The sequence below is a fragment of the Parvibaculum sp. genome, from assembly GCF_049651025.1.
Lineage (GTDB): Bacteria > Pseudomonadota > Alphaproteobacteria > Parvibaculales > Parvibaculaceae > Parvibaculum.
In genome coordinates, this window is sequence record NZ_JBASBH010000061.1 from 1 (window position 1) to 54,982 (window position 54,982).

The window sequence follows — 54,982 nt, forward strand, 5'->3', positions numbered from 1 at the left end:
GTTCGAGTTTCAGATCGGCGCAACGCGGATGCTGCGGATAAGGCGAGCGCGCTAGAGCGTGGCGAAGAATGTGTCGATGGCGGTGAGCGCTTCCGCTTCGTCGAGGAAGGGCACATGGCCGCGATCCTTGACGGTCACACCAGTGATTTTCGGATGCTGCTTTTCCATACGCTGCATCGTCTCGGCGCTCAGAATATCGGAGTTCTCGCCGCGAATGACGAGAGCGGGCGCATGGCCCAGCGCCTTGAACTGCGGCCACATATCGGGAAGGGCACCGTTCGCCGCTTCCAGACCCTTGCGCAATGCGGTGCCGATCTTGGCGTCATAGTCGATCTTCGGCACGCCGCCTTCTTCGGCGAAGGTGCGTCGTGCCTGCTCATACCAGTCGTCGCTGGTCAGGGTGGGGAAGTCGCGCTCGTTCATCATGCGCAGCTTGAAGGCGGCTTCCGTCCAGGTGGCGGGCGCTTCCATCGCGCCGGCATATCCTGCAATGCGCTTCAACCCGTCGATTGAAACTTCAGGGCCGATATCGTTCAGCACGGCGCCGCGCACAGCGTTTGGTCGTTGGGCGGCAAGCAGCATGGTGACGATGCCGCCGCGCGATGTGCCGATGAAGGCCGCCTGATGGATGCCGGCTGCGCCCATCAGATCGAGCACGTCGAGCATTTCGTTTTGCGGCGTGTAGTCGCTCCAGCTTTCGCAATATTGCGAGCGGCCGCGGCCGCGCAAATCGGGGCAGAGGACGCGGCGCGTGGCAGAGAGATGGCTTGCCAGCGCCTCGAAGTCCTTGGAGTTCCGGGTGAGGCCCGGCAGGCAGATTGCCGGGACCTGCTTCGAGGTGCGCTCGCCAAAGTCCTTGGCGAAGAGGCGCAGGCCGTCCTGCGATGTATAGAACAGATCGCGGTAAGGGGCGGTCGATTGCATTGCAGTCATCGTTTGGCGTTTCCGCGCTTGGGCGGCAGCAGCGGCGTGCGCGCGTCTTCGGCAGCGTCGTTCAGGCTATGCACTGGCTTGGGCTGCGCTTGGGCCAGGGTTTCTTCCTCTTCGGTCACCGGGGCCATCGCCGATGCCGGAATAAGCGGCGAGGCGAGCGGTATCCTGCCGGGCACGCGAGCTGGCAATGTGATTGGCGCGCCCGTGTTGCGGCGGATGTCTTCGCTCAGGCGAATTTTCTGTGCGCTGCCGCTCAGGCGCGTTCTGTAGACTTCGAGATTTTCCATGACGCGCTGCACGTAGTTGCGCGTTTCGGAGAAGGGAATGTTTTCGATCCAGTCGATCGGATCGACGGCGGTGGAGCGCGGATCGCCGAACTGGCCCTGCCATTCGCCGACGCGGGATGCACCGGCGTTGTAAGCCGCGATGCTCATCACATAAGAGCCGCTATAGCCGTCGATCAGGTCGCCGAGATGCGCTGAGCCGAGCATGGCGTTATAGGCGGGGTCCGACGTCAGACGATTGACGGAGTAAGGCACCGAAATCTGGCGGGCAACGGCGCGGGCCGTGTTCGGCATGAGCTGCATCAATCCGCGTGCGCCCACGGGGCTCATGGCAGCGGGATCGAACTCGCTTTCCTGACGCGACAGGCCATAGACCAATGCCTTTTCGACGGGCGGGCCTTTGGCGGTGAAAGCAGGCATGGACGAAACGGGATAGGCGCGCTGCGGCAGAACCATGTTGCGCTGGGATGCGGTCTTGGCGACGCGTAGCGACAGTTTCGGATCGTCGAAAGTGAGCGCCATATCCGCAAGCTGCACAAGCTCCTGCGGCGCTTCCAGAATATCGGCCAGATGCAGCATGAAGCTCCAGGCCTGACCGTCACGGCCGAGGTCATGCAATATCTGCGCGACATGCACGAGTTCGAGTTTCTTGAAGGCGGCCTTTTCGGCGGCGCTCGGCGTCGGGTCTTTGGGCAGGTGCAGACGCGCTTCGCCACTGCCGAAGCTTGCAAGCGCGACCGTGCCGAGCTGGCCATAGAAAGTCGTCGGATAGTGCGCGGCGAGGCGGTAGTAAAGCTCCGCCGTCTTCTTGTCGCCTTGTGCAGAGGCGGCGCGCGCGCACCAATATTCGGCGCGTGCTTTGCTGATGGGCGTTGAGACCGCATCCTTGAGGCGCAGGAAATGCGCCAGCGCATCGCCGGGCTTGTTGAGGTATTGCAGCGCGATCCAGCCGCTCATGAATTCGGCGTCGGCGTAATCCGCGCCTTCCTTCAGCCCATGCTTCGAGACGATGCTGTAGGCCTCTTTGTACTGGCCGAGGTTCAGCGCGACGCGAGCCGCAATCTTGCGTTCGACCCACCAGGCATCGATGCTCACCGCCTGATGCGGTTTGCCAGGCGCGGTCAGGATGAGCGGCAGGGTGGCTGCGTCATTGCCGCGTTTACGCTCGTAGCGGATGCGGTCGAAGAGGAGGCCGGTATCGCTTTTCAGCGATGTCGGCACGCGCGACAGAGCGTCGTCGGCAAGGTCTGAACGGTTCATCAGGCGGATGCGCGCCTCGGTCAGCGCCTTGGCACCCTCGCCGATAAGTGCCGCCGTTGTCTTGGCCTCGGTGGTGCGTTTATCTGCAAGCAGGCGGTCGAGCCGCGCCTTGTGGATGGAGGATGTGAGCAAGCCCCGGAAGTTCACCAGGATTTCCTTCTGGCGGGCGGGGGAAAAATCGTCTTCAGCCCAGGCGCGCTGGATCCAGTTTTTTCCGCTTTCCTTGTCCCCGGAGGCAATCAGCGCCTGACCGAAGCGAATCTTGCCGTCGCCGGTCAGCGGCGGATGGGAACTGAACCAGGTGATTGTGTCCTGATTGCTTTTGGGAGACGCGAGCAGCGCCTCTTCAGCGCGGCGGTTCAGGAGCGCCTGGCGAGGCCAGTCGGGATTTTGTTCCTGAAAGGCCACGATCTCGGCCAGCGTGGCACCTGAATCCTGCGCGACAAGGCGCGACCAGAGAATGAGCTTTGCAGCCGCCGGGTCGTTCAGGCGCTTCATGTGCCGCATCGCTTCCGGCCAGTTTTTCCGGTCGGCCTCGTTGAAAGCGTCGGAAATGGCAGCGAGATCGGCGGCGGTCAGCAGCGTCGAGGTAACGCTGGCGAGATGGCGCTTGGGTTTTACCGGAACGGCCTTGGCGGTCTTTTTATGGTGCACCGCCTTTTTGGCGTGCGGCTTTGCCTTGGGCTTTTTTGAGGTTTCAGCCGCCTTGTGCGCCTTATGCGTTTTTGTCGCAGTCTGGGCGCTGGCGGAATCGTGCGACCCGAGCATGAGCGCGGCCGCGAGCGTGAGCGCCATCAAGGGCGCAAAAAGCACCTGCTTCAGACACGACATTCTGGTACACGCCTGATCCGGCAATGGAGCCGCCTAATCTTGTTAAATTGCCGGATGCCCCCGGCGCCAATGCTTGTCGTTGAACTTCCCTTAGGCACAAGGGCTATTCCACGGCAGATTATCGTTTATTGAGTCTACCAACGTGCTAACAAGCGGGGCAACTGCACGCAAGGTCACAACTCGGTTTCAGGCCAGTTTCCTTGCCGCTTCCACGGCTTATGGTTATCTTGCGCGCCGCCTTGCCACTTGAGAGCGGGCTATTGGAGCAAATGAAGATGTTCAAGGGATCGTTCGTCGCCCTCATCACCCCGTTTCGGGACGGCAAGGTTGATGAGGAGGCGTTCGCCAAATTGGTGGAGTGGCAGATTGCCGAAGGCACGCATGGGCTGGTCCCTTGCGGCACGACGGGCGAGTCGCCGACGCTCAGCCATGAGGAGCACAAGCGCGTCGTCGAGATTTGCGTCGAGGTGACGAAGAAGCGCGTGCCGGTTATAGCCGGTGCGGGGTCGAACAATACGGTCGAGGCGATCGAGCTGACGCGTTTTGCCAAGGATGTTGGCGCGGATGCAGTGCTCAGTGTGACTGGCTATTACAACAAGCCCTCGCAGGAAGGCCAGTATCAGCACTTCAAGGCGATCAGCGACGCCGTCGATTTGCCGATTTTCCTCTACAATATTCCGGGCCGCAATATCGTGGACATCAGCGTTGAGACGATGGTGCGCCTCGCCGAACTGAAGAATGTCGTCGGCGTCAAAGATGCGACCTCCAATCTTGCGCGCACCAGCATGCAGCGCCACCTGATCGGCAAGGATTTCATTCAGTTGTCAGGTGAAGATGCATCCTCGCTCGGCTTCAACGCGCATGGCGGCGTCGGCTCCATTTCTGTAACGGCCAATGTGGCGCCGAAACTCTGCGCGGAATTCCAGACGGCGACGCTCAAGGGCGATTTCGCGCGCGCGCTGGAGCTTCAGGATCGTCTGATGCCGCTCCACAATGCGATGTTCCTTGAGCCGAGCCCCGGTCCGGTGAAATACGCAGCGAGCCTGCTCGGTCTTTGCCGCGACGAAATTCGTCTGCCGATGACATCGGTTACTGAGCCTGTTCAGGTGAAAGTGCGCGAAGCTATGCGGCATGCGGGTCTGCTGAACTGACCCTCGACACCAACTGAGGGAACATGTCCTCCAAAAGCGGCGGCGCAAAAAAGAAGCTCGGCGACGGCAAGAAGATCATTGCCGACAACCGTAAGGCTCGCTTTCACTATTCGATCTCCGACACGTTCGAAGCGGGTGTGGAGCTGCATGGCACTGAGGTGAAGTCGCTTCGCGTCGGGCATGGCAGCCTGAATGAGGCCTATGCCCAGCCGACGAAGCAGGGCGAGATCATGCTGCTCAACGCCTATATTCCCGTCTATCTGCAGGCGCATCAGTTCAACCACGAGACAAGGCGGCCGCGAAAGCTGCTGCTGCATCGCCGTGAGATCGACAAGCTTTCGCAGGCTGTGCAGCGTCAGGGCATGACGCTTGTGCCGCTGAAGATGTATTTCAACGACAAGGGCCGCGTGAAGGTCGAGCTTGGGCTTGCCGAGGGTAAGAAGCTCGCCGACAAGCGCGAGACGGAGAAGCAACGCGACTGGCAGCGCGACAAGGCGCGCCTGATGCGTGAGAAGGGCTGAAGCCCGTTGCGCGCCCTTGTTCAGTGGATTTTCAACCGCCCCTACCTGCTGCTTTTCTTGACGGCACTTTTCTGGAGCGGCAATGCCATTGTCGGGCGCGCGGTCATCGACACCATGCCGCCCATCGGGCTTGCCTTCTGGCGCTGGTTTCTCGCCTTTCTGATCGTGCTTCCTTTCGCGATTCGGCCTCTCATGGCCGACGCGCAGGTGCTCAAGGCCTATTGGCTCAGGATTGTGGTTCTCGGCCTTCTCGGCATTTCCACCTTCAATGCATGCCTCTATATCGGGCTGCACAGCACGCAGGCGATCAATAGCGGCGTGCTGCAATCGGTCATGCCGATGCTGATCGTCGGCATGACGGCGCTTTTGGGAGAGCGCCCGACCGCGCGGCAGCTTGTCGGCATTGTCGTCGCGCTTGTCGGCGTCTTCGTCATGCTGTTTCGCGCCGACCCCGCGCTTATGGCGGCGTTTTCGTTCAATCCGGGCGATGTGTGGATTCTCGCAGGCGTCGTGGTTTATGCCGTCTATTCGGTCGGGCTGCGATGGCGGCCGCAGCTCAACCCGTTGAGCTTCGTTGCCGCGACCTTTGCTGTCGGCTGGCTTTCCATGCTGCCGCTTTACATCACGGAGACGATGAACGGCGATCCGGTCACGCTATTGCCCATCAATCTCGCAGCCATCGGCTATGTCGCGATTTTCCCGTCGCTTGTCGCCTATCTGTGTTTCAACCGTGGTGTCGAGCTGCTGGGGGCATCGCGCGCGGGGATTACGCTCTATCTCGTCCCGATGATCGTGAGCCTGCTCGCAATCCTGCTGCTCGGCGAACCGTTTCACCTCTACCATGCAGCGGGCATGGCGCTTATTCTGGGTGGTGTCGGTTTTGCCGAAAGCAGGCGGAAGGATCAGCAATGAGCGATGACAACAAGCCGGGTCTGATCGGGCAGATCAAGGACAAGCTGATCCGCTCGAAAGAAAAGACGGCGGAGGCGGGCAGGCACCTGACGGGGCGCGTCGATAACGACCATGCGAACCGCTTGCCGCCCGGCCAGCATCTTGTCGACAAATGGCCCGTGCTCGATCTCGGCATTCAGCCGGAGCTTCCGCTGGATACATGGCGGCTTGCCGTTGACGGGCTTGTCGAACATCCGCTCACATGGACCTTTGATGAATTCATGTCGCTGCCGCAGGAGCGCTTCGTCAGCGACATTCATTGCGTGACGACATGGAGCCGTTACGACAATCGATGGGATGGCGTTTCATCGAAGACGATTCTCGATTTCGTGAAGCCGAAGGCGGATGCCCGCCACGTCATTTTTCATTCGTATGATGGCTATACGACGAACATCAAACTCGAGGTCTTCGCCGAGCCGGATGTCATCATCGCCCATAGCTGGGAAGGCGCGCGGCTGACGCGCGAGCATGGCGGCCCCGTTCGCGCCATAGTTCCGCAATGGTATTTCTGGAAGAGCGCGAAGTGGATCCGCCGGATCGAATTCAGCGCGACGGACAAGCCCGGTTTCTGGGAAGAGCGCGGCTATCACAATGAAGCCGATCCGTGGACGGAACAGCGGTATAGCTGACGCTGTTTCTGGCCCTCTCCCTCCGGGAGAGGGTTGGGTGAGGGACTTCCCTCATGCCTTGTCCAGATAAGCCCGAATATCCTTGAACACGGCGTGGAACATTTCCGGCGTGAGGCGGCGCGTGTTGGTGTTGTAGCGCGAGCAGTGATAGCTGTCGAAAAGATGAATTCCGCTGCCCATGTCGTGGCTCGCCTGATGGGCGAAAGCGAATTTCGAGCGTCTCAGGCCGTTTGTCGTGACGATGCTTTCATGGGCAATGCGGCCAAGCGCCAGAACGGCTTTCAATTTCGGCATCGCGGAAAAACGCGCCTTCAAAAACTGCTGGCAGGTGTTTGACTCAAGCGGCGTCGGCTTGTTTTGCGGCGGCACGCAGCGCACCGCGTTTGTAATCATGGCGTCGACAAGCATCAGCCCATCGTCAGGCCGCGCATCAAAATGACCTTTTGCAAAACCGTATTCGATCAGCGTCGAGTAAAGGAGGTCGCCGGCAAAATCACCTGTGAAGGGGCGCCCGGTGCGGTTCGCGCCCTGAACGCCCGGCGCGAGGCCGACAATCAGAAGCCGCGCGTCTTCCGTGCCGAAGGACGGCACGGGGCCGTTGAACCAGTCGGGATGCGCGGCCTGATTGGCGTGCCGATAGGCGACGAGGCGCGGGCAAAGCGGGCAGTCGCGTGGCGGCTCTGTCGGCGATGCAGGATTCAAGGCTGAAACGTTTGCCATTCAGGCGCGCGCGGGCAAATCGTCGTCGTCATCTTCATCGTCGTCATACTCATATTCGTCGTCATCTTCATCGATGGCATTTGGCTGCGGCGCCGTCTGTGCGGGATGGCGCGCGGGCTGATGATTGCCGTCGCCGCTGCGGCCAATGGCGGCGCGCATCGTATCGAGATCGACGAACTGGTCTGCCTGGCGGCGCAATTCGTCGGCGATCATGGGCGGCGAGCTGCGTGTCGTCGAAATGACGGTGACGCGTTTGCCCTTGCGCTGCACGGCATCGACGAGGCGACGGAAGTCGCCATCGCCGGAGAAGAGGACGAGGTGATCGATATTCGGCGCCATCTCCATCGCATCGATGGCAAGCTCGATATCCATATTGCCTTTGATGCGGCGGCGGCCCTGCGCGTCGGTGAATTCCTTGGCGGGCTTCGTCACGACCGAGTAGCCGTTATAGTCGAGCCAGTCGATCAGGGGGCGCAACGGGGAGTAATCCTGATCCTCGAGCAGTGCGGTGTAGTAGAACGCGCGGATCAGCGTGCCCTTGCTGCGGAAATGTTCGAGCAGGCGCTTGTAGTCGATATCGAAATTGAGGCCGCGAGCGGCTGAGTAGAGATTGGCACCATCGATAAAAAGGGCGATCCGTTCCTGCGGATAAAAATTCATCGGCTCTGCCTGTATATGCTTACGATTGAAATATGAGATGCGGGGTCTTTTTATATGCAACACAAGCTATAGAAAGGGCGGCGTTTTTGGAACGGCTTTCGAGCGGCGCTTGCCGGGTGTTTTGAATGATCCTCATCGGAATGGGCGCAAACCTGCCGACGGTTTACGGCGAGCCACGCGACACGCTCAAGGCGGCGATTGCCGCCATGCCTGCTTTCGGCATTTCAATCCGCAAATGCTCTTCCTTCTATCTGACGCCCGCCATGGCCGAATATGTCCAGCCGCCCTATGTGAATGCGGTCGCCTCCATCGAGACGGCGCTGCCGGCTCCCGACCTGCTTGCGGCCTTGCACCGGGTCGAGGCCATGTTCGGGCGGGTCCGGGAGGCCCGCTGGGCGCCACGGACGCTCGATCTCGATTTGCTCGATTATGACGGGGAGGTCGTGGTCGCGACGGGACCTCGCGGGCTGGAAGCGGGGCCAGGGGTGCTTCCCATGGCGCTGCCGCATCCGGGCATGGCCGAACGGGGGTTTGTGCTTGTTCCGCTGCTCGAAATTGCCCCGGAATGGCGCCATCCCGTGCTGGGCGAGGGAGCGGCAAGGCTTATCGAGGAGGTCAAGGCGGGGCAAGGCGCTGCCGCAATCGCCGAAATCGAGCGTCTCCCGGCCTGATTGGCACCAAATCGCGGCTCTAACAGCCTGTTTTGCCTTGCCTTCTCATGGCTGAGCCCCTAAATACCCGGTAACCCATACTTACCCCGGAGTCCGTCCTATGGCGCGTGTAACCGTTGAAGATTGCGTCGATAAGGTGCCGAACCGCTTCGAGCTGGTTCTGCTCTCGGCGCATCGCGCGCGTGCCATGTCGGCCGGTGCCGAGCTGACCATCGACCGCGACAACGACAAGAACCCGGTTGTGGCGCTTCGTGAAATCGCCGAGCGGACGATTACTCCGGTCGATCTGCGCGAAGATCTGATCGGCAGCATGCAGAAGCGCGTCGAAACGGAAGAGACCGAAGCGGAAGCCGTGCATCTTCTGACGTCCGGCGAGTCGGCCGAAGTGGTCGACACGTTTGGTGCGGCGGCCGGTTCCAGCGACCGGATGAGCGAAGAAGAGCTTCTCCGCGCCATCCAGACCCAGATAGACTCGCCGCAGCAGAAATCCGCAGATGCGGACGATATGGACGGGGAAGACTGAGCGAAGGGACGGAGAGGAATTTTCACTCCCGAACGCCGATCGAATTCAAGCGCCGCCCCGGCCGGAAGGTAGGGCGGCGCTTTTTGTTTTGCGGCGGGGCGCAAGGCCCCGCGGAGAAGAACTGGAATGTTGCGGCAGTACGAGCTGGTTGATCGTGTCCTGGGCTATGATCCGCGTGCGGATGAAGCCTTGATCAACCGTGCCTATGTCTATGCCATGAAAAAGCATGGCAGCCAGATGCGGGCGAGCGGCGACCCTTACTTCTCGCACCCGATTGAAGTCGCCGGCATTCTGACCGATCTCAAGCTCGATACCGCGACCATCGTGACTGCGCTCCTCCACGATACGATCGAGGATACGGGCGCGACGATGGACGAGCTTGCCGATCTTTTCGGCGTGGAGATCGCCAACCTCGTCGATGGCGTCACGAAGCTCACGCGTCTTGAGCTGACGTCGGAACGATCGAAGCAGGCGGAAAATTTCCGCAAGTTCCTGCTCGCCATGTCCAACGACATTCGCGTGCTGCTGGTGAAGCTTGCCGACCGTTTGCACAATATGCGGACGCTGCACTTCATCAAGTCGGCGGAAAAACGCCAGCGCATAGCGCAGGAGACGATGGATATCTATGCGCCGCTTGCGGGACGCATGGGCATTCAGGAAATTCGCGAAGAGCTTGAGGATCTGGCTTTCAAGGAGCTGAACCCCGAAGCGCGCGAGACGCTGATGAAGCGGCTCAATGAATTCAGCGCCGAGAGCGGTGATATCGTTGAGCGTATCGCGGAGGAATTGCGCGCGAAGCTTCTGGAGGGCGGCGTCGCCTGCGAGGTCGATGGGCGGCAGAAGCGGCCTTATTCGGTATGGCGCAAGATGGAGCGCCGCGCGATTTCGCTTGAGCAACTTTCAGACATTTTCGGCTTCCGCATCATTGTGGACGAGGTGCCGGATTGCTATCGCGCGCTTGGCGTTCTGCATTCGAACTGGCCGATGGTGCCGGGGCGTTTCAAGGATTACATCTCCACGCCGAAGAATAACGGCTATCGATCGATCCATACGACGATGATCGGGCCGAAGCAGAAGCGCGTCGAGATGCAGATCCGTACGCGCAAGATGCATGAGGTCGCCGAACTCGGCATCGCGGCGCATTGGCTCTACAAGGAAGGTTCAAGCGGCGCGGAACGCTCGGAAGAATTTGCGGGCACTTTCAACTGGCTCCGTCAGCTTATCGAAATGCTGGAGCATGGCGGATCGCCGGAAGAATTTCTGGAGCATACGAAGCTTCAGATGTTCTCCGATCAGGTCTTCTGTTTCACGCCCAAGGGGCTTCTCATCACGCTGCCGCGCGGCGCGACGCCGATCGACTTCGCCTATGCGGTGCATACCGAGGTCGGCGATAGCTGCGTCGGTTGCAAGATCAATGGCCGCCACATGCCGTTGCGCTCTGTGCTGGTGAATGGCGACGAGGTCGAAATCATCCGCTCGCAGGCGCAGCGTCCGTCACCCGCATGGGAAGCCTTTGTCGCCACCGGCAAGGCGCGTTCGGCCATTCGTCGCTCGATCCGTTCGGCCAAGGAAGCGGAGTTCGGTCGCCTCGGCCGCCAGATATTGAAGGGCGTTTTTGAGACGGCCGGCAAGGAAGTCTCCGACGTCATTCTTCAGCGCGCATTGCATTCGCTGCATAAGGAAGACCTGGACGAATTGCTTGCCTCTGTGGGCGACGGCACGCTTTCGGCGCAGCAGGTTCTGGAAACGGTTTATCCTGAGCTGCCTGTGAAGAAGGGCGCGCGCCGCAAGCCTACGCGAAACGATTCTGAGGATCAGCGCGGCGTCGTTCGCATTACGGGGCAGGGGCGCGGGTCGGCGATCCGCATGGCGCCGAACAGTTTCCCGCTGCCGGGTGAGCGCATTGTCGGCATCATCACGCCGGGCGAGGGCGTGACCATTTACCCGATCGACGCTCCAGCGCTGGCGGAGTTTGATGGCGAGATGACGCGCTGGCTCGACGTTGCCTGGGATATCGACCCGGACCATCCGCAGGTCTTCCCTGCGCGGCTCAATATCACGGCGCGCAATGAAGTGGGCGCGCTTGGCCACATCACCTCGCTTGTTGCCGATTATGGCAGCAACATCACGAACCTGACGATGACACAGCGCGATTCCGATTTTTACGATATGCAACTCGATCTTGAGGTCCGCGACTTCAAGCATCTGACGCGCATCATGTCGGCGCTGAACGGTATTTCGGTCGTCAGCCAGGTGGTCCGCCCCCGGCGCTAGGACGTGCGATATTTTCTGAAATCTGCTATTGCGATGCGCGAATAGTGAGGGGCACATGAAAGAAGCTAGAGTTCTGAAGGAATTTGAAAAGGCAGGGGCGCTCCTCAAGGGGCATTTCATCCTGTCGTCGGGCCTTCACAGTCCGCTGTTCCTGCAGAAGGCGCTGGTCTTCATGCACCCCAAACGCACGTCGAAGCTCTGCAAGGCGCTTGCGGCAAAGGTCGCCGAAGAGATCGACATCGACAAGATCGATGCCATTGTCTCGCCGGCTGTCGGGGGCATCATCCCCGGCTATGAAACCGCGCGTCATCTCGGCGTTCCGGCCATGTATGTCGAGCGCGAGGGCGGCGAATTTGTCGTGCGACGCGGCTTTCCTTTGACCAAGGGCATGCGGGTGCTGATGGTTGAGGACATTGTGACGACCGGCGTTTCCTCGCGCGAATGCATCGCGACGATCAGGGCGACGGGCGCGCGCGTTGTCGCGGCGGCCTGCCTCATCGACAGGTCGGGCGGCAAGGCGAAGGTCGGCGTCAAGCTCATCTCGCTCGCGCAGATTGATATCCCTGCCTATCCGGCAGACAAGCTTCCGCCCGAGCTTGCGGCCTTGCCCGCAGTGAAGCCCGGCAGCCGCGGTCTGGCATAGGTGAGAACAGGAAAAGCCCTTCGTGTTTCAGCGTAGAGTTGCACTTCGTCCTCTACAGAGATTGCGGGAGTGGCTTTGGCCCAGCATCGGCTGGAAACGTGCGACCATGTATATCTGGCGCCGTGTCTGGCGGCTCACTGGCACGCCGCACATGGTGGCGCTCGGCGTCGCTGCCGGTGTCTTCATGTCGTTCACGCCATTTCTCGGCTTTCACATCATCGTCGCGATGCTGATTGCCTGGGTGTTCCGCGGCAATTTGCTGGCGGCGGCTTTCGGCACGATGATCGGAAATCCCGTCACCTATCCGCCGATCTGGCTTGCGACTTACGATCTCGGCAACTGGATGCTCGGCGTCTCTACCCGTCCCGATATCGACCTTACGTCGACGCTGATGGGCGCCAAGGCTTTCGACATGATCCTGCCGGTCCTGCTGCCCATGGCGGCCGGCTCGCTGCCGCTTGGGCTTGCGGCGGCGCTGATTACCTATTTCATCATCAAGAGCACGGTGGCAGCTTACCAGTTGCGCCGCCGCGAGCAGCTTGAGGCGCGCATCATGTCGCGTAAAGTGCCGATAAAGGCGGAGGACGGAGAATGAGCGGAGAGACTGCGATGCATCTACGCCTCGGCGTCAACATCGACCATGTCGCGACCATCCGTAATGCGCGAGGTGGCGATCATCCAGATCCGGTGCGGGCGGCAGAGGCCGCTGCTGCCGCGGGAGCCGATGGCATCACGGCGCATCTGCGCGAAGACCGCCGCCATATCCGCGATCACGACATCGATCGGCTGATGGGTGAAAATCGTTTGCCGCTCAATCTGGAGATGGCGGCGACGGAAGAAATGCTGGCGATTGCGCTGCGCCACAAGCCCCATGCGGTTTGCATCGTGCCCGAGCGGCGCGAGGAAGTGACGACCGAAGGCGGGCTCGACGCAGCGGGACAGCACAATCATCTGGTGCCTTACGTGAAGCGGCTCGCAGATGCCGGCATCCGCGTTTCGCTGTTCATAAATCCCGATATCCGGCAGCTTGAAGCGGCCTGCGCGCTCGGCGCGCCGGTCGTCGAACTGCATACGGGTGCCTATGCGCATGCGGTGGATTCGTGCGATGCGGCCCGGTACGAGGCGGAGCTTGCGCGCATTGCCGATGGCGCGCGTGAGGGCTTTGCCCTCGGGCTTGAGGTTCATGCCGGGCACGGCCTGACATTCGACAATGTCACGCCGATTGCCGCATTGGCGGAACTCCGCGAACTCAATATCGGGCATTTTCTGGTAGGCGAAGCAATCTTCGGCGGATTTGACTCCACCATCCGGCGGATGCGCGCGCTTATGGACAAGGCGCGGGCCGACGCTCTTGGATCGCGCATCGCATGATTATCGGTATCGGCAACGACCTGATCGATATTCGCCGCGTTGAAAAGACGCTGGAGCGGTTCGGCGACCGCTTCACGGAGCGTATTTTTACCGAAGTCGAGCAGGTGAAATCCGACCGCCGTCGCAACCGGGCAGCCTCCTATGCCAAGCGCTTTGCCGCCAAGGAGGCCTGCGCCAAGGCGCTGGGCACTGGGCTGAGCCGGGGGGTGTTCTGGAAAGATATGGGTGTCGTCAATCTGCGGGGCGGGCAGCCGACAATGGTTTTGACCGGCGGGGCTCAAAAGCGGCTGGAGGCCATTACGCCGGGCGGTATGGAGGCAATTATTCACCTCACAATCACCGATGATGGCCCGCTTGCACAAGCTTTCGTCATTATTTCGGCCGTACCCGGCTCTATAGAGAGCAAGGGCTGACGCGGCGCGTCGTTATGCTATTGTCCCGGCTGTTTCGCGGCGCGGCCCTGGGACAGGTCGGTTACAGGAGCTTGGGTATATGTCGATGTCTGAAAAGCTGAATAATGCGCGTACAAGCGCATTTGCGGAGAACCTCCGCACCATCGGCTATGCTCTGCTGATCGCGCTGGTCATCCGGGCCTTCTTTTTCCAGCCTTTCAACATCCCTTCCGGCTCGATGATCCCGACGCTGCTGATCGGCGACTATCTCTTCGTCGCGAAATACAGCTACGGCTATTCCAAGCATTCGCTGCCCTTCAGCCCGCCGATTTTCGACGGTCGTATTCTCGCCCGCCAGCCGCATCGCGGCGACGTCGTGGTCTTCAAGGTGCCGACCGACAACCGAACCGACTTCATCAAGCGGCTGATCGGCTTGCCGGGCGATGAAATCCAGATGAAGCATGGCGTGCTCTATATCAACGGCACCGCCGTGCCCCGCGTTCGCGTCGAGGATTTCGTTCGCCGCGACGAGTTCGGCAATGTGCAGCGCATTCCGCAATATCGCGAGACGCTGCCGGGTGGGGTTTCATACACGACGCTCGATCTCATCGACGAGAGCGTGACGGACAATACGGGCGTCTATGTCGTGCCGCCGGATCACTATTTCATGATGGGCGACAATCGCGACAATTCGAATGACAGCCGCGTCCAGAGCGTCGTCGGTTATGTGCCCTTCGAAAATCTTGTCGGCAAGGCTGAGACCATCTTCTTCTCGACCGATGGCAGCGCCCATTTCTGGGAAGTATGGCGCTGGCCCTCGGCCATTCGCTGGAACCGTATTCTCACCTGGGTCGATTGAGCTTGAACCGCGTCACGACGCGCGCCCTGGAAGCGCGACTTGGTTACAGCTTCACCGACACCCAGTTGTTGATCCGAGCGCTTTACCATTCGAGCGCACAGGATCATCGGCGTGGGGTATCGCTCAGCAATGAACGCCTTGAATTCATGGGCGACCGTGTGCTTGGCCTCGTGATTGCCGAATGGCTGCTGCGCGAGTTTCCGAATGCTGATGAGGGCGAGCTCGCAGTGCGCTACAATGCGCTTGTCCGCAAGGAAGCCTGTGCGGCTGCTGCCGAACGGATCGAGCTTGGGAAATATCTCGTGCTCGGGCCCGGCGAGGAACGGGCGGGCGGGCGCGAAAAGGCCGCCATTGTCGCGGATGCTTGCGAAGCGGTGATTGCGGCGCTCTATCTCGATGGCGGACTTGATGCGGCGCGGGCCTTTATCGAGGCCGAATGGGCGCCGCTTCTGGCGGAACCGGCGCGGCGGACGGATGCAAAGACCGCCTTGCAGGAATGGACGCAAGGACAGGGACGGGGCATTCCGTCTTACAAGGAAATCGAACGTTCGGGCCCCGATCATGCGCCGGTCTTCAAGGTGCAGGTTGAAATTTCGGGTGTCGCGCCGATCAGCGGTGCGGCCGGGTCCAAGCGGCAAGCAGAACAGATAGCGGCGCGGGCGATGCTCGTGCGGGAAAAAGTTTGGAGTGAGAATGACTGAGACGAAAACAGCGCAGACCAAATCCGGGTTCGCCGCGATCATCGGCGCACCGAATGCGGGGAAGTCGACGCTGTTGAACAGTCTCGTCGGCTCCAAGATCGCGATTGTCACGCATAAGGTGCAGACGACGCGCAGCCGCATTCGCGGCATCGCCATTGAGGGCGACACGCAGATCGTCTTTGTGGATACGCCGGGCATCTTCAAGCCGAAGCGCCGCCTCGACCGTGCCATGGTCGATGCCGCCTGGGGCGGTGCGGGCGATGCCGACGTCGTCGTGGCAATGGTCGATGCTGAGCGTGGACGCGACTCGGATGTGGAGCGCGTGCTTGAAGGGCTGAAGGGGCAGGGCCGCAAGGCTATTCTGGCGCTCAACAAGGTCGATATGCTGACCGAAAAAGGCCGCGAGAAGATGCTTAAGCTCGCGACCGACCTGAACGAGACGGGCCTGTTTTCCGACACCTTCATGATCTCGGCGATGACCGGCAGCGGCGTTGCGGATCTGAAACGCCACATTGCCGGTTTGATGCCGCCGGGGCCGTGGCACTATCCCGAAGACCAGCTTGCCGATGTGCCGCTGCGTTCGCTTGCCTCAGAGGTCACGCGCGAGAAGCTTTTCCTGCGGCTTCACGACGAAATCCCCTATTCGCTCACCGTCGAGACAGAGTCTTACGAGACGAAGAAGGACGGCTCCATCCGCATACAGCAGATCATTTTCGTCCAGCGCGAGAGCCAGCGGAAGATCGCGCTTGGCGAAGGCGGGCAGACGATCAAGACGGTCGGCCAGTTGGCGCGCGAAGAGCTTCAGGAAATGCTGGGGACCAAGGTTCACCTGTTCCTCTTCGTGAAGGTGCGCGAAAACTGGGGCGATGATCGCGAGCGTTATCGCGAAATGGGCCTCGATTTTCCGAAGAACTGAGCGGGCCTGTCGGTTGAGTTAAGTCGCTTAACTTGCTCATAAGGCGCTATAATTGCTCTATGTTCAGATTTTACTTCAACTCCGCAGGCGGTCATGGACTGGCGTGACGAAGGCATCGTCTTGTCGACGCGCAGCTATGGCGAGTCAGGCGCCATCCTTGAGTTGTTCACGCGCGAACATGGGCGGCATCTCGGGCTTGTGCGTGGCGGTGCCGGGCGTCGGCACAAGGCTTCGCTTCAGCCGGGCAACAGCCTCGCCGCGCATTGGCGCGCGCGGCTCAATGAGCATCTCGGCACTTATACGGCGGAGGTCGTGAAGCCGCGCGCCGGTGTGCTGATGGATGATGCCTTTGCGCTGACGGGCCTCAGCGCGGCTTGCGCGGTCGCCGGTATCATCCCCGAGCGCGAAGCCCATCCGGCGCTTTACGAGGGCTTCGAGCTTTTGCTCGATATGATGGAAGACCCTGACATCTGGCCTGCGATTTTCGTGCGCTGGGAGTTGGGCTTACTGCAGGAGCTTGGCTTCGGTCTCGATCTCGCGCAATGCGCGGCAACCGGCTCGCGCGACGATCTTGCCTATGTGTCGCCACGCAGCGGCGGCGCGGTGTCGCGGGCAGCCGGTGCGCCATATGCCGAACGGCTCTTTCGCCTGCCGCAATTTCTGATCGGCACGCAGGCGGGCGAGGCCAATCCAGCCGATATCGCCGAGGGGCTGAAGATCACCGGGCATTTCCTCGAGCGGCATCTTTATGCGCCGCAAGACAGGCATCTGCCGGATGCGCGGATCAGGCTGATGGAGCGTGTTGCGACACGCGCGGCATGATCGCGAGAACGAATCATTGCTATATTGCCGTCGTAACGCCGCCGCTGTTCCTGCGGAATCGTGACGGAATGAGTTTCTGAAAGTCGAAGTATCATGGCCAAAACCATCGCTCCCCCGCCTGAAGCCCCCTCGCCCGACATCAGTCTGCGCGAGGCGCTGGAAGAGCGTTATCTGGCCTATGCGCTTTCGACCATCATGCATCGCGCGCTGCCGGACGTGCGCGACGGGTTGAAGCCTGTGCATCGGCGTGTGCTTTTTGCGATGCGCCAACTCAAGCTCGATCCCGGTTCGGGCTTCAAGAAGTCCGCACGTGTCGTCGGCGACGTCATCGGTAAATACCACCCGCATGGCGACCAGTCCGTCTATGACGCGCTGGTGCGCCTCGCGCAGGATTTCGCCGTTCGTTATCCGATGATCGACGGCCAGGGCAATTTCGGCAATGTCGACGGCGATAATGCGGCCGCCATGCGTTACACCGAAGCGCGGCTGACCGATGTGGCTGCCTTGCTGCTCGACGGGCTCGACGAGGACACGGTCGATTTCCGCGAGACCTATGACGGCAGCGAAGAAGAGCCGATGGTTCTGCCCGGCGCTTTCCCGAACCTGCTGGCAAACGGTTCGGCGGGCATCGCGGTCGGCATGGCGACCAGCATTCCGCCGCACAATGCGGCAGAGCTTTGCGACGCGGCATTGCATCTCATCAAGTATCCGAATGCGTCGGCGGCGAAACTCGTTGAACTGGTGCCCGGCCCGGATTTTCCGACCGGCGGCATCATCATCGAGAGCAAGGAATCGATTGCCGAAGCCTATGCGACGGGGCGCGGCGGTTTCCGCGTGCGCGCGCGCTGGGAGAAGGAAGAACTGCCGCGCGGCCTCTGGCAGATCGTCGTCACCGAAATTCCATATCAGGTGCAGAAGTCGAAGCTTGTCGAGAAGCTTGCCGAGCTTCTTCAGGCCAAGAAGCTGCCGCTGCTCGACGATGTGCGCGACGAGTCCTCGGAAGATATTCGCCTTGTGCTTGTTCCCAAGAGCAAGACGGTCGAGGCCGAGCATCTGATGGAGTCGCTGTTCCGCGCGACGGAGCTTGAAAGCCGCTTCTCGCTCAATATGAACGTGCTGTCCGCCGGTCAGGTGCCGAGCGTGATGAGCCTGCGCGATGTGTTGCGCGCCTGGCTCGATCATCGCAAGGACGTTCTCGTTCGCCGTTCGAATTTCCGGCTCGACAAGATTGCGAAGCGCCTCGAGGTGCTTGAAGGCTATCTCATCGCCTATCTCAATCTCGATGAGGTGATCCGCATCATCCGCGAGGAGGACGAGCCGAAGCAGGAGCTTATTCGCACCTTCAAGCTCACCGACAATCAGGCGGAAGCCATTCTCAACATGCGCCTGCGCAGCTTGCGCAAGCTTGAAGAGATGGTCATTCGCGGCGAGCACAAGGATCTGACCGCCGAGCAAAAGGTGCTGAACACGCTTGTGAAGTCTGAAGACGCGCAATGGGCGCGCGTGTCGGACGAGATCAAGGATGTGAGGACGAAGTTCGGAAAGACGACGCCACTTGGAAAGCGTCGCTCGACATTTTCCGGTGCGCCTTCCATCGAGTTTGTGCCGATCGAGGCGATGATCGAACGCGAGCCGATCACCATCGTCTATTCGACCAAGGGCTGGATCCGTTCGATGAAGGGTCATCTCGGCCCGGATGCCGACATCAAATACAAGGAAGGCGACGCGGAGCGTTTCATTCTACATGCGGAGACGACGGACAAGCTCGTTCTCTTTGCAACCGATGGGCGCTTCTACACGCTTTCCTGCGACAAGCTTCCGGGCGGGCGCGGTCATGGCGAGCCGGTGCGACTTCTGATCGACATGGAAGAAGGGCGCGAGGTCATCCAGATTTTCGTGCATCAGCCGGAGCGCAAGCTCCTCGTCGCCTCGCTTGAAGGTTACGGCTTTGTCGTGCCCGAAGACGATGTCATTGCAATGCGTCGTGCGGGCAAGCAGGTGCTGAATGTTTCAGGCACAGACGAGGCGATTGCCTGCACCGTGGTGCAGGGCGATCACGTTGCGGTTATGGGTGAGAACCGCAAGCTGCTTGTCTTCCCGCTTGCCGAGGTGAACGAGATGAGCCGCGGCAAAGGCGTGCGGCTTCAGAACTATAAGGATGGCGGTCTGGCCGACGTGAAAACCTTCAATCTGAAAGAGGGATTGATCGTTTACGACCGGTCGAATCGCGCACGCACTTTCAGCGCAAGCGATCTGAAAGACTGGCGTGGCGCGCGCGCGCAGGCAGGCCGCTTGCCGCCAAAGGGCTATCCTTCTGGGCATAAATTTGGCGGTGCCTTCGGAGCGCCATAATTTTGCGGCGTTGAAGCAACACTTGATTTCATTACACCGTCTCGTGTGAGCGGGCATCAGCGCAACATGCGCAGCAGTGTTGCTGCGCATGACGACGTGTGGTGACTTCGCGTTAACGGGACAGGGGCACTACGAAAAGTAACTAGGTGCAAAAATGAAAAATCTGTTCTTGGCGGCTGCAACCGTCGCTCTCGCAGCGCTCGCCTCGCCCGCAATGGCCGCGAATGGCGATGGCTCGAATGACGGTCCGTTCTCGACGTACAACTGGGGCGGCTTCTATGCGGGTGTGAACGGCGGCTACGGCTGGAACGATCGTTCTGTCGGCACGCCCTTCAACGGATCGCACAAGGCGGACGGCGCGCTTGCGGGCGGCACGTTCGGCTTCAACATCGATAGCGGCGACTGGATCTTCGGCGTTGAAGGCGACTATGCATGGAGCGACATGCGCGGCTCGGGCGCTTGCGCGCCGGGCGTTCCTTGCGGCAGCGAACTCAACAGCTTCGGCAGTGTTCGTGGTCGCGTCGGTTATGACCTTGCGACGCAGCTCGGCACCAATCCGCTGCTCGTCTATGCGACAGCCGGTCTCGGTTTCGGCAACAGCACCTTCTCGGTCAACGGCGCATCGGACAAGCAGAACGTGATGGGCGGCGTCTATGGCGCAGGTGTTGAATATATGGTCGTCGATAACTGGTCGGTGAAGGGCGAATATCTTCGCGCTGAATTCGGCAACGACAACTACAACATCGGCGGCGTGAACACGTCCGGCCATATCGGCGCCATCGACATTGCGCGCGTGGGTATCAACTACAAGTTCTAGGCTTGTGGAATGAAATGCAGACAGCCCCGGTGTAAACACCGGGGCTGTTTTGTTTTATTTGATCGTCACCGGCATCGTGGCCTCCTGGCCCCAATAGCGGATGAAGAGAAGATAGTCGCCGGGCTTCACGCGCCTCGGATCGAGGTCGAGTACGAAGTTTTCTTTCATCGTGTGTTTCGTTTCCAGCCAGGTCGAAACCGTTTCCTTCGGACAAACGGGGTCGTCCTTTTGCGACTGAACGAATTCGCGATCCTTGCCCGTCAGAAACCAGTTGAACACTTCGCATTGTGTTTTCACGGTGAGGGCCATGCCCTCCTTGGAATTGTTGGCGAGCCTCAGCGCGACGTCGAGTTTGATCGGCTGGCCCGGTGCATTGCCGTCGATCTGTGTGGTGACGACGTCCAGCGTGATGGGCTCGTCGACTTCAACATTGCCCGAATAGATGAAGTAGGCGATGACGCCGACCATGACGAGAACCGCGAGGGCCTGGTTCATCATGCGCTTGCCGAGGTCTTGCTGTGGCGGGCGAGCCATCAATATCTCCGTGTAAGGAATTTTTGGTGGTCAGGCGGGCATGGGACGCCAGCCGTCCATGCCAAGGGCCTCAATCGGGCGGAAGCGCATCTTGTAAGCCATTTTGCGGCAATCCGCGACCCAATAGCCAAGATACACGTAAGGAAGGCCCATCGCTCTGGCGCGCGCTATGTGCTCGAGGACCATGAAGCTGCCGAGGCTGCGATCATGCGCGAGGGGATCGAAAAAGCTGTAGACCATCGACAGGCCGTCTTCGAGCGTATCGGTCAGGGAGGTTGCGCGCAGGGTGCCTGGCAGGTCTCCTTCGCCAGCCATGCGATATTCGATCAGCGAGGTGCGTACCGTCGTGTCCTCGATCATCGAGACGTAATCAAGCGGCGTCATGTCGGCCATGCCGCCTTCGGCGTGGCGGGCATCCAGATAGGAGCGCAAGAGCGAGAACTGTTCCTGTGTCGCGCGGGCGGGCATCGCCTCGCCGGTGAGGTCGGCGTTGCGCGCGAGGATGCGGCGGAAGCTGCGATTGGGTTCGAACTGGTCGACGAGGACGCGCACCGAGATGCAAGCCGAGCAGCCGTCACAGGCTGGCCGATAGGCGATGTTCTGGCTGCGGCGGAAGCCTGCCTGGGTCAGCGTATCGTTAAGGGCAATGGCGTTCTCCGTCAGAAGGTGGGTGAACACCTTCTTCTCATAACGACCCGGCAGATAAGGGCAGGGCTGCGGCGTCGTTATGTAGAACTGCGGAAAACGGTTGCCGAAATGCTCAGTCACAGCGGGATGTCCACACCTTCTGTCGCCGGCGGCTGGCCGGCGCCTACAGGATAGGACGGAAGCGGGCGTGTGACGAGAGTAGTTGTCGCGTTTGGACTAGCCGTGCGCGCGGATAATGACCGTGCCGCAGAGGAAATCGTGCAGGCAGCGCCGCCGCGCATTCAGGAACGGGACGATGAGCACGAGAACCGTGCCGACCGTTACGGTGATATAGAAAAGGATCGTCTGGACTGCGGCCTGGATGTAGCCCGGACGCCGCCCGTCCCAGGTGCGAATTTCGATGTTCTGCCAGCGCATGCCGATCGTCGCCGAATTCGGGCCGCCAAGGGTCATGGTGAAATAGGCAAGCGCGATGAGCGGGCTCAGCGCCATGCCCGGCCAGAGCAGCCCGAAAGTCAGAATTCCAAGAATGCCGAAAACGATCGTTGCAGCGAAAACCATCACCGCAACAATGGCGAGATCGACAATGAAGGCGATGGAGCGCGCCCAGATCACGCCCTCAAAAGCGCTGTTCGGCCACTCATAGGTGACGCCTGACGCTGCCGGGTCGTTGCGGACCAGGCTGTTTTGCTCGCTCATTGTGCTTCCCGCTCGCCTCTATGTGCAAACCGATTTCGTGACATAGGAACGAAATGGGGCTTCCGCAAGGCGGGCTACGCCTTTAGGGCGCGAGGCCGGGCGGCGCGGGCGGGGCTTCGCGCAGGAGCACGACAGTGAGGCGGCGGTTTGCGGCCATGCGCGTGTCTTCGGGAAAGAGCGGCTCGGAATCGGCTTTGCCGACGACCTGGAAAATGCGGTCATTGGGGAGGCCTTGCGATTCGAGAATGCGGCGCGCGGCATTTGCGCGGTCAGCCGTCAGTTCCCAGTTCGTATAGCCCGGCGTTCCCTGATAGGGGCTTGAATCCGTATGGCCGGAGATGCTGATGCGGTTCGGCAGCTTGAGCAGGATCTTGCCGACCGCCTTGAACAGCATGCGTGTGCGTTCATAGGGCTCGGCATGGCCCGAGGGGAACATCGAGCGGCCGTCCTGATCGATGATCTGGATGCGCAGGCCTTCCGGCGTTTCATCGATGATGACGTTCTTCGACAGTTCGGCCAGTTCGGGATTGTCCTGCATCGCCTGGCGAAGGCTTTCGGCGGCGCTGCGGAAATTCTGTTCCTCGACCGAGTTGCTCTGCACGGGGGACGTGTTGGCACTCGAAATGTCGTTTGCGGCTTGCGCGGCGTTGGTCGAATCTTTCGAACCGTTGGAGCTGCTTGCGGTGCGTTGATTGTTGGTTTCCGGGCTCTTCGGTGCAGCGGGCGTCGAGATCGTCATCACGACACGCGGCGCTGAGCCGGGCATGCGCGAACCTTCGGCATCGAATGCCGTGCCGCCCATGATGCCGCCTGAGCCGCTGGTGGAACGGCTGACGCTGGCGGGGGCGAAATAGTCGGCGAGGCCCTGTTTCTGCTCCGGCGTCGTCATGCTGATGAGCCACATCAACAGGAAAAACGCCATCATTGCCGTCACGAAGTCGGCATAAGCGATCTTCCATGCGCCGCCGTGATGAGCATGCGCCGCTTTTTTGATTTTCTTGTAGATGATCGGTGTGTCGGCCATGACCCTGTTCCCGTTATGCCATTAACTCGCGGCGGGTTGCAGGTTGGCTGTGGACTGCTCGACTTCGATGAAGGTCGGCCGCACGTCTGACATCAGCGCCTTGCGTGCGAATTCGATTGAAACGGCAGGAGCGTAGCCCGCCATATGCGCGAGCAAGCCCGCTTTCATAGAGAGATAATATTTCGATTCCGCTTCGAAGATATTGCGAAGCGATTGGGCCATCGGGCCGAAAAGGCCGTAGGCGCAAAGCACGCCGAGAAAGGTGCCGACAAGCGCGCCGCCGATGAGGTGGCCGAGAACTTCCGGGGGCTGATTGATCGAGCCCATTGTATGGATAACGCCGAGCACGGCGGCGACGATGCCAAGCGCAGGCGTACCGTCGGCAAGCGCCTGAATACCCGAAACCATTTGCTCGCGTTCCTGATGATGGGTTTCAAGCTCCTCATCCATCAGGGTCTCAAGCTCATGCGCGTTTTCCGTGCCGAGCGTGATCATGCGCAGGTAGTCGCACATGAATTCGACCGCGTGGTGGTCGGCGGCAAAGATCGGGAATGCGGCAAAGATCGAAGATTCGCTCGGGTTCTCGACATGAACCTCGAGGGCGAGGTTGCCTTTGCTCTTGGCGAGTTTGAAGAGCGTGAACTGGAGGCCGAGAAGTTCAAGATAGGCGGCTTTATTGTAGCGAGGCCCACGAAGGAGTGTGGCGAACATGCCGCCGATGCCCTTCAGCACTTTCGGAGGGTTTCCGATGACGAAAGCGCCAGCCGCCGCACCGAGAATAATGATGAATTCAAAGGGCTGAAACAGAACGGCCATGTGTGCGCCGGAGGCAGCATAGCCCCCAAAAACGCTCACAAGCACAACGAGAATGCCCACGATCAGCCGCATCGCGTCCGCCACTTTCTTCTAGTGAGTCCCACCAATTACGGGAGCGAGCCATTCCCGCAGACTTCCTGTCTGTCTGCATTGTGCGCGGTGGCTGTTAACAGCAGGTTTAACCAAACCGGTTTGCGTGAAAATCTGTGGCTTTGCGCCCTATTCGGGTTGCGCGGGAGCGTTTCCATGCCCTAAATCGGCCATGAACCGGAGCGCGGGCATAAATCGTCCCCGATCCGGTATTTTTGACGGATTAGACAGGGTCGCCCCAAGATGGCCGAAGACACACGAAAATTCCGTAATGCGCTCGGCTGTTTTGCCACCGGCGTCGCCGTCATCACGACGCAGGCCGAGGGGCGTGCGCCTATCGGTATAACGGTTAATTCCTTCTCGTCGGTTTCGCTCGATCCGCCGCTCGTGCTTTGGAGCCTCGACAAGAAGTCCGACACGATGCCGATCTTCAGCAAGGTCGAGGCATTCACGGTCAACATACTGCGCGAAGATCATCGCGAGATTTCCTCGCGGCTTTCCAAGCAGGGCGATCACAGTCTTGAAGGGCTGGCGACGCGAACCGGGGCGAATGGCTGCCCGGCACTCGAAGACGCTCTGGCGCATTTTGAATGCGATGTATATGCGCGTCACGATGCGGGCGATCACATCATTCTGCTCGGCCGGGTGACGCATTACGAATATAGCGAAGACGGGCGTCCGCTTCTTTATCATCGCGGCGGCTATCAGGGCCTCGCGGCGGGGAACTTCTAAGCTTCTTTCTGGGCCGTCTCGCGTTCGCGATCCTGCTTGTCGAGGGTTGCGAGATTGGCGCGCATCAAGGCGATGCAATCGAGCATCGTCAGATATTCGTCATGCGCTACGCCTTGCGTGGCGACATGGTGGATCGTCTCGTAAAACCCAATGCCTATGTGCTTTGTGGCGTGCAGGAGCGGCGTCAGGAAGATGCATTTCGCGCGGCGATCGGTGGGGTGCAGGCGGCGTTCCACCAGTCCGAGCTTCTCAAGCTCGTTGACGTAAATGCCGACCGATACCTTGTGAATCTCCAGCTCGTGAGCGAGTTCCGTCTGCGTTTGGCCGTCGCGCCTCATGAGCGAACCGATCAGACGGTTCTGGTTGCGTGAGAGCGTGCTGCGCCGGTCATAGACGGTTGCGAGCAGGGTGCCGACTTCCGTGAGGAGGTTCAGGAAATATTGCGGAGAGAAGCGTTCGTCCGCCTGCGGATCAGGCGCTGCGCTTTTTGCCGGAGTGACGGGCAGCACAGCCGGTCGTTTTGCTATCGCCATCGAATTTTCTCCCGACGGAGGCTGGTTCACACGCAACCGACCAAATGCGGGAGTTCGACTTGACGCCCGCCGTTCCCAGTGGTTTCGTAACGGTAATTTACTAAAAAAGCTCCCCGCGGTCATGGACTTTCCGCAGAGGTGAGTAGTCAGTATCGACCATGGGGATGGAAATGCCGGAACAGCAAATTGCCGCAGATGCGGCGCAAACAGGCCAGACTGCTGCCGATCTGGTCGCTCAGGGCGCTTCTGCGCTGAGCGGCGGTGCAGCCGAGCCATGGTATGCGCTTGGGCCACTGATCGACAAGGGTGGCCCGATTGTCACTCTTTTGCTGGTGCTTTCGGTCATATCGGCGGCTGTCATCCTGCTGAAGATCTTTCAATTCTGGACGGCTGGCCTTTCGCGGCGGACCTTCGTCGATCCGGCGGTCGAGCGGATTGAAGCGGGCGATCTCGAAGGTTCGCTGCGGATCATCAACAAGCATCGCACGCCACTTGCACGCGCCATGGCCGCAGGCGTTCGCGCAAAAATTCGCGGCGATTTGCGCGACGAGGACGTGGCGTCCGAGATTGCCCGTGTCGGCGCGGTCGAACTGGGCGGGCTTCAGAGCTATTTCCGCTGGCTTGAAATCATCGGCAACGTCTCGCCGCTTCTCGGCCTGCTTGGCACCGTCATCGGCATGATCCAGGCGTTTCAGAAGCTGGAAGAGGGCGGCAGCAAGGTCGATCCGGCATTGCTGTCCGGCGGCATCTGGACGGCGCTGCTGACGACCGCCGTCGGCCTCGTCGTCGCGCTGCCTGCGATCACGGCGCTCAATCTGTTCGAGGGCAAGGTCGATCAGGTGCGCCTCGCCATGCGCGATGCATCTGCCCGCGTCATTGCCGGGCTGCATGCGCGGCCGGGCTCCTCACGCGTAAAAGCAGCGCAGTAAATCAAAGCGGAGCGGCTCGCTATGTTCGATGAGCCTATCAGGCGACGCGGTCTGTTCAGCCTTACGCCGCTGATCGATGTCGTATTTCAGCTACTCATATTCTTCATGCTGTCGACGACCTTCATGCATTCGCAGACCTTGACGGTGTCGACCCCGTCGCAATCGGCTGGCGCCTTGCCGCAGGACGCCAATGTCGTGGAGATATGGCTGATGGCGGATGGTTCCACCCGTGTTGCGGAAAAGCCCGTCACGGCGGACAGTCTCAATGAAGCCGTCAAGACGGCGCTTGGCGGACGCACCGATTTGACCGTGTCGATCCTTGCGGAAAAGGGATCGCGCACGCAGGCTTTTGTGAGCGCCGTCGAAGCGGCGCGTCTTGCGGGCGCGAGGAATGTTGCGACGGCTCGTATCGAGAAGTTCACGCCATGATCGATCTGGACGAGCCCCGCCGCAGACCGCCTTACGAAACCATGGTGCCACTCATCAACGTGGTGTTCCTGCTGCTGATCTTTTTTCTGCTTGCGGGAACCATGGGGCCATCGGAGCCCGTCAATGTGAATTTGCCGACGGGCACGTTTGACGACAAGAACACGCGGGAGCCAGCCGTCATCTATATGGAGAAGGACGGCTTTGTCTGGCTCGGCAAGAACATGGTGCCGCCTGAATTGTCAAACCTGCTCGTTCAGGGATATCTCAAGGAGGCGGGCACGGACCGGGTCGCGGTAAAGGCCGATCTGATGGCGCCCGCCGATGCGCTGCTGACGCTGATGGAGGCCTTGCGCGCAGCCGGCGTCAAGGAAGTGACCATACAGACGGAGCAAGCGCCGTGAGCGTTGCATCGGACAGCGATTTTTCAGGCGTGCCGATTTTGCAGCGGCCGAAGCTTGCGATCTTCATCGGCATTTCCGTGCTGATCCATCTCGCGCTGTTTTTCTTCGGCATGAATATAGGCGGCATTTTCGGTGTGCCAGGGCCGGGCGGTGGCGAGGCTGTGACGTTCCAGCTTGCTGCCGGTGCGGGGCATGACCGGTTTGCGGCGCCTCTTGCGCCTCAGAAGAAACCGGAACCGCAGATAGAGAAGCCGAAGGTTCAGCCTCAGGCAAAGCCGAAACCAAAGCCCAAACCAAAGCCCAAACCCGAAGTCGCGCCGCGAAAGAAAAAGGACGAAGAGCCGCGACCCGTGGTTGAAGAAATCAAGGAGGAACCGCAACAGGAGCTTACTCTTGAGGAAGAGCTTGCCGGCATGGGGCTGCCGGGCGGCAAGGGGCAGGGCGCGCGCGGCAATGCGCCGGAGACGATCCTCAACAAGAAAGGCACGTCCCTCTCAGGCGGCCAGATCGCGACGCAGATGGCGGGGCGCAGTTTTCATCTGGAAATGGGGCGTATCGATATTCGCGGCGGCAATCGCCTCATTAACACTGTTATCAAGCTCAACCCTGACGGGACGAGCGAGGTGACGCTGACCAATTACTATTTCCAGACCTACCACTCGCAATATTCGTCAACGCGCAGCCAGAGCGCCAGCGGTCGTTGGTGGGTGGACGGCAATCGCTGGTGCCACCAGTCGCAGATCATCAGCTACAATACCAAGGACTGTTATGATCTGACGTCAGACGGGCCGGTGGTTCGTCTCTACTACGCGCCTTGCACGGGCGAATCTTCTTCGCTTTGTAAATCCGGGCGGCTCGCAGGCGAGGGCGAAGTGAAGTAGCGCAAAGGCGGGAGCCGGGGCGCGGTTGTTTTTGACGGAGCGAGTAACGTGCCAGCCGCATTGTTCGCCGAACGTCAGGATCGAAAGCCTTCACCGAATGATGGAACGGACACTGCGTTCGTTCTGTCCATCCTCTTTCATGCGCTGCTCATTCTGATGGTCCTGTATCGCCTCGCGCTCATCGGCACGCCGGGGCCGGGCGGCGGCGATGCGGCAGCCTATCGTCTGGCTATGGGCGTCGGGCATGACAGGTTTGCGGCCAAGGGTGTCTTGAACGCGACGCTGGTTCATCTCGACAAGCCGAAGCCAAAACCGACTGAAGCGCCCAAGCAGGAGGTGAAGCCAAAACCGGCGGCGCGCACAAGGCTCGAGGCCGCGCCAAACCCCAAGGCCAAGATCAAGCCGCGAAAGAAACCTTCGCCCAAGCCGGTAGAAGTGTCGCCGCCGGTACAGGCGCCGACATCGACCGAGGCCAACAGCGAAGCGCCGAGCGAAGAGGTCAGTCTCGAAGATGAGCTTGCCGGTGTGGGGCGTGGCATGGCGGCTGGGAAAGGCGCAGGCGGCGGAGGCGACGCGCCTGAAACCATCCGCAACAAGAAGGGGACGCTGATGCTCGGCTCCCAGGTCCGTTCGCAAATGGCAGGGCGCACATTTCATCTGGAAATGGGACGCATAGACATTCGCGGCGGCAACCGCCTCATCAACACGGTCATCAAGCTTAACCCGGATGGCACAAGCGAGGTGACGCTGACGCGTTATTTTTTTCAGACCTATCACAGCCAATATTCTTCGACGCGCAACGAAAGCGGAACCGGACATTGGTGGATTGAAGGCAACCGCTGGTGCCATCAATCCGAGGTCATCAATTACAACACCAAGGATTGCTACGATTTGACGACCGATGGCCCTGTCGTCCGGCTCTATTACGCGCCATGCACGGACGATTCCTCCGCGCTTTGCAAAGCCGGACGACTTGCCGGTGAAGGCGAAGTGAAATAGCGCGCAATCGCCCGCCGCCTGCTAACTTGCATGAACAATCGAATTTCGAGAGGCGGCAATGGCTGAGAAGATGGCGTTCCTGGGGCTCGGGGTCATGGGCTATCCGATGGCGGGGCATCTGCAAAAGGCAGGGCATGAGGTCACCGTCTATAACAGGACGGCGGCGCGAGCCGATGCCTGGGTGGGCGAATATGGCGGCGTGGCGGCCCCCAATCCGCGCGAGGCGGCAAAGGGCGCGCGCATCGTCTTTGCCTGTGTCGGCAATGACGATGATGTTCGCGCCGTAACGCGCGGCGCAGATGGCGCTTTCAGTGGCATGGAGCGCGGTTCGATTTTCGTCGATCACACGACGGCTTCCGCTTTGCTCGCACGTGAGCTGGATGAGGCGGCGCGAGCGCTCGGCATCGGCTTTGTCGATGCGCCTGTGTCGGGCGGACAAGCCGGCGCGGAAAAAGGCATCCTTACCGTCATGGCGGGTGGCGACGAGGCGGTCTATGCAAGCGCGGAGCCGGTGATAACGACATATGCGCGCGCTGTGCGACTGATGGGTCCTGCGGGTGCCGGTCAGCTCACCAAGATGGTCAACCAGATCTGCATTGCCGGCCTTGTCGAGGGGCTGTCTGAAGGCATTCACTTTGCGACAAAGGCGGGGCTCGATCCTGCTGCCGTGATCGATGTGATTTCAAAGGGCGCGGCGCAAAGCTGGCAGATGGAAAACCGCTACAAGACGATGATCGCCGGTGAGTTCAATCACGGCTTTGCCGTCGACTGGATGCGTAAGGATCTCGCGATCTGTCTCGATGAGGCGCGCGCCAATGGCGCTCATTTGCCTGTGACGGCGCTGGTCGATCAGTTCTATTCGGAAGTTCAGGCTATGGGCGGAAAGCGTTGGGACACGTCGAGCCTGATCGCGCGCTTGCAGCGAAACACCGAGAAGTAAACCCGAGCGCGTTTCTGCGCTCGGGTGCGATTGATCCGGGTACGGCTTCTTCTCAGAAGCTTGCCGCCAGGGACAGGAAAGGCAAATGGCGAGCTGCCATCGATCAGCCGGGATCAAAGAAGCGCCGAGGCGGGAGGAGCGCCCCGCTCTCCGCCAAGTCGACATCCTTGCCCAATGCCCGGCCGGACTGTCACAGTGGGGACAGAAATCTGCCGCGGAGTTGTTTTAACATCGTCTTTTGTGAGCGAGGCTTGTGGTGAAAGAAGTTCGATTCTCTTCCGTTGCCGAGGTGATCGAGCGACTCAATCCGTCCTATCCGGTATTTCTGGTGTTTCCGGACATTCTGCAGGCGCGCGCAAAAGCCTTCATCGACGGTTTTCCGGGCACGGTTCTCTATGCCATCAAAAGTAATCCCGACCAGCATGTGCTGCGCGCTCTATATGGTGCGGGCATAAGGCATTTCGATACGGCGTCGCTGCCGGAGATTGCGAAAATCTCGGAGCTGTTTTCCGACGCGCATTGCTATTTCAACCATCCGGTCAAATCGCGCGGCGCACTGGAATCCGCGTCAGATGTTTACGGCATCGGTCACTATGTCGTCGATCACATCCACGAGTTGAACAAGCTCATTGAAATCGTGGGATGTGACATCACAGTCGAGGTGCGTATCGCGACGGCGAAAAATCTGGCGCTCTATAATCTGTCGTCGAAGTTCGGGGCGCAGCCGGATGATGCCGTAGCGCTCTTGAAAGAGGCGTATGGACGAGGCTGTCGCACGGCGATCTCCTTTCACGTCGGCAGCCAGTGCCCGGACCCGCAGGCCTATAGGCTTGCAATGGGCGCTGCCGCCGATATCGCAAAGCGCGCGCAGGTGCCCATCGAGTATTTCGACATCGGCGGTGGATTCCCGGCTGAATATGGCGAGCCGGTTCCGCCGCTCGAAGCTTATTTCGATGTGATCCGTTCCGCCAAACGCGACCTTGGTATGGACGAGCCGCTGCTCGCCGAACCGGGCCGCGCGCTTTGCGCGGAAGGTTGCTCGGTGCTCACGCAGGTGCAGCTTCGCAAGGGCGACGATCTTTATATCAATGACGGCATTTACGGAGCGCTGTCGGAAATTCATCTCGCGGATTTGAAGCCGCCGGTTCGCGCGATTGCGCGCAAGACAGGCGGCACCGTTGAAGGTGCGCTCAAGCCGTTTCGCATATTCGGGCCGACCTGCGACAGCCTCGATGTTTTCAAAGTCCGGTTCGATTTACCCGATAGTATTGGCGAGGGAGACTGGATCGAGTTCGGAAATCTCGGTGCATATTCCATCTGCATGCAAAGCGGCTTTAACGGGTTCTTCATGGACACGGTCGTGCAAATCGCAGGATTTCACGATGTCTTTCATTCCAAAATCGGGTGAATAAACCTCTCAGTTCACGGACTGTTCTGTTTTATATATTGCCCTTAATGTTAACACTGATAACATATAGGTGTTTTGGACAAATGGAGAACGGCGATGCGGGCGCGGTTGAGAGGCCAGAAAACGCGTTACCATCATGGCGATCTCAAACGCGCGCTGCTTGATGCGGCCGCGACGTTGATCGACATTCGCGGCCGCGCTGCGCTGACATTGCGCGAAGCGGCGCGGCGCGCAGGCGTTTCCGAGGCGGCTCCTTACCGGCACTTTGCAAATCTTGACGTACTGCTGGGGGCTGTCGCGCTCGAAGGCTACGAGATGTTGATTGCCGATCTGGAAAATGCAGGCAGCGCGCGGCGCTTGCGCGAGGCCTATCTCACTTTCGCGGGCGATTTTCCGGGGCGTTATCAATTGATGTTCGGGCCGCTTGGCGATCACGATGCGGCGGCCGAGCGCAAGGAAGAAGTCGCGCATGTTGCCGAGCTGACGGAAGAGGCGGGAGGGCTCGCCGCGCTTCATGGTGCGGCGTCGCTTCTTCTGGCCGGCTTGGGCGACGTTGCAGCCTAGAGCTTCTGGATGAGCCTGGCGGCCACAGGTGCGAAATAGGTCAGCACGCCGTCGGCGCCCGCGCGCTTGAAGCCCATCAGGCTTTCAAGGATGACGCGGTCGCGGTCGAGCCAGCCGTTGTCGATTGCGCCTGCAAGCATCGCGTATTCGCCTGACACCTGATAGGCGAAGGTCGGCAGGCCGAAAGTTTCCTTCACGCGATGAAGCACGTCGAGATAAGGCATGCCCGGCTTCACCATCACCATGTCGGCGCCTTCGGCAATATCCAGCGCGACTTCGCGCAAGGCTTCGTCGCCGTTTGCCGGGTCCATCTGGTAGGTGCGCTTGTCGCCCTTCAATGCGCCGCTCGAACCGATGGCATCGCGGAAGGGGCCGTAGAAGGCGGAGGCGAATTTCGCCGCATAGGACATGATCTGCGTGTCGATGTGTCCGGCTTCTTCGAGCGCGGCGCGTATGGCGCCGACGCGGCCATCCATCATGTCGGACGGCGCGATGATGTCGCAGCCTGCTTCCACCTGCATCAGCGACTGGCGCACGAGAACCTCGACGGTTTCGTCGTTCAAAATTCGTTCGCCATCCATCAGGCCGTCATGGCCGTGGCTGGTGAAGGGATCGAGCGCCGCATCGCAGAGAACGCCGATTTGCGGAAAGGCTTTCTTGATTGCGCGTGTCGCCTGACAGACGAGATTGTTCGGATCGGTTGCGAGCGAACCCATCGTGTCGCGCTTTTCCATCGACGTATGAGGGAAAAGAGCGAGCACCGGAATGCCGAGGTTCACAGCTTCCTCAGCGGCGCGCACCGCCTCATCGACGCTCAGCCGCTCGACGCCCGGCATGGAGGGGATCGGCTCGCGCTTTCCCTTGCCTTCGATCAGAAAGAGCGGCCAGATGAGGTCGTTCACCGACAGCGTATTTTCGGACACGAGGCGGCGCGACCAGTCCGCCTTGCGATTGCGGCGCAGGCGGGTGGCGGGGAAGGCGGATGCGGGGTTCGTTTTCATGGCGCAGACTCATAACGCCTGAGCCGGGGTCGTGCAACGTGCCCCAGCGTCAACCTCCGCTTTCGACCTTGTGTTTTCCGGGGGTTCGTTGACAGGTCAAATGACGGCCAGTATCAGGGGTTAACTGCGCAAAACGGCGCGGATGGAGGCATTCATGCGGTTCGAACTCGGCGACGATCAAAGAGCTTTTCAGGATATGGCGCGGGCTTTTGCCGCGGAAGAGCTTGAGCCTTTTGCGGCCGACTGGGACCGCGACGCCTTCTTTCCGGTGGAGACGTTGCGCAAGGCGGCGGCGCTTGGCCTTGCCGGCATTTACGTGAAGGAAGATGTGGGCGGCTCGGCGCTGACGCGGCTCGATGCGGCGCTGGTGTTTGAGGCGCTGTCGGCTGGCTGCACATCGACGGCGGCCTTCCTGTCGATCCACAATATGGCGTCATGGATGATCGACACATTCGGCGATGAGGTGCAGCGCCGCAAATGGCTGCCGCGCCTCACGACGATGGAGATCATCGCCAGCTATTGTCTGACCGAGCCGTCAAGCGGTTCGGATGCGGCATCGCTCCGCACCAAGGCGGTTCGCGACGGCGATCACTATGTGCTCAACGGCTCGAAGGCCTTCATCTCGGGCGGCGGCACATCCGATATTTATGTCTGCATGGTGCGCACCGGCGAAGCGGGTGCGAAGGGAATTTCCTGTCTCGTCGTCGAGAAGGGAATGCCGGGTCTTTCCTTCGGTACGCCTGAGAAAAAAATGGGCTGGAATTCGCAGCCGACCGCTCAGGTGAATTTTGAAGATTGCCGTGTGCCTGTCGGCAATCTGATCGGCAAGGAAGGCGAGGGCTTCAAGATCGCGATGATGGGGCTCGATGGCGGGCGTCTCAACATCGGCGCTTGTGCGCTCGGCACGGCGCAGGCCGCGTTCAATCGCGCCAAGGCCTATCTCGGCGAGCGCCAGCAATTCGGCAAGCCGCTTGCGTCGTTTCAGGCGTTGCAATTCAAGCTCGCGGATATGGCGACCGAGCTCGAAGCCGCGAGGCTGTTGCTTTATCAGGCCGCAACCAAGGTCGATGCGAAAACGCCGGATGCCACCATGCATGCGGCGATGGCCAAGCGCTTTGTTACCGATGTCAGCTTCGGCGTTGCCAATGAAGCGCTGCAAATTCACGGCGGCTACGGCTATCTGAATGATTTCCCGCTGGAGCGGCATGTGCGCGATCTGCGCGTGCATCAGATCCTTGAGGGCACGAACGAGATCATGCGCGTCATCATCGCGCGCGAGTTGTTGAAGAGTTGAGCATGTCGCAAGAAGTCGCCGTAGAAGATGAAGTTCTGTTCGCTCGTGACGGCGTTGCGGGGATCATCACGCTCAATCGTCCCAAGGCGCTCAATGCGCTGACACTGGGCATGGTGCGCGCGATTCATTCGCAGTTGAAGGCATGGGCGGCGGATGAGAGCATCAAGCTCGTCATCATCGAAGGCTCGGGCGAGAGGGCGTTCAGCGCAGGCGGCGACATTCGCGCCCTGCATGATTGGGGCAAGGCGGGCGACCGCAATGTCATCGACTTCTATCGCGAGGAATATCGCCTCAACACCTACATCAAGAATTATCCCAAGCCCTATATCGCGTTGATGAACGGCATCGATATGGGCGGCGGCGTCGGCGTGTCGGTCAATGGATCGCATCGCGTGGCGACCGAGCGGCTCACCTTCGCGATGCCGGAAACCGGTATCGGCCTTTTCCCCGATGTGGGCGGAACTTATTTCCTGCCGCGTTGCCCCGGCGAGGTTGGCATGTTTCTGGCGCTGACCGGCGAGCGGCTGAAGGCGGCGGATGCGATCTATGCAGGCATTGCCGATGTCTATGTGCCTGCCGAAAAGCTTGGCGAGTTGAAGGCGCGACTGGCGCGAAGTGAGGCATTCGATGCCGCGCTCAAAGGGCTTTCAGCAGATGTGGGCGCGGCGTCGCTCGGCGCGGCGCGCGAACAGATCGACCGGCATTTCTGCAAGGGTTCGGTCGCGGAGATCATTGCGTCGCTGAAGGCGGATGGCGGCGAGTGGGCGCTGAAAGTTCTGGCGACGCTTGCCACGAAATCGCCGACGAGTCTTCTCGTCACCTATGGCCAAGTGCGGGCTGGCGCGAAGCTTTCGTTCGAGGAAGCGATGAAGCTTGAATTCCGCCTGACCAATCGCTTCATGCGCGGGCATGATTTTTATGAAGGCGTGCGCGCGATCATCATCGACAAGGATCAGAAGCCTCAATGGAAGCCTGCGACGCTTGAAGCGGTCGCGCAGGCCGATGTCGATGCTTATTTCGCGACGCTGGGTTCCGACGAACTGACATTCGACTGAGGGAGAAGACCAATATGGCGACCATCGGATTTATCGGGCTCGGCAATATGGGCGGACCCATGGCGAAGAATCTCGCCAAGGCGGGACACAAGCTCAAGGTTTTCGATCTGAGCGAAAAGGCGGTCGCAGCGCTTGTCGAGGCGGGCGCGACAAAGGCGGCGAAAGCGGCCGATGTTGCGAGGGATGTCGAATTCGTCGTCACCATGCTTCCGGCGGGCGAGCATGTGCGCTCCGTCTATCTCGGCGACAATGGCCTTATCGCGGTCGCCAACAAGGGCACGCTCTTCATCGATTCATCGACAATCGACGTGCCCTCGGCGCGCGATGTGATCGCGGCGGCGGAGAAGGCCGGCATGGCGATGATCGACGCGCCGGTGTCCGGCGGCGTCGGCGGCGCTGAAGCGGGCACGCTCACATTTATGGTCGGCGGATCGGATGCAGCTTTTGCCAAGGCAAAGCCCGTGCTCGAACAGATGGGCAAGAACATCTTCCATGCGGGCGGCGCCGGAAACGGGCAGGTCGCCAAGGTCTGCAACAATATGATCCTCGGCATTTCGATGATCGCCGTCTCGGAAGCCTTCGCCCTTGGCGAGAAGCTTGGCCTCGATGCGCAGACGCTGTTCGATATTTCTTCCACCGCATCCGGCCAGTGCTGGTCAATGACCTCTTATTGCCCGGTGCCGGGCCCGGTGCCGACATCGCCCGCGAACCGCGATTACAAGCCCGGTTTCTCGGCGGCGATGATGCTGAAGGACCTCCGGCTTGCCCAGGATGCCTCAAAGACCGCCAAGGCGCCGACGCCGCTTGGCGCTCAGGCCGCGCAGCTTTACGCGCTGATGGAAGCCTCGGGCCATGACGGACTCGACTTTTCAGGAATAATTAAGCTCATTAAAGGCGAAATCTGAGGCGCCTGCTGGGGGCGCATTTCTCAATCGGTTCAAACTGGTGCCGTTTTAAACCAGTCGTTAGGACCGTTGCGGTTAGTCTTTGGCGGAGCGGGCGTCTTTCGTCCTGCCGAGACTGCTGTTGAATTGAGAAGGGCTATTCCATGGGTATGACCAACCTCCAGGCCGGCAAGGCCATTGCGAACGACGACGAGGTCGCGGCGAAACCCGCCTATCTGGAAGCGCTCACCTATGTCGAACGGCTCCATCGCCGCCTTCTCGATGTGATCAAGGATGAACTTGATCGCGTGGGCTGCTCGGAAATCAACAGCGTTCAGGCCTTGCTGCTCTTCAATATCGGCGATGCGGAAATGACGGCGGGCGAGCTTCGCACGCGCGGCCATTATCTCGGCTCGAATGTCTCCTACAATCTGAAGAAGCTCGTCGAGGCCGATTACATCAGCCATCAGCGCTCGCGGCTGGATCGCCGCTCGGTGCGTGTTCGCCTGACGGACAAGGGCCACGCTATCTGCAAGTCGATCGACGAGCTTTACAACAAGCATTGCCGTTCGGTGGCGGAAGTCGGCGACATCAGCAATGACGAGCTGCGCCAGATCAATGCGACGCTGCACAAGCTCGAACGCTTCTGGACCGACCAGATTCGCTATCGCCTCTGATATTTCCCGTTAAGGACCGCCCGCACGAAACTTGCAGTTTGCGAGGCTGAGGGCGGCTGTCCGCATGTTTTTGTCCCAGTAGCGGACGGCGTGTCCCGAAATGGTTAATATCTGTCCGGGGACTGACCCCGGGGGAAGTTCGAGGGACCGTTGAGGTTCGCGCGCGGTTTTCAGTTTGCGGCACTTGTCGCGTCGATGCTTGCCATCGGCGGCGGCCACGCCATGGCTGCGTCGAGCTACGACCCCGTCGAGACGCAATGGATCGATCCATGGGCGGCAAATGCGAGCGCTCAGGCGACCGACGACCCGGCATTGAAATCGACGGTGCCGACGCTCGGCGACGCCGGTTTCTGGCCGGTCATCCGCGCCATCTCCATGTACAAGCAGATTCAGAACTGGGGCGGCTGGGAGGCAATTCCTCAAGGCGAGCGGCTCGAAAAAGGCATGCGCGACCGCCGTATCGTGCTGCTGCGCAAGCGCCTGCTCGCGACCGGCGATATTACCGTGTCGGAAGGCGATCAGTCGCTTTTCGACGATATGGTCCTGCAAGGCGTTCGCCGCTTTCAGTCGCGCCACGGGCTCGATCCTGACGGATCGATCGGGCGGGCGACGATTGCGGCTCTGAACGTTCCGGTCGAGGCGCGCATTCAGCAACTCGAAGTCAATCTCAAGCGTCTCAACGATGTCGCGCCGACGCTGGGGCGCCGCTATGTCTTCGTCAATATTGCCGGGCAGGAAGTCGAGGCGGTCGAGAATGGCGATGTCGTGATCCGCAAGCGCGTCATCGTCGGCAAGGAAGATCGTCAGACACCGGAATATACCAGCAGGATCAATTCGATTGTGCTGAACCCCTATTGGAACGTGCCGCAGTCGATTGCGATGAAGGATCTGCTGCCGAAGATCAGGGCAAATCCGCTGTTCCTGAAGCGCATGGGCATTCGCGTTCTGCGTGGCTGGTCGGACACGGCCCAGGAGGTCGATCCGTCGACGGTCAATTGGTCGGACCCCAATGTGACGAGGCAGTATCGCCTGCGGCAGGACCCGAGCCGGTTGAACTCGCTCGGCACGGTCAAGATCAACTTCCCCAACCCCTTTGCCGTCTATCTGCATGACACGCCGGTAAAGGCGCTTTTTGGGCGTCAGGCGCGCAATTTCAGCTCCGGCTGCGTTCGGGTGCAGGAAGTGCGCGATCTGGCTGCATGGCTGTTGAAGGATACGCCCGGCTGGGATCGCGCCCGCATTGATCAGGTTATCACCAGCGGCGAGCACAAGGACGTGTCGATGCTGCGGCCCGTGCCTGTCTATCTCATGTACCTGACGGCATGGGTCGGGGAGGACGGGGTCGTCAACTTTCGTGACGACGTCTATGACCGCGACCGCAAGGTAAGCGCTACCGCTTCCTGAATTTAGACTAAGATCGGCGCTGGAATCGTCTGTGGGGGGCATGGACGAGATGAGGGGGCTGCAGGCGATGCCGTCGCGACAACCGGCCAAATTTCCATATCTTGAGCATGAAGGCATTCTCGCATTTGCCCATCGGGGCGGCGCGGGCAATTGGCCTGAAAACACCATGCCGGCCTTTCAGGGCGCGGTCGATCTCGGCTATCGCTACATTGAAACCGATGTTCATGCGACGCGGGACGGCGTGTTGCTTGCCTTTCATGACGATCAGCTTGATCGCGTGACGGACCGGGTCGGCGTCATAGCCGAGATGGATTTCGAGGATGTCGCCAAGGCGCGCGTCTCAGGGCTGGAGCCGATCCCGAGGCTTGAAGAATTGCTTCTCGCCTGGCCGGAAGTGCGCATCAATATCGACCCGAAACGCGATAATGCCGTCGAGCCGCTGATCCGCGTCTTGCGGGCATCCGCAGCGCTCGACCGGATTTGCGTGACCTCGTTTTCGGATGCACGCACTCGCGCTGTGCGTGAAGCGCTGGGGCCGCGTCTGTGCACCGGGCTCGGGCCTGTCGGAACCACCCGGTTGCGCCTGTCGAGCTGGAGCGGACCGTTTGCAGGACTATGGGGCCGCTTCAGTGAGGGCTGCGCCCAGATCCCGGTGAAGCAGAAAGGACTGCGGCTGGTCGACAGGGCGCTGGTTGACCGGGCCCATGAAGCGGGGCTTCAGGTCCATGTCTGGACCATAGACGAGCCATCTGAAATGAACCGGCTGATCGACCTTGGTGTCGATGGCCTGATGACTGATCAACCCGCTGTTCTCAAGAAAGTTCTGCTGGAAAGAGGGCTCTGGACGTCTTAAATACTGCCGTAAGTAGTGAAACTTATGCGACAATTCGCTTGTGGCCGGTCAGCCAATGGTCGCTAAGTTGTGTATAGTGATGGGGCAAGGGAACGAGGCGCTGGAGAAGCCAACGGTTCGTTCGCAGGCCGGAGCAGTGACGGAATTGCGGCCATGGATTACCAGACGAAACTCAACGAGGCCTTGCGGACTGTAAAGGACGAGGGCCGGTACCGGGTTTTCGCAGACATCCTCCGCCGCCGCGGAGACTTTCCGCGCGCCACGCTTCACACGCCGCAAGGTCCGCGCGACATCGTCGTCTGGTGCTCCAACGACTATCTCGGCATGGGCCAGCATCCCAAAGTGATTGAGGCCATGCACCACGCCATCGACGAGGTTGGTGCGGGCTCCGGCGGGACACGCAATATTTCCGGCACGACGCGCTACCATGTCGAGCTTGAGCATGAGATCGCCGATCTTCACCAGAAGGAAGCGGCGCTGCTCTTCACGTCTGGTTATGCGGCGAACGACGCGACGCTCTCGACGCTGGCGCGTGTGTTCAATGATTGCGTCATCATCTCCGACGAGATGAACCACGCCTCGATGATCGAAGGCATCAAGCGCGGCGGTGGCCCGAAGCGCATTTGGCGCCATAACGATCTCGGGCATCTCGAAATTCTGCTGAAGCAGCTCGATCACGCGCAGCCCAAGATTATCGCATTTGAATCCGTCTATTCGATGGATGGCGACATTGCGCCAATCGGCGAGATTTGCGATCTCGCGCGCCAATATAATGCTCTCACCTATCTCGACGAAGTTCATGCGGTCGGCCTCTATGGCCCGCGCGGCGGCGGCATTGCCGAGCGCGACGGCGTTCTCGACAAGGTCGATATCATCGAAGGCACGCTTGCCAAGGGTTTTGGCGTTATGGGCGGCTATATTGCGGGCTCGTCGGTTCTGATCGACGTTCTGCGCTCATATGCGCCGGGCTTCATTTTCTCGACCTCGCTCGCGCCGGTGCTCGTTGCCGGTGTGCTCGCAGCGGTTCGGCATCTCAAGGCCAGCAGTGTCGAGCGTGAGCAGCATCAGGAGCGTGCGCAAATGCTTCGGCGCATGCTGGCTGAAGCCGGATTGCCGGTGATGATGTGCGAGAGCCATATCGTGCCGGTGATGGTGGGCGATCCCGTCATCTGCAAGCAGGTCACCGACGATCTTTTGCAGGAGCACGGCGTCTATGTTCAGCCGATCAACTATCCGACCGTTCCGCGCGGTACCGAGCGTTTGCGGTTCACGCCATGCCCGGTTCACACCGACGAGATGATGCGCGATCTCGTAAAGGCGCTCGATCAGGTGTGGACGCGACGAAAGATCCAGCGTGCCGCCTGAGAGCGGAAACAGAAATCCTCCTGCGCCGCCTTCGGGTAAGAGCGGCGGCTCACGCGAAGTCATTTTCGAGTTCACGCCGATTGGCGGCAGCGTCAAGGTGACGGCCGTCGATGTTGCTACGGGGATCGAGGTGTCTGTGGTCGGTCCGGCTGGCCCGGCATCTCACCGGGAACTTGAGCGCATCGCCTTGCTGAAATTGCAGCAGCGACTTGGCCGGGACAGCGGCGGCGCGCCAAAACCCAACGACCCGTCGACCGGCGGGACAGGCGGTGGAATTATCGTTTGATGCTATGGCGTCTCGTTACGCCGCGAGCTTATTTCTTGCGGCGTGCCCTCGGTGCGTCTGCCGCGCTTCTGCCGAGGCCGATCTGCTTTGCCAGGCGTGAGCGCTGCGCCGCATAATTCGGCGCCACCATCGGGTAATCGGACGGCAGGCCCCAGCGCGCGCGATATTCTTCGGGGGTCATTCCGTACTGGGATCGAAGATAGCGTTTCAGCATCTTCAATTTCTTGCCATCTTCAAGACAGATGATGAAATCCGCGGTCACGGATTTCTTGATCGGAACTGCCGGAGTGAGGTCCTGATTACTTTGTTCGACGCCGGCTTCGATGTTGAGAAGCGTGGTGTGAACAGTACGGATCATTCCCGCCAGATCGTCCGTCGAAACTGTGTTGTTACTCACATATGCCGACACTATTTCGCTCGCCAGCCTGAGTATCTCAGTGGCATCGCTGTCGGTCTTGTTTTTGCTCTCAGTCATCAGCAGCGAAAGCCTCTCTTTGCCGTGCAGCGAATTCGCCGGGCCGTCATTTTCAGAATAGCGACACCCTTTTAACGCGTTAAGTCTCGCCCCTTCAAGGCATGTGATTTCTTTTAATCTTATTCGTTGCGCTATCTTGCGCCAAACTGACAAGTTTAACCGAGATCAAACCTCGTACAGTTAAAATTATACCTTGGTATACTGGACATTGGTCATGTATTTGACTGATGGAATATTTGCCCTCTGGTGAAATGTGAAATTCAGGCCGGGGCGATCGGCATGCCAAAGTTTGTAAATTGAGACACGCAGTCTGGTCTGCCGATTGGAAAAAAATGCCGATGGCGGGGCATATGCGACAGTGAGAACCGATTGTGTGTGGTTGGCCGGAGGCCGCGATATGTGGTAAGACGCCTCCATCTGGAGATGGCCGGCGTGAGCGACCATCAGGCAAGCGGGTCGGGTCGTTTCATTCATTGTGGTGAGGCAGTCGGCTGGCAGGTTTCCGTCGAAGAAGGTTGAGTTGATGTCGTCAGGCAATGCGGTCGCGGGACAGGGTGTGTCCTCTGGTTTTTTCACGGATGGATTGGCCAAGAGCGATCCGGACATTCAGCGTGCGATCGACAAGGAACTCGACCGGCAGCAGACCCAGATCGAACTGATCGCATCCGAGAACATTGTCTCCCGCGCCGTGCTTGAAGCACAGGGCTCGGTCATGACGAACAAATATGCGGAAGGTTATCCGGGCAAGCGCTACTACGGCGGCTGCGAGTTCGTCGACATTGCCGAAGAGCTTGCGATCGAGCGAGCCAAGAAGCTGTTCGACTGCGCCTATGTCAACGTCCAGCCGAATTCAGGTTCGCAGGCGAACCAGGGCGCCATGATGGCGCTGATCAAGCCCGGCGACACCATTCTGGGCATGAGCCTTGCGGCAGGCGGCCATCTCACCCATGGCGCGGCGCCGAACCAATCCGGCAAATGGTTCAATGCCGTTCAGTATGGCGTCCGGGCGCAGGATCATCAGATCGATCTCGACGATGTCGCGGCGCTCGCGAAAGAGCATAAGCCGAAGTTGATCATCGCAGGCGGTTCGGCCTATCCGCGCGTCATCGACTTCAAGGCGTTCCGCGCCATTGCCGACAGCGTCGGCGCGCTTTTCATGGTGGACATGGCGCATTTTGCCGGGCTCGTCGCCGGTGGCGCCCATCCGAGCCCATTGCCTTATGCTGATATCGTCACGACGACGACGCACAAGACGCTGCGCGGCCCGCGTGGCGGCATGATCCTTTCCAACAACGAAGACATCGGCAAGAAGGTCAACTCGGCCATCTTCCCCGGCATTCAGGGCGGGCCTCTGATGCATGTCATCGCGGGCAAGGCGGTCGCCTTCGGCGAGGCGCTTCGCCCCGAGTTCAAGGCCTATGCGAAGGCGGTCGTCGAGAATGCGCGCGCCCTTGCCGCAACGCTTGCCGAAGCCGGATTTGCGATCGTTTCCGGCGGCACCGACACGCATCTGATGCTCGTCGATCTGCGTCCGAAGAAGCTCACCGGCAAGGTTGCCGAAGCGGCGCTGGAGCGGGCGAACATCACCTGCAACAAGAACGGTATTCCCTTCGATCCCGAAAAGCCGACGATCACGTCCGGCGTGCGTCTCGGCACGCCTGCGGGCACTACGCGCGGCTTCGGCGTTGCCGAGTTCCGGCTGATCGGCAAGCTCATCGATGAAGTGCTGAGCGGGCTTGAGAAGAACGGGGAAGCGGGCAACGGTGAGGTTGAGGCATCGGTGCGTAAACGGGTTATCGAACTCTGCGGCCGCTTTCCGATCTATGGCGGACCGAAGTAATCAGTCGTTTGAAGCGCTAACAGGCGGGGGCCAGGGGTATGCGTTGTCCATATTGCGGCAATGAAGACACGCAGGTTAAGGATTCTCGTCCTACGGAGGACAATACCTCGATCAGGCGGCGGCGCTTCTGCACGGCCTGCGGCGGCCGCTTCACGACCTTTGAGCGGGTCCAGCTTCGCGAGTTGACCATCATCAAGACCAGCGGTCGGCGGGTGCCTTTCGAGCGCGACAAACTTATGCGTTCCGTGCAAATCGCGATGCGCAAACGCCCAGTTGAGCAAGACCGCATTGAGCGTATGGTGAGCGGTATCGTGCGTCGGCTCGAGAGTATGGGCGAGAGCGAGATTCCCTCCACCATGGTGGGGCGGCTCGTGATGGAAGGCCTGAGCTCTCTCGACGCCGTTGCTTATGTCCGTTTTGCGTCGGTCTATAAGAACTTTCACGAGGCAAAAGACTTCGAGGAATTTCTGGGCGAACTCAGCGGGCCGGGCCGGGGCGACAGCGACGACGACAGCTGATCTCTCTCGCGCCCCGTAGAATTGTTTTCGGGGACGAGATGGCGAAGGCCGCCGACACAGAATTCATGATGATGGCGCTGGCGCTTGCCGAGCGGGGATTGGGGCAGGTTGCGCCCAATCCGGCGGTGGGCTGCGTTATCGTGCGCGATGGCATCGTGGTCGGTCGCGGCTGGACGCAGTCTGGCGGTCGTCCTCATGCCGAGACGGAGGCGCTGGCGCATGCGGGCGAGCTTGCGCGCGGCGCGACGGCCTATGTGTCGCTTGAGCCCTGTGCACATCACGGAAAAACCGGACCCTGTGCCGAGGCGCTGATTGCGGCGGGCGTGAAGCGCGTCGTGAGCGCTATCGCCGATCCCGATTCGCGCGTGGCGGGCAGGGGTTTTGCCATGCTGGAAAAGGCGGGCATCGAGGTCGAGGAGGGCGTCTGTTTCGCCCAGGCACGATATCTCAATCAGGGCTTTTTCCTGAAAGTGTCGGAAGACCGTCCGCTCGTCACACTGAAGATTGCAAGCTCCGCAGACGGACGAACGGCAACGCGCTCCGGCCACAGCCAATGGATCACCAGCGACATGGCGCGCGCGCGCGGGCATCTGCTGCGCGCCACGCACGACGCGATCATGGTCGGCAGCGCAACGGCCATTGTTGACGATCCGACCCTGACCTGCCGGTTGCCGGGACTCTCATCTCGCTCGCCCGTTCGCATCGTTGCTGACGGGCGCCTTCGTCTTCCATTGACGTCGAGGCTTGTGCGCGAGGCACGAAAGACTCCGACCTGGATTTTGACTTTCTCGGAAAATGACGCGGAGCGACGCGCGGCCTTCATCGATTGCGGCGTCGAGCTGATCGATGTGCCTGTGGGCGCGGACGCGCTCATGGACATGACTGCGGCCATGCGGATTCTGGCGGCGCGCGGCTTGACGCGTGTGCTTCTCGAAGGCGGCGCGCGGCTTGCGTCATCGATGATGCGTGCGCATCTCGTCGATCGCGTCGAGTGGTTCCGCTCAAGCACGGTTATCGGCGGCGACGGTTATCCGGCCGTTGCGGCTCTCGGTGTCGATCGCCTCGATATGGCGCCGGGGATGGTCCTGACCGAGACGCTCGCGCTCGGTGCCGACACGCTTTCAAGCTATCTGGTTCGGAGTTGATATGTTTACAGGCATAGTCAGCGATGTCGGTCGCGTTCGCTCTGTCGAGCATCGCGGCGATACGCGCTTCGTCATCGAGACGGTTTACGATCCGCAAGGCATCGCGCTCGGCGCGTCCATCGCCTGTTCGGGTTGCTGCCTGACGGTCGTTGAAAAGGGCAATGGCGACAGCAAGAACTGGTTCGCCGTCGATGCATCTGCCGAGACGCTTGGCTGCACCACGCTGGGGCGCTGGGAAGAAGGCACGCCGATCAATCTGGAGCGCGCCCTCAAGGCTGGCGACGAGCTTGGCGGGCACATAGTCAGCGGCCATGTGGACGGCGTTGGCGAGATCGTGGACATGCGCCCCGATGGCGACAGCGTCCGCTTTACCTTTGAAGTGTCGGACGAGTTGGGCCGGTTCATTGCGCCCAAGGGTTCCGTAACGATTGATGGAACGTCATTGACAGTGAACGAGGTGGAGGATATTCGGCCTCACTCCAACGAAAGCCGAACCCGCTTCGGGGTCAATATCATTCCCCACACCCAGACTGTCACCACATGGGGGCAGGCAAAGGTCGGAAATAGCGTTAATATTGAAATCGACATGCTGGCCAGGTATGTCGCCAGACTGGCCAGGAAGGATTAGGCATCGTGTTCAAGGAATACCTCTCGTCCATCGAAGAAGTCATTGAGGATGCGCGCAACGGCAAGATGTTCATTCTTGTCGATGCGGAAGATCGCGAGAACGAAGGCGATCTCGTCATTCCGGCCCAGATGTGCACGCCCGAAGCGGTCAACTTCATGGCGAAGTACGGTCGCGGTCTGGTTTGCCTGACGCTGACCGGCGATCGCGCCAAGCAGCTCAATCTTCAGTTCATGTCGTCGAACAACCAGTCGCGCAACCAGACGGCCTTCACCGTCTCGATCGAAGCGCGCGAAGGCATCTCGACCGGCATTTCGGCGCATGATCGCGCGCATACCGTTTCGGTCGCCATCGATCCGACGAAGGGCCAGAACGACATCGTGTCACCCGGTCACGTCTTCCCGCTGGTGGCGAAAGACGGCGGCGTTCTTGTTCGCGCCGGCCATACTGAAGCAGCCGTCGATATTGCGCGGCTCGCCGGTCTTTATCCCGCAGGCGTTATCTGCGAAATCATGAACGATGACGGTACGATGGCGCGTCTGCCCGATCTCGTGCAGTTCGCGCAGCTTCATGGATTGAAGATCGCGACGATCGCCGATCTCATCGCCTATCGCCGCCGCTACGATCACTTCATTCATCGCGCCATCGAAACCGAACTCGACAGCAAGTATGGCGGCGAGTTCAAGATGATGGTCTATCTGAACACCGTCGAATATGCCGAGCACATCGCGCTCGTTAAGGGCGACATCTCGACGCCCGAACCCGTTCTGGTCCGCATGCATGCGACGAATGTCTTCGATGACGTTCTTGGCGCCAGTGGTTCACGTTCGGAGCTTCTGAAAGAGTCGATGCGGATGATTTCGGAAGAAGGGCGTGGCGTCATCGTTCTTATTCGCGACACGACGGCGACCGTCGTATCCGATCTGCTGCTGCGCAAGGGCGAGGCGAGCGATCAGGGCATGCCGCGCCGGTTGCGCGAATATGGCGTCGGTGCGCAGATCCTTCTCGATCTCGGCGTGCAGGAAATGATCCTGCTGTCCGATACGGATCGCAGCATTGTCGGCCTTGAAGGTTATGGACTTAGCATTGCCGGGCAGCGTCCGGTCAGCCCGCGCAAGCGCGCAGGCACGGAAGCCAAGGCGAAGGAGATTGCGTCGTGATGAGTACAGAGGCACATATTCTCATCATCGAAGCGCGGTTTTACGAAGACCTTGCAGACGAACTGGCACGCGGCGCCATTGCGGCGCTGGAGGCGCGCGGCGCCACCTATTCGCGCGTGTCGGTGCCCGGCGTTCTGGAAATCCCGGCGGCGGTCAAATTCGCGCTGGATGCCATGGCGCATGGCGGACAGACCAAGCAAATTGACGGGTTCGTCGCGCTTGGCTGCGTCATTCGCGGTGAAACCACTCACTATGATATAGTCTCCAACGAGTCCGCTCGCGCCCTTATGGACCTGGCGGTCGATCGTTCCCTCGCACTCGGCAACGGCATCCAGACCGTTGAAAATGGCGCTCAGGCCTGGGCGCGCGCGAAGGTGGACGAGAAGAACAAGGGCGGCGGCGCGGCTGATGCCTGTCTCGATATGATCGACCTCAAGCGCAGCCTCGGCGCTTGAGCCTCTTTTTGAAAGCATAGTTTCGAATGTCTTCGGCTCCTGTCAAACCGGTCGCCTCGCCACACGCTGCCAATGCGCGCAGCGTCGCTCGCCTCGGCGCCGTGCAGGCGCTTTACCAGATGGATATGGTCGGCACCGCGATTGACGATGTGATCGAGGAATTCGTGCAGCATCGCTTCGGCCAGGAGATCGAAGACACGACCTATCCCGAAGCCGACGAGGCGCATTTCTCCGATGTGATCCATGGCGTCGTTCGCGAACAGCGAGAGATCGACGTTGCAATCAACGGAGCGCTGGCGAAGGGCTGGACGCTTGCGCGTCTCGACGCGACGCTGCGTGCGATCCTGCGCGGCGGCGTCTATGAGCTTCGCCGCTGCAAGGATATTCCGGTGAAGGTCGTCATCAACGAATATGTCGATGTTGCGCATGCCTTCTTCGAGGGCGATGAACCCGGCGTCGTCAATGCAGTGCTCGACCGGCTCGGCGCGACGGTGCGCAAACCTGCGGCTGGCGATGGCTCCGCGTCCTGACGAATTCTCTCTGATCGCAAACCTCTTCGCACCTCTGGCCGCGAATGTGCCGGGTGCTTTCGGCCTCAAGGACGACGCTGCCGCCATCACGCCCGATCCGGGTATGGATCTGGTTCTCACCGTGGATGCGCTGGTCGAAGGCGTTCATTTTCTCCCGACCGATCCAGCCGCCAGCATTGCGCAAAAACTTCTGCGCGTGAACCTCTCCGATCTTGCCGCCAAGGGCGCGACGCCACTCGGCTATCTTCTGACCACGGCCTGGCGGCCCGACACTCCATATGAGTGGATATCGGATTTCGCGGCGGGGCTTGCCGAAGACCAATCGCATTTCGGCGTTTCGCTTTGGGGCGGCGACACCGTTTCGACGCCCGGTCCGCTCAGCTTCACGCTGACCGCCATCGGGCAAGTGCCCAGCGGCGCCATGTTGCGTCGCGCGAGTGCCAATGTCGGCGACATGGTCTTTCTCACCGGGACGCTTGGCGATGCCGCATTGGGCCTTGCCGTATCTCAGGGGCGACTCACTGCATCCAGCATGGATGAGGCTGCGCTTGTGGCCCGCTACAGAGTGCCTGAACCTCGTGTCGGCATCGGCCCGCGGCTCGTCGGTCTGGCGCATGCGGCGCTGGATGTGTCCGACGGGTTGATGGCCGATCTCGGGCATCTCTGCGAGGCGTCGTCCGTCGGCGCTCGTATCGATGTTTCGGCGTTGCCGCTCTCTGCGATGGCCACGCGTTGCCTCATGCGTGATCCGGCCTTGATCGAAAGCATCCTTACGGGCGGCGACGATTACGAAATTCTTTTCACCGCCCCCGTCGGTGACGCAGGTCTCATCGCGTCGCTAGCCGCTGACAGTGATGTTCGCATCACCTGTATCGGGACTATTGTTGACGCAGCGGAAGGGGTGTCCGCCATCGCTGCCTCAGGTGAGTCCATGCGACTCAGTCATCTCGGCTTCCGTCATTTTTGATTCGTGAGCCAATGTTCCGCGGGGGGTGTGGTTGCTTTCCGTTTTCGCATTTGGCAACCTCCTTGACCAATCGTGCTTCGACTTAGGGGGGAGGGGCCTTGGCCGGGTTATCCGGTTCCGGTTCGGATACCCGTTTGGAAACCAAGGACAGAAACGATGAGTACTACATTGTGGGCAATTATTGGCTGCGGTGGTCTCGCGATCATCTATGGCCTTCTGGCAGGACGCTCGGTCTTGTCGGCTGATCCGGGCAATGCCCGTATGCAAGAAATCGCGGCGGCGATCCAGGAAGGCGCAGGCGCTTACCTCAACCGTCAGTACACGACCATCGGCCTCGTCGGTATCGTGATCTTCGCACTTGTCTCCTATCTCCTCGGCATCAAGGTTGGTATCGGCTTCCTGATCGGCGCGACGCTTTCGGGCGCGGCAGGCTATATCGGCATGCTTGTTTCGGTTCGCGCCAACGTGCGTACAACTCAGGCGTCGAGCAAAAGCCTTGCGGCAGGCCTTTCCATCGCGTTCCGCGCGGGCACGGTCACCGGCATGCTCGTTGCCGGTCTGGCGCTTCTGTCGGTCGCCGTTTATTTCGGCATCCTCACCGGCTATCTCGGCTATGCGGCCAATTCGCGTGACGTGATCGACGCGCTCGTCGCGCTCGGCTTCGGCGCTTCGCTCATCTCGATCTTCGCCCGTCTCGGCGGCGGCATCTTCACCAAGGGTGCGGACGTCGGCGGCGACCTCGTCGGCAAGGTCGAAGCGGGAATTCCCGAAGACGATCCGCGCAACCCGGCCACCATTGCCGACAACGTCGGCGACAATGTCGGCGACTGCGCGGGCATGGCGGCTGACCTTTTCGAAACCTATGCGGTGACGCTTGTCGCGACCATGGTTCTCGCCTCGATCTTCTTCGTCGGCGAAACGACGGTCAGCATGATGACCTATCCGCTGGCCATTGGCGGTTCGTGCATCATCACCTCGATCATCGGCGTGTTCTTCGTGCGCCTCGGCAAGAGCAACAACATCATGAATGCCCTCTATAAGGGCTTCGTGGCCTCGGCCGTGCTGTCGCTCGGCGCTCTCTACTTCGTGACGAAAGAAGTCATCGGCCTCGACACCGCGTTCACGGTCGGCGCGCTTACCTTCACGGGCTGGGACCTCTTCTTCTGCGGCGTTTCGGGGCTCGTCGTGACGGGCCTCATCATCTGGGTGACGGAATATTACACGGGCGTGAACTTCCGCCCTGTGAAGAGCATTGCCCAGGCCTCCGTTACGGGCCACGGCACGAACGTCATTCAGGGTCTTGCGATTTCGATGGAAGCGACGGCGCTGCCGGCGATCATCATCGTTTTCGGCATCCTCGTGACCTACAGCCTTGCCGGCCTCTTCGGCATCGCCATCGCCGTGTCGACGATGCTTGCTCTTGCAGGCATGGTTGTTGCGCTCGACGCATTCGGTCCGGTCACGGACAATGCGGGCGGCATTGCCGAAATGGCCGATCTTCCGGCTTCGGTGCGCAAGACGACCGACGCGCTCGACGCCGTCGGCAATACGACGAAGGCCGTCACCAAGGGTTATGCGATCGGTTCGGCGGGCCTCGGCGCGCTGGTGCTGTTTGCAGCCTATACTCAGGATCTGACCTTCTTCTCGGCCTCGCCTGAGACCTATCCTTACTTTGCCGGTGTTCTGCCGGACTTCTCGCTCTCCAATCCCTATGTCGTGATCGGCCTCTTCCTCGGCGGCCTGCTCCCGTACCTCTTCGGTTCGATGGGCATGACGGCGGTTGGACGTGCGGCGGGTGCCGTGGTGGTTGAAGTTCGCCGCCAGTTTAAGGCCGATCCGGGCATCATGGCGGGCACGTCGAAGCCTGACTATGCGCGCGCGGTCGACATGCTGACCAAGGCGGCGATCAAGGAAATGATCATTCCCTCGCTGCTTCCGGTTCTGTCGCCGATCGTTCTCTACTTCCTCATCCTGCAGATCGCGGGCAAGTCCGAGGCATTCTCGGCTGTCGGCGCAATGCTGCTCGGCGTCATCATCACGGGCCTCTTTGTCGCCCTCTCGATGACTTCAGGCGGTGGCGCATGGGACAATGCCAAGAAGTATATCGAAGACGGTCACTTCGGCGGCAAGGGTTCCGAGGCGCATAAGGCTGCGGTCACTGGCGATACGGTTGGCGATCCCTACAAGGATACTGCCGGTCCGGCGATCAACCCGATGATCAAGATCACGAACATCGTAGCGCTGCTTCTCCTCGCCGTGCTCGCGCACTAAGTGAGCGGACAACGAATGCAAAAGGCCCCGCATCTGCGGGGCCTTTTTATTTGGTCGGTGTAGTCGGGCGCTAGCCCCTGTTACATTCCGCCGCCGCGTCCGGGAACGGGGCCGACGCCCTTTTTGCTGTCCGTCTGCTTGTTGAAGCGGCCGAGATTGCTGAAGAGCTGGCCAAGAACGGTGAGTTCCTTGCCGCGGGTCGGCGTGGTGCGCGTCTGGAGGTCGACGATTTCACCGTCTTCCAGGCCGTAATAGGCGATTTGCTGAACCGTATCCGACTTCTCGAAATAGAAAGCGACGACCGTGCGGTCGACTTCCTCAGGCGGGAAGAAGAGATAGGTTTCGGTTGTGCTGGTGATGTAGTACCAAGCATCGCCCTGGATGGTCGACGCAGTCGAAGGCGATCCCATGATCTCCTTCACTTGCTCTCTGGTCGTTTGCTTGGGTTTGATCTTCTTCAGATCTTTTTCATTCAGAATATAGCCGCGCTGTGCAACGACCGGCTCAACGATCGGCGCGCAGCTTATAAGGACGAGACTCGTTGCAGACAGGCAGGCCACGGCGGCCAGAAACCCGGCACGGCGCCGCAGGCGATTGGAAGTCATGTTGGAGTACCCTCCCGAGACCCAGATGTTCAGACGTTGACCTACCCTTGTCGGTCGCTAAATTCAATCGGCTTCTTGATCCCCTCCCTTACGGGCAGGGCTGCCCGGACGGAGTAACGCCATGATATGGAAAAGGATTTTCGGCCGGAGTGCTCACGAGTCGGAAGCTTACGCTATTTATGGAACCTTGGTATCGCAAGCCCGTTCACCGGCCTTATATCTACATGCAGGCGTCCCCGATACGCTTGAAGGGCGCTTCGAGATGGTCGTCCTGCACGCATTTCTGGTGCTGAGGCGGCTAAAGGCGGCCACGGACGCGGAGACGGCGCCAGCCAAGGCCCTGGGGCAGAAGATTTTCGATATCCTGTTCGACGATATGGACCAGACCTTGCGCGAAATCGGCATTGGCGACCTTTCGGTCGGCAAGAAGATCAAGGGCCTTGCATCGGCCTTTTACGGGCGCGTTGCGGCTTATGATGGCGGGCTCGATGCCGCCGAGCCTGCTGTGCTTGGGGAGGCGTTGAAGCGCAACGTTTTTGCGGAAATGGAGCCTTCGGCCGCCGAGGTGAACGCGCTTGCAGATTATGTGCGGCGCGGCGACAAGGTACTCGAAGAATTGCCCATTGGAGAATTGTTGAAAGGCCGCGTTGTTTTTGCGGCCTTGCCCGAACCGCTTGTCATTGAAAGGCCAGACGCATGAGTACGCGTCCAGTATCCGCTGGGAAACCTGAGTTCAGCATTCCGCTTGCCGTCTCCGACGTGCCGCCGAACGGCACAACCGTTCCCTTCGATGTGAAGGAGAATGAGCGTGTCGCGCTTGCGCGCCGATTCGGGCTCATCGAGCTTCGTTCGCTCAAGGGCAAGATCACCGTCAAACCATGGCGGCGTCACGGGCTGGTTGCCGAAGGAAAATATACGGCGGAGCTTGTTCAAGCCTGCGTCGCAACGCTTGAGCCGATTGAGGCGCGCCTCTCCGAGAGCTTCATCGTGCATTACCTGCCCGAAGAAATGATCGAGCGAACGCCTGCGGTATCAGCCGATACGGAGATTTTTGTCGATCTGCAAAGCGAAGATCCGCCGGAGCCGATGGAAAATGGCCGTATCGATGTCGGCGAAGCTGTGGCCGAGCAGCTTGCGGTCGCCATAGACCCTTACCCCAAGAAACCCGGTGCGGAATTCAAGCCGCTCGCCGTGGTGGAGGAAGAGGAGGTCGAGAAGCCCGCGAATCCTTTTGCGGCGCTCGAAAAACTCAAGAAAAAAGATTGAATCGGCGGACTTACAGGACGCAATGAACCTGTTGTTTCAAGCACTCAAGCTAGTATCTTCTGGCAACTGCCGGAGGTTGCCGTTTTCTAGAATAACTGTCCCGGCGGGGGAAAAGGGGTTTGGGTGACGACACGCGGATTGACGATTGCGCTGGACGGAATGGGTGGCGATCACGGCGCTGAGACTGTGATCGGTGGTGCCGAGATTGCATCCATTCGTCACCCCGATGTGCGTTTTCTGATTTTCGGCGATGAAGCCACGATGCGTCCGGTGCTCGATAAATATCCCCGCGCCGCGGCGGTGAGCGAGATCGTTCACACGTCCGTTTCGATTTCGATGGACGACAAGCCGAGCCAGGCGCTGAGGCGTGGCCGCAAGACGAGCAGCATGTGGCTTGCAATCGACGCCGTGAAAACGGGCCGTGCGCAGGCGGCCTTGTCCGCAGGCAATACGGGCGCGCTCATGGCGATGGCCAAGGTCATCCTGAAGACGATGCCCAATGTCGAGCGCCCCGCGCTGGCAGGGCTGTGGCCGACGGCGCGCGGCGAAAGCGTCGTGCTTGATCTTGGCGCGACCATCGGGCCGGATGCGTTTCAGCTTGTGCAATTTGCCGTCATGGGCGAGGCATTCGCGCGTGTGATTTTCAGCCTCGAGCGGCCGACTGTCGGCTTGCTCAATATTGGCGAAGAAGAAGTCAAAGGCACCGAGCAGGTGAAGGAAGCAGCGCAGATGTTGCGCAGCGCCGGATTGCCGCTGAATTTTCACGGCTTCGTCGAAGGCGGGGACATCAGCAAAGGCACCGTCGATGTCGTCGTGACGGATGGCTATACCGGCAATATCGCGCTGAAGACTGCGGAAGGCACGGCGCGGCTCATCGTCGATTTCCTGCGCAGCGCCATGAGCAGCTCGCTGATGTCGAAGATCGGCTATCTCTTTGCGCAGGGTGCTTTTCGTGCGCTGGCAAAGAAGCTCGACCCGCGCGCATCGAATGGCGCCATCTTTCTCGGCCTTAACGGCATCGTCGTGAAGAGCCATGGCGACACGGACGCCGAAGGCTTTGCCTATGCGATCGATGTTGCAATTGATGCTGCAGCCGCCGATCTTGTGCAAAAGGTTGCGGCGGATCTTGCACTTCTCGACGGGTTCCAGCCGACGCGCGGAGCACAGACACCAAATTCAACAACTGAAGAATCCGAGGCGGCGGTATCGTGAGTATCATTAGAAGTGTTGTCGCCGGTTGCGGCAGCTATTTGCCTGAGCGCGTTGTTACCAATCAGGACATGACCAAGATCGTCGACACGACCGACGACTGGATTGTCGAGCGCACGGGCATTCACGCCCGCCACATCGCTGCCGATGGCGAGTTGACCTCGGACCTTGCGCTCAAGGCGGCGCGTGCGGCGATTGCCCATGCGGGCATCGACGCGCAGGAGATCGATACGATCATTCTCGCGACGACGACGCCGGACAATACGTTTCCGGCAACAGCCGTCACCGTGCAGGCCGAACTTGGAATTCACCACGGCGCGGCCTTTGACATTCAGGCCGTCTGCTCGGGTTTCGTTTATGCGCTGACCATAGCGGACACGTTCATTCGTTGCGGTCAGGCCAAGACCGTCCTCGTCATCGGCGCGGAGACTTTTTCGCGGCTTCTCGACTGGACCGACCGCACGACCTGCGTTCTCTTCGGCGACGGCGCGGGCGCCGTCATCGTGAAGGCGGGCGAGGGCGAGGGGACGAATGCGGATCGTGGCATTCTCACCGCGCATCTGCATTCGGACGGGCGCTACAAGGACAAGCTCTATGTCGATGGCGGCCCGTCATCGACGCAGACGACCGGCCATGTGCGCATGGAGGGCCGCGAGGTTTTCCGCCACGCCGTCGTCAATATCGCGGACACGATCAAGGAAGCGCTGGCCGCGACAGGGCTCACGGCCAATGACATTGACTGGTTCGTACCGCATCAGGCGAACAAGCGCATTCTCGACGGCACCGCGAAGCGTATCGGCCTGCCGCCGGAAAAGGTCGTCATCACCGTCGGCGATCACGGCAACACCTCTGCCGCGTCGGTTCCGCTGGCTCTCGACCAGGCCATAAAGGACGGGCGAATCAAGCGCGGCGACCTCGTGCTGCTCGAGGCGATGGGCGGCGGGTTCACCTGGGGATCGGTGCTGGTTCGCTGGTAATGGCAAATTGCACTCGAAACCGGCCAATTCCGGCACAGAAGTGAACTTTAGAAGATTCGTGCATCCTATTGATATTGACGGGTTAATCGCCCGGCCATAGGCTTCGCCTGAACTTGGAGGTAAGGCCATGGGGGATACGATAACGCGGGCTCATTTGAGCGAAGCCGTCTACCAAGAGGTGGGGCTATCGCGCAATGAATCTGCCGAGCTGG

At 60.3% G+C, this 54,982-nt stretch carries 61 protein-coding genes (1 of these 61 cut by a window edge); 48 read left to right on the forward strand and 13 right to left on the reverse strand.

What is annotated here, in order from left to right:
* Positions 1–51 precede the first annotated feature (51 nt).
* The gene (locus WA943_RS07715; protein WP_424469284.1) at positions 52–924 is read right to left on the reverse strand and encodes an alpha/beta fold hydrolase; all 873 of its coding nucleotides are present in this window, start codon (positions 922–924) and stop codon (positions 52–54) included.
* Between the two features lie 5 nt (positions 925–929).
* The gene (locus tag WA943_RS07720) at positions 930–3,308 is read right to left on the reverse strand and encodes a lytic transglycosylase domain-containing protein (RefSeq protein WP_424469285.1); all 2,379 of its coding nucleotides are present in this window, start codon (positions 3,306–3,308) and stop codon (positions 930–932) included.
* A 275-nt stretch (positions 3,309–3,583) separates the two neighbouring features.
* On the opposite strand from WA943_RS07720, the gene dapA reads away from it, so the two are divergent.
* Genes dapA through WA943_RS07740 form a run of 4 tightly spaced genes read left to right on the forward strand, consistent with a single transcriptional unit; the run spans position 3,584 to position 6,560 of the window.
* On the forward strand, positions 3,584–4,459 hold the full coding sequence (gene dapA / locus WA943_RS07725) for a 4-hydroxy-tetrahydrodipicolinate synthase (protein ID WP_424469406.1): 876 nt from the start codon (positions 3,584–3,586) through the stop codon (positions 4,457–4,459).
* A 23-nt stretch (positions 4,460–4,482) separates the two neighbouring features.
* Positions 4,483–4,980 carry an SsrA-binding protein SmpB gene (gene smpB, locus WA943_RS07730; RefSeq protein WP_424469286.1) on the forward strand — a complete coding sequence of 166 codons (498 nt, stop codon included), beginning with the start codon at positions 4,483–4,485 and terminating at the stop codon, positions 4,978–4,980.
* Positions 4,981–4,986: 6 nt separating this feature from the next.
* Positions 4,987–5,892, forward strand: a complete 906-nt coding sequence (locus WA943_RS07735; RefSeq protein ID WP_424469287.1) for a DMT family transporter — start codon at positions 4,987–4,989, stop codon at positions 5,890–5,892.
* Positions 5,889–6,560 carry a sulfite oxidase-like oxidoreductase gene (locus tag WA943_RS07740; RefSeq protein WP_424469288.1) on the forward strand — a complete coding sequence of 224 codons (672 nt, stop codon included), beginning with the start codon at positions 5,889–5,891 and terminating at the stop codon, positions 6,558–6,560. The genes WA943_RS07735 and WA943_RS07740 overlap by 4 nt, the downstream gene beginning before the upstream one ends.
* 51 nt (positions 6,561–6,611) lie before the next feature.
* Here WA943_RS07740 and WA943_RS07745 read toward each other — a convergent pair whose 3' ends face one another.
* Together WA943_RS07745 and WA943_RS07750 are read right to left on the reverse strand one after the other, a co-directional pair.
* Entirely contained in the window at positions 6,612–7,280 is a 669-nt protein-coding gene (locus WA943_RS07745) for a uracil-DNA glycosylase (RefSeq protein WP_424469289.1), read from the reverse strand.
* Positions 7,281–7,940 carry an NYN domain-containing protein gene (locus WA943_RS07750; RefSeq protein WP_424469290.1) on the reverse strand — a complete coding sequence of 220 codons (660 nt, stop codon included), beginning with the start codon at positions 7,938–7,940 and terminating at the stop codon, positions 7,281–7,283. It lies immediately after the preceding gene.
* Positions 7,941–8,065: 125 nt separating this feature from the next.
* On the opposite strand from WA943_RS07750, the gene folK reads away from it, so the two are divergent.
* From folK to WA943_RS07815, 13 genes are all read left to right on the forward strand, one after another.
* On the forward strand, positions 8,066–8,611 hold the full coding sequence (gene folK, locus WA943_RS07755; RefSeq protein WP_424469291.1) for a 2-amino-4-hydroxy-6-hydroxymethyldihydropteridine diphosphokinase: 546 nt from the start codon (positions 8,066–8,068) through the stop codon (positions 8,609–8,611).
* 100 nt (positions 8,612–8,711) lie between these two features.
* Positions 8,712–9,134: a DNA-directed RNA polymerase subunit omega gene (gene rpoZ, locus WA943_RS07760; protein WP_424469292.1), complete on the forward strand. Its 423-nt coding sequence runs from the start codon at positions 8,712–8,714 to the stop codon at positions 9,132–9,134.
* Between the two features lie 126 nt (positions 9,135–9,260).
* A complete protein-coding gene (locus WA943_RS07765; RefSeq protein WP_424469293.1) occupies positions 9,261–11,408 on the forward strand; it encodes a RelA/SpoT family protein in 2,148 nt (715 codons plus the stop codon).
* A gap of 55 nt (positions 11,409–11,463) precedes the next feature.
* On the forward strand, positions 11,464–12,051 hold the full coding sequence (pyrE, locus tag WA943_RS07770) for an orotate phosphoribosyltransferase (RefSeq protein ID WP_424469294.1): 588 nt from the start codon (positions 11,464–11,466) through the stop codon (positions 12,049–12,051).
* A gap of 106 nt (positions 12,052–12,157) precedes the next feature.
* Entirely contained in the window at positions 12,158–12,646 is a 489-nt protein-coding gene (locus WA943_RS07775; RefSeq protein WP_424469295.1) for a DUF2062 domain-containing protein, read from the forward strand.
* Positions 12,643–13,422: a pyridoxine 5'-phosphate synthase gene (locus tag WA943_RS07780; RefSeq protein WP_424469296.1), complete on the forward strand. Its 780-nt coding sequence runs from the start codon at positions 12,643–12,645 to the stop codon at positions 13,420–13,422. Before WA943_RS07775 ends, WA943_RS07780 begins: the two co-directional genes overlap by 4 nt.
* Entirely contained in the window at positions 13,419–13,835 is a 417-nt protein-coding gene (gene acpS / locus WA943_RS07785; RefSeq protein ID WP_424469297.1) for a holo-ACP synthase, read from the forward strand. The genes WA943_RS07780 and acpS overlap by 4 nt, the downstream gene beginning before the upstream one ends.
* 85 nt (positions 13,836–13,920) lie before the next feature.
* Positions 13,921–14,673 carry a signal peptidase I gene (lepB, locus tag WA943_RS07790; protein WP_424469407.1) on the forward strand — a complete coding sequence of 251 codons (753 nt, stop codon included), beginning with the start codon at positions 13,921–13,923 and terminating at the stop codon, positions 14,671–14,673.
* 2 nt (positions 14,674–14,675) lie between these two features.
* Positions 14,676–15,374, forward strand: a complete 699-nt coding sequence (gene rnc, locus WA943_RS07795; protein ID WP_424469298.1) for a ribonuclease III — start codon at positions 14,676–14,678, stop codon at positions 15,372–15,374.
* Positions 15,367–16,290, forward strand: coding sequence for a GTPase Era (era, locus tag WA943_RS07800; RefSeq protein ID WP_424469299.1), 924 nt, complete (start codon positions 15,367–15,369; stop codon positions 16,288–16,290). Before rnc ends, era begins: the two co-directional genes overlap by 8 nt.
* Before the next feature lie 93 nt (positions 16,291–16,383).
* Positions 16,384–17,112, forward strand: a complete 729-nt coding sequence (recO, locus tag WA943_RS07805; RefSeq protein WP_424469300.1) for a DNA repair protein RecO — start codon at positions 16,384–16,386, stop codon at positions 17,110–17,112.
* 93 nt (positions 17,113–17,205) lie between these two features.
* Positions 17,206–19,464: a DNA topoisomerase IV subunit A gene (gene parC, locus WA943_RS07810; protein ID WP_424469301.1), complete on the forward strand. Its 2,259-nt coding sequence runs from the start codon at positions 17,206–17,208 to the stop codon at positions 19,462–19,464.
* Between the two features lie 154 nt (positions 19,465–19,618).
* Entirely contained in the window at positions 19,619–20,281 is a 663-nt protein-coding gene (locus tag WA943_RS07815; protein ID WP_424469302.1) for an outer membrane protein, read from the forward strand.
* A 54-nt stretch (positions 20,282–20,335) separates the two neighbouring features.
* On the opposite strand, the gene WA943_RS07820 is transcribed toward WA943_RS07815, so the two are convergent.
* The 5 genes from WA943_RS07820 to motA form a co-directional block, all read right to left on the reverse strand.
* A complete protein-coding gene (locus WA943_RS07820; protein ID WP_424469303.1) occupies positions 20,336–20,815 on the reverse strand; it encodes a hypothetical protein in 480 nt (159 codons plus the stop codon).
* 30 nt (positions 20,816–20,845) lie between these two features.
* On the reverse strand, positions 20,846–21,583 hold the full coding sequence (locus WA943_RS07825) for an arginyltransferase (RefSeq protein ID WP_424469304.1): 738 nt from the start codon (positions 21,581–21,583) through the stop codon (positions 20,846–20,848).
* Between the two features lie 96 nt (positions 21,584–21,679).
* The gene (locus WA943_RS07830) at positions 21,680–22,162 is read right to left on the reverse strand and encodes an RDD family protein (RefSeq protein ID WP_424469305.1); all 483 of its coding nucleotides are present in this window, start codon (positions 22,160–22,162) and stop codon (positions 21,680–21,682) included.
* A gap of 82 nt (positions 22,163–22,244) precedes the next feature.
* A complete protein-coding gene (locus WA943_RS07835; protein WP_424469306.1) occupies positions 22,245–23,186 on the reverse strand; it encodes a flagellar motor protein MotB in 942 nt (313 codons plus the stop codon).
* Positions 23,187–23,207: 21 nt separating this feature from the next.
* On the reverse strand, positions 23,208–24,074 hold the full coding sequence (gene motA / locus WA943_RS07840) for a flagellar motor stator protein MotA (RefSeq protein ID WP_424469307.1): 867 nt from the start codon (positions 24,072–24,074) through the stop codon (positions 23,208–23,210).
* Between the two features lie 261 nt (positions 24,075–24,335).
* Between motA and WA943_RS07845 the strand changes: the two genes are divergently transcribed.
* Complete coding sequence (locus WA943_RS07845) at positions 24,336–24,824, forward strand: flavin reductase family protein (protein ID WP_424469308.1); 489 nt, start codon at positions 24,336–24,338, stop codon at positions 24,822–24,824.
* Here the strand turns inward: WA943_RS07845 and WA943_RS07850 are convergent.
* On the reverse strand, positions 24,821–25,357 hold the full coding sequence (locus WA943_RS07850) for a MarR family winged helix-turn-helix transcriptional regulator (RefSeq protein ID WP_424469309.1): 537 nt from the start codon (positions 25,355–25,357) through the stop codon (positions 24,821–24,823). The genes WA943_RS07845 and WA943_RS07850 overlap by 4 nt on opposite strands.
* 170 nt (positions 25,358–25,527) lie before the next feature.
* Here WA943_RS07850 and WA943_RS07855 point away from each other — a divergent pair, with 170 nt between their 5' ends.
* From WA943_RS07855 to WA943_RS07890, 8 genes are all read left to right on the forward strand, one after another.
* Entirely contained in the window at positions 25,528–26,286 is a 759-nt protein-coding gene (locus WA943_RS07855) for a MotA/TolQ/ExbB proton channel family protein (protein WP_424469310.1), read from the forward strand.
* Positions 26,287–26,307: 21 nt separating this feature from the next.
* Positions 26,308–26,715: an ExbD/TolR family protein gene (locus WA943_RS07860; RefSeq protein WP_424469311.1), complete on the forward strand. Its 408-nt coding sequence runs from the start codon at positions 26,308–26,310 to the stop codon at positions 26,713–26,715.
* Positions 26,712–27,116 (forward strand): ExbD/TolR family protein, encoded by a 405-nt coding sequence (locus tag WA943_RS07865; RefSeq protein ID WP_424469312.1) that lies wholly within the window; start codon positions 26,712–26,714, stop codon positions 27,114–27,116. Before WA943_RS07860 ends, WA943_RS07865 begins: the two co-directional genes overlap by 4 nt.
* Complete coding sequence (locus WA943_RS07870) at positions 27,113–27,997, forward strand: hypothetical protein (RefSeq protein WP_424469313.1); 885 nt, start codon at positions 27,113–27,115, stop codon at positions 27,995–27,997. Before WA943_RS07865 ends, WA943_RS07870 begins: the two co-directional genes overlap by 4 nt.
* A gap of 48 nt (positions 27,998–28,045) precedes the next feature.
* A complete protein-coding gene (locus WA943_RS07875; protein ID WP_424469314.1) occupies positions 28,046–28,996 on the forward strand; it encodes a hypothetical protein in 951 nt (316 codons plus the stop codon).
* A 58-nt stretch (positions 28,997–29,054) separates the two neighbouring features.
* Positions 29,055–29,936, forward strand: coding sequence for an NAD(P)-dependent oxidoreductase (locus tag WA943_RS07880; RefSeq protein WP_424469315.1), 882 nt, complete (start codon positions 29,055–29,057; stop codon positions 29,934–29,936).
* A gap of 256 nt (positions 29,937–30,192) precedes the next feature.
* Positions 30,193–31,344: a hypothetical protein gene (locus WA943_RS07885; RefSeq protein WP_424469316.1), complete on the forward strand. Its 1,152-nt coding sequence runs from the start codon at positions 30,193–30,195 to the stop codon at positions 31,342–31,344.
* Between the two features lie 96 nt (positions 31,345–31,440).
* A complete protein-coding gene (locus WA943_RS07890) occupies positions 31,441–31,908 on the forward strand; it encodes a TetR/AcrR family transcriptional regulator (protein ID WP_424469317.1) in 468 nt (155 codons plus the stop codon).
* Here WA943_RS07890 and hemB read toward each other — a convergent pair.
* Positions 31,905–32,909, reverse strand: coding sequence for a porphobilinogen synthase (gene hemB / locus WA943_RS07895; RefSeq protein ID WP_424469318.1), 1,005 nt, complete (start codon positions 32,907–32,909; stop codon positions 31,905–31,907). The genes WA943_RS07890 and hemB overlap by 4 nt on opposite strands.
* Before the next feature lie 154 nt (positions 32,910–33,063).
* Between hemB and WA943_RS07900 the strand changes: the two genes are divergently transcribed.
* The 8 genes from WA943_RS07900 (at position 33,064) to WA943_RS07935 (ending at position 40,727) form a co-directional block, all read left to right on the forward strand.
* The gene (locus WA943_RS07900) at positions 33,064–34,203 is read left to right on the forward strand and encodes an isobutyryl-CoA dehydrogenase (RefSeq protein ID WP_424469319.1); all 1,140 of its coding nucleotides are present in this window, start codon (positions 33,064–33,066) and stop codon (positions 34,201–34,203) included.
* A 2-nt stretch (positions 34,204–34,205) separates the two neighbouring features.
* Positions 34,206–35,258: an enoyl-CoA hydratase/isomerase family protein gene (locus WA943_RS07905; RefSeq protein WP_424469320.1), complete on the forward strand. Its 1,053-nt coding sequence runs from the start codon at positions 34,206–34,208 to the stop codon at positions 35,256–35,258.
* A complete protein-coding gene (mmsB, locus tag WA943_RS07910) occupies positions 35,255–36,163 on the forward strand; it encodes a 3-hydroxyisobutyrate dehydrogenase (protein WP_424469408.1) in 909 nt (302 codons plus the stop codon). The genes WA943_RS07905 and mmsB overlap by 4 nt, the downstream gene beginning before the upstream one ends.
* A gap of 149 nt (positions 36,164–36,312) precedes the next feature.
* The gene (gene ldtR, locus WA943_RS07915) at positions 36,313–36,819 is read left to right on the forward strand and encodes a transcriptional regulator LdtR (RefSeq protein ID WP_424469409.1); all 507 of its coding nucleotides are present in this window, start codon (positions 36,313–36,315) and stop codon (positions 36,817–36,819) included.
* A gap of 150 nt (positions 36,820–36,969) precedes the next feature.
* Positions 36,970–38,223, forward strand: coding sequence for a L,D-transpeptidase family protein (locus tag WA943_RS07920; RefSeq protein ID WP_424469321.1), 1,254 nt, complete (start codon positions 36,970–36,972; stop codon positions 38,221–38,223).
* Between the two features lie 40 nt (positions 38,224–38,263).
* On the forward strand, positions 38,264–39,076 hold the full coding sequence (locus WA943_RS07925; protein WP_424469322.1) for a glycerophosphodiester phosphodiesterase: 813 nt from the start codon (positions 38,264–38,266) through the stop codon (positions 39,074–39,076).
* Between the two features lie 153 nt (positions 39,077–39,229).
* Positions 39,230–40,441: a 5-aminolevulinate synthase gene (hemA, locus tag WA943_RS07930; protein WP_424469323.1), complete on the forward strand. Its 1,212-nt coding sequence runs from the start codon at positions 39,230–39,232 to the stop codon at positions 40,439–40,441.
* Entirely contained in the window at positions 40,431–40,727 is a 297-nt protein-coding gene (locus WA943_RS07935; RefSeq protein ID WP_424469324.1) for a DUF6898 family protein, read from the forward strand. Before hemA ends, WA943_RS07935 begins: the two co-directional genes overlap by 11 nt.
* A 28-nt stretch (positions 40,728–40,755) precedes the next feature.
* On the opposite strand, the gene WA943_RS07940 is transcribed toward WA943_RS07935, so the two are convergent.
* Entirely contained in the window at positions 40,756–41,202 is a 447-nt protein-coding gene (locus WA943_RS07940; protein ID WP_424469325.1) for a MucR family transcriptional regulator, read from the reverse strand.
* A 523-nt stretch (positions 41,203–41,725) separates the two neighbouring features.
* Between WA943_RS07940 and glyA the strand changes: the two genes are divergently transcribed.
* The 9 genes from glyA (at position 41,726) to WA943_RS07985 (ending at position 50,713) form a co-directional block, all read left to right on the forward strand.
* On the forward strand, positions 41,726–43,042 hold the full coding sequence (glyA, locus tag WA943_RS07945; protein ID WP_424469326.1) for a serine hydroxymethyltransferase: 1,317 nt from the start codon (positions 41,726–41,728) through the stop codon (positions 43,040–43,042).
* A gap of 38 nt (positions 43,043–43,080) precedes the next feature.
* Complete coding sequence (gene nrdR, locus WA943_RS07950; RefSeq protein WP_424469327.1) at positions 43,081–43,560, forward strand: transcriptional regulator NrdR; 480 nt, start codon at positions 43,081–43,083, stop codon at positions 43,558–43,560.
* Between the two features lie 38 nt (positions 43,561–43,598).
* On the forward strand, positions 43,599–44,705 hold the full coding sequence (gene ribD, locus WA943_RS07955) for a bifunctional diaminohydroxyphosphoribosylaminopyrimidine deaminase/5-amino-6-(5-phosphoribosylamino)uracil reductase RibD (protein ID WP_424469328.1): 1,107 nt from the start codon (positions 43,599–43,601) through the stop codon (positions 44,703–44,705).
* 1 nt (position 44,706) lies between these two features.
* Complete coding sequence (locus WA943_RS07960; protein ID WP_424469329.1) at positions 44,707–45,333, forward strand: riboflavin synthase; 627 nt, start codon at positions 44,707–44,709, stop codon at positions 45,331–45,333.
* Positions 45,334–45,338: 5 nt separating this feature from the next.
* Positions 45,339–46,490 (forward strand): 3,4-dihydroxy-2-butanone-4-phosphate synthase, encoded by a 1,152-nt coding sequence (gene ribB / locus WA943_RS07965; RefSeq protein WP_424469330.1) that lies wholly within the window; start codon positions 45,339–45,341, stop codon positions 46,488–46,490.
* Positions 46,490–46,945: a 6,7-dimethyl-8-ribityllumazine synthase gene (gene ribH / locus WA943_RS07970; protein WP_424469331.1), complete on the forward strand. Its 456-nt coding sequence runs from the start codon at positions 46,490–46,492 to the stop codon at positions 46,943–46,945. The genes ribB and ribH overlap by 1 nt, the downstream gene beginning before the upstream one ends.
* Before the next feature lie 26 nt (positions 46,946–46,971).
* Positions 46,972–47,475 (forward strand): transcription antitermination factor NusB, encoded by a 504-nt coding sequence (gene nusB / locus WA943_RS07975; RefSeq protein ID WP_424469332.1) that lies wholly within the window; start codon positions 46,972–46,974, stop codon positions 47,473–47,475.
* Positions 47,459–48,442 carry a thiamine-phosphate kinase gene (thiL, locus tag WA943_RS07980; RefSeq protein ID WP_424469333.1) on the forward strand — a complete coding sequence of 328 codons (984 nt, stop codon included), beginning with the start codon at positions 47,459–47,461 and terminating at the stop codon, positions 48,440–48,442. Before nusB ends, thiL begins: the two co-directional genes overlap by 17 nt.
* Positions 48,443–48,598: 156 nt before the next feature.
* Positions 48,599–50,713, forward strand: a complete 2,115-nt coding sequence (locus WA943_RS07985; RefSeq protein ID WP_424469334.1) for a sodium-translocating pyrophosphatase — start codon at positions 48,599–48,601, stop codon at positions 50,711–50,713.
* A gap of 80 nt (positions 50,714–50,793) precedes the next feature.
* Here the strand turns inward: WA943_RS07985 and WA943_RS07990 are convergent, their stop codons facing one another.
* Complete coding sequence (locus WA943_RS07990) at positions 50,794–51,318, reverse strand: outer membrane protein assembly factor BamE (protein ID WP_424469335.1); 525 nt, start codon at positions 51,316–51,318, stop codon at positions 50,794–50,796.
* A gap of 121 nt (positions 51,319–51,439) precedes the next feature.
* On the opposite strand from WA943_RS07990, the gene WA943_RS07995 reads away from it, so the two are divergent.
* The 5 genes from WA943_RS07995 to WA943_RS08015 all read left to right on the forward strand — a co-directional run.
* Positions 51,440–52,018 carry a ubiquinol-cytochrome C chaperone family protein gene (locus WA943_RS07995; RefSeq protein ID WP_424469336.1) on the forward strand — a complete coding sequence of 193 codons (579 nt, stop codon included), beginning with the start codon at positions 51,440–51,442 and terminating at the stop codon, positions 52,016–52,018.
* Entirely contained in the window at positions 52,015–52,584 is a 570-nt protein-coding gene (locus WA943_RS08000; protein ID WP_424469337.1) for a YceD family protein, read from the forward strand. The genes WA943_RS07995 and WA943_RS08000 overlap by 4 nt, the downstream gene beginning before the upstream one ends.
* 159 nt (positions 52,585–52,743) lie before the next feature.
* Positions 52,744–53,796, forward strand: a complete 1,053-nt coding sequence (gene plsX / locus WA943_RS08005; protein ID WP_424469410.1) for a phosphate acyltransferase PlsX — start codon at positions 52,744–52,746, stop codon at positions 53,794–53,796.
* Positions 53,793–54,770, forward strand: coding sequence for a beta-ketoacyl-ACP synthase III (locus tag WA943_RS08010; RefSeq protein WP_424469338.1), 978 nt, complete (start codon positions 53,793–53,795; stop codon positions 54,768–54,770). The genes plsX and WA943_RS08010 overlap by 4 nt, the downstream gene beginning before the upstream one ends.
* 127 nt (positions 54,771–54,897) lie before the next feature.
* Positions 54,898–54,982, forward strand: the start of a protein-coding gene (locus tag WA943_RS08015; RefSeq protein WP_424469339.1) for an integration host factor subunit alpha. The gene runs 233 nt beyond the window's last position; 85 of the gene's 318 nt are visible here — the first part of the coding sequence; the start codon lies at positions 54,898–54,900; its stop codon lies off the right edge, out of view.

Bases quoted from the DNA above. Each gene is read 5' to 3' on its own strand.
- WA943_RS07990 (WP_424469335.1), bottom strand. From the start codon at position 51,318: ATGACTTCCAATCGCCTGCGGCGCCGTGCCGGGTTTCTGGCCGCCGTG.
- glyA (WP_424469326.1), top strand. From the start codon at position 41,726: ATGTCGTCAGGCAATGCGGTCGCGGGACAGGGTGTGTCCTCTGGTTTT.
- WA943_RS07850 (WP_424469309.1), bottom strand. From the start codon at position 25,357: ATGGCGATAGCAAAACGACCGGCTGTGCTGCCCGTCACTCCGGCAAAA.
- lepB (WP_424469407.1), top strand. From the start codon at position 13,921: ATGTCTGAAAAGCTGAATAATGCGCGTACAAGCGCATTTGCGGAGAAC.
- recO (WP_424469300.1), top strand. From the start codon at position 16,384: ATGGACTGGCGTGACGAAGGCATCGTCTTGTCGACGCGCAGCTATGGC.
- parC (WP_424469301.1), top strand. From the start codon at position 17,206: ATGGCCAAAACCATCGCTCCCCCGCCTGAAGCCCCCTCGCCCGACATC.
- pyrE (WP_424469294.1), top strand. From the start codon at position 11,464: ATGAAAGAAGCTAGAGTTCTGAAGGAATTTGAAAAGGCAGGGGCGCTC.
- WA943_RS07780 (WP_424469296.1), top strand. From the start codon at position 12,643: ATGAGCGGAGAGACTGCGATGCATCTACGCCTCGGCGTCAACATCGAC.
- dapA (WP_424469406.1), top strand. From the start codon at position 3,584: ATGTTCAAGGGATCGTTCGTCGCCCTCATCACCCCGTTTCGGGACGGC.
- ribH (WP_424469331.1), top strand. From the start codon at position 46,490: ATGAGTACAGAGGCACATATTCTCATCATCGAAGCGCGGTTTTACGAA.
- plsX (WP_424469410.1), top strand. From the start codon at position 52,744: ATGGGTGGCGATCACGGCGCTGAGACTGTGATCGGTGGTGCCGAGATT.
- WA943_RS07860 (WP_424469311.1), top strand. From the start codon at position 26,308: ATGTTCGATGAGCCTATCAGGCGACGCGGTCTGTTCAGCCTTACGCCG.
- thiL (WP_424469333.1), top strand. From the start codon at position 47,459: ATGGCTCCGCGTCCTGACGAATTCTCTCTGATCGCAAACCTCTTCGCA.
- nusB (WP_424469332.1), top strand. From the start codon at position 46,972: ATGTCTTCGGCTCCTGTCAAACCGGTCGCCTCGCCACACGCTGCCAAT.
- ldtR (WP_424469409.1), top strand. From the start codon at position 36,313: ATGACCAACCTCCAGGCCGGCAAGGCCATTGCGAACGACGACGAGGTC.
- WA943_RS07715 (WP_424469284.1), bottom strand. From the start codon at position 924: ATGCAATCGACCGCCCCTTACCGCGATCTGTTCTATACATCGCAGGAC.
- WA943_RS07750 (WP_424469290.1), bottom strand. From the start codon at position 7,940: ATGAATTTTTATCCGCAGGAACGGATCGCCCTTTTTATCGATGGTGCC.
- WA943_RS07890 (WP_424469317.1), top strand. From the start codon at position 31,441: ATGCGGGCGCGGTTGAGAGGCCAGAAAACGCGTTACCATCATGGCGAT.
- WA943_RS07835 (WP_424469306.1), bottom strand. From the start codon at position 23,186: ATGGCCGACACACCGATCATCTACAAGAAAATCAAAAAAGCGGCGCAT.
- WA943_RS07815 (WP_424469302.1), top strand. From the start codon at position 19,619: ATGAAAAATCTGTTCTTGGCGGCTGCAACCGTCGCTCTCGCAGCGCTC.
- acpS (WP_424469297.1), top strand. From the start codon at position 13,419: ATGATTATCGGTATCGGCAACGACCTGATCGATATTCGCCGCGTTGAA.
- era (WP_424469299.1), top strand. From the start codon at position 15,367: ATGACTGAGACGAAAACAGCGCAGACCAAATCCGGGTTCGCCGCGATC.
- WA943_RS07765 (WP_424469293.1), top strand. From the start codon at position 9,261: ATGTTGCGGCAGTACGAGCTGGTTGATCGTGTCCTGGGCTATGATCCG.
- WA943_RS07985 (WP_424469334.1), top strand. From the start codon at position 48,599: ATGAGTACTACATTGTGGGCAATTATTGGCTGCGGTGGTCTCGCGATC.
- hemA (WP_424469323.1), top strand. From the start codon at position 39,230: ATGGATTACCAGACGAAACTCAACGAGGCCTTGCGGACTGTAAAGGAC.
- WA943_RS07740 (WP_424469288.1), top strand. From the start codon at position 5,889: ATGAGCGATGACAACAAGCCGGGTCTGATCGGGCAGATCAAGGACAAG.
- WA943_RS07995 (WP_424469336.1), top strand. From the start codon at position 51,440: ATGATATGGAAAAGGATTTTCGGCCGGAGTGCTCACGAGTCGGAAGCT.
- WA943_RS07940 (WP_424469325.1), bottom strand. From the start codon at position 41,202: ATGACTGAGAGCAAAAACAAGACCGACAGCGATGCCACTGAGATACTC.
- WA943_RS07865 (WP_424469312.1), top strand. From the start codon at position 26,712: ATGATCGATCTGGACGAGCCCCGCCGCAGACCGCCTTACGAAACCATG.
- WA943_RS07880 (WP_424469315.1), top strand. From the start codon at position 29,055: ATGGCTGAGAAGATGGCGTTCCTGGGGCTCGGGGTCATGGGCTATCCG.
- hemB (WP_424469318.1), bottom strand. From the start codon at position 32,909: ATGAAAACGAACCCCGCATCCGCCTTCCCCGCCACCCGCCTGCGCCGC.
- WA943_RS07720 (WP_424469285.1), bottom strand. From the start codon at position 3,308: ATGTCGTGTCTGAAGCAGGTGCTTTTTGCGCCCTTGATGGCGCTCACG.
- rpoZ (WP_424469292.1), top strand. From the start codon at position 8,712: ATGGCGCGTGTAACCGTTGAAGATTGCGTCGATAAGGTGCCGAACCGC.
- WA943_RS07845 (WP_424469308.1), top strand. From the start codon at position 24,336: ATGGCCGAAGACACACGAAAATTCCGTAATGCGCTCGGCTGTTTTGCC.
- folK (WP_424469291.1), top strand. From the start codon at position 8,066: ATGATCCTCATCGGAATGGGCGCAAACCTGCCGACGGTTTACGGCGAG.
- smpB (WP_424469286.1), top strand. From the start codon at position 4,483: ATGTCCTCCAAAAGCGGCGGCGCAAAAAAGAAGCTCGGCGACGGCAAG.
- WA943_RS07905 (WP_424469320.1), top strand. From the start codon at position 34,206: ATGTCGCAAGAAGTCGCCGTAGAAGATGAAGTTCTGTTCGCTCGTGAC.
- WA943_RS07960 (WP_424469329.1), top strand. From the start codon at position 44,707: ATGTTTACAGGCATAGTCAGCGATGTCGGTCGCGTTCGCTCTGTCGAG.
- WA943_RS07855 (WP_424469310.1), top strand. From the start codon at position 25,528: ATGCCGGAACAGCAAATTGCCGCAGATGCGGCGCAAACAGGCCAGACT.
- nrdR (WP_424469327.1), top strand. From the start codon at position 43,081: ATGCGTTGTCCATATTGCGGCAATGAAGACACGCAGGTTAAGGATTCT.
- ribD (WP_424469328.1), top strand. From the start codon at position 43,599: ATGGCGAAGGCCGCCGACACAGAATTCATGATGATGGCGCTGGCGCTT.
- WA943_RS07900 (WP_424469319.1), top strand. From the start codon at position 33,064: ATGCGGTTCGAACTCGGCGACGATCAAAGAGCTTTTCAGGATATGGCG.
- WA943_RS08000 (WP_424469337.1), top strand. From the start codon at position 52,015: ATGAGTACGCGTCCAGTATCCGCTGGGAAACCTGAGTTCAGCATTCCG.
- WA943_RS07775 (WP_424469295.1), top strand. From the start codon at position 12,158: ATGTATATCTGGCGCCGTGTCTGGCGGCTCACTGGCACGCCGCACATG.
- WA943_RS07830 (WP_424469305.1), bottom strand. From the start codon at position 22,162: ATGAGCGAGCAAAACAGCCTGGTCCGCAACGACCCGGCAGCGTCAGGC.
- WA943_RS07820 (WP_424469303.1), bottom strand. From the start codon at position 20,815: ATGGCTCGCCCGCCACAGCAAGACCTCGGCAAGCGCATGATGAACCAG.
- WA943_RS07745 (WP_424469289.1), bottom strand. From the start codon at position 7,280: ATGGCAAACGTTTCAGCCTTGAATCCTGCATCGCCGACAGAGCCGCCA.
- WA943_RS07925 (WP_424469322.1), top strand. From the start codon at position 38,264: ATGGACGAGATGAGGGGGCTGCAGGCGATGCCGTCGCGACAACCGGCC.
- motA (WP_424469307.1), bottom strand. From the start codon at position 24,074: ATGCGGCTGATCGTGGGCATTCTCGTTGTGCTTGTGAGCGTTTTTGGG.